Below are 47,913 nucleotides of genomic sequence, written 5' to 3'. Positions count from 1 at the left end.
CGGCGTTTGAGGACGAGGCCCGTTCAGGGCCGAAGCGGGGGTCTGGGGGCGGCAGCCCCCAGGGGACGGGACGGGTAGGGGCGGCGGGGGCGAGAGAACTACCCCCGGGTCAGCGCCAGCAGATCCCGCGCCGGGCCCACCGGTCGGTGCCCCGTCGGCCAGACCGCCCGTAGGTCCCGCGCAAGGGAGACCTCCGCCAGCGGGACCCTCACCAGGCGCCGCATCGACAGTTCCTCGCCGACGGCCAGCTCGCTCAGCACCGCCGGCCCCGCCCCGCTCACCGCGGCCGCCTTCACCGCGGTGGTCGAGGACAGCTCGATCAAGGGCCGGGCCAGACCACCGAGCGCCGCGTCCAGGACCTGCCGGGTGCCCGACCCCTTCTCCCGCAGGATCAACGGCGTGGCAGCCAGCTCCGACGCCTCCAGCGGCCGACGCCGACGGGACCAGAGGTGATCCGGCGCGGTCACCACGATCAGGTTGTCGTGGGCGATGACGACCGAGTCCAGCCCCGTCGGCACCGTCAGCCCCTCAACGAACCCCAGATCCGCCTCGTCCGCCAGCAACCGCTCAGCGACCGCCGCGGAGTTCCCGGCCAGCAACGACACCGCCGTGTCCGGCCGCTGGGCCCGCAGCGCGAGCAGCCACCCCGGCAGCAGATACTCCGCGATCGTCATGCTCGCCGCCACCCGCAACCGCGAGTCCCGCCGGTCCCGCAACGCCTGCGCCCCCGCGTCGAAGGCCTCCGCCGCCTCCACGATCCGCCGCGCCCAGTCCGTCACCAGCGCCCCGGCGTCCGTCAGCCGCGAACCCCGCGGCGACCGGTCCACCAACGCCACCCCCAGCTGGCGTTCCATCGACCGGATCCGGCTGCTCGCCGCAGGCTGGGTGATCCCCAGCTCACGCGCCGCCCCACCGAGACTCCCGAGCCGCGCCACCGCCAGCAGCAGCTCCAGCGCACCGAGTTCCGGGACGCGGTGCGCCAGGGATCCCCCTCGAAACTGCCCCTCCGCCGCCTGTGTCATAAGCCCAGTTTATGTCGCCATAGAGGAGAACTCCCTGGTGGTGAGCAGCCCACGACGCAACCCTGAAGCATGGTCACCGCCGTCCGTCATCTCGGACCCAACTGGTACGCCGCCGTCATGGGCACCTCCGCCGTCGCCACGGCCGGAGCCGGGCTGCCGCTGCACGTCCCCGGCCTGCGCACGACCTGCGCAGCCGTCTGGGCGCTCTCCCTCGTCCTGCTCGTCACCCTGCTCACCGCCCGGGCCCTGCACTGGACCCACCACCGTGACCAGGCCCGCGCCCATCTCCACGACGCAGCGATGGCGCCCTTCTACGGCTGTCTGTCCATGGCCCTGCTGGCCGTCGGCGGCGGTGCCGTCATCGTCGGGAAGGACTGGATCGGGACGGGCGCGGCGGTCGCGCTCGACGCCGTGCTGTTCGGCGCCGGTACGGCCATCGGGCTGGCCGCCGCCGTCGCCGTCCCGTACCTCATGGCCGTACGCCATCGGATCGAGCCTTCGCAGGCGACGCCCGTATGGCTGTTGCCGCTCGTCGCGCCGATGGTGTCCGCCGCGCTCGGTCCGCTGCTGGTGCCGCATCTTCCGCCCGGGCAGGCCCGGGAGACGCTGCTGCTCGCCTGTGTCGCGATGTTCGGGCTCAGTCTGCTCGCCACCCTGCTGATGCTGCCGCTGGTCTTCGCCCGGCTGGTCACCGGCGGGCCTCTCCCGCTCGCCCTCACCCCGAGCCTGTTCCTGGTGCTGGGTCCGCTCGGGCAGTCCACCACCGCCGTCGGCATCTTCGCGGACGTCGCGCCGGGTGTGGTCCCGGCGCCGTACAGCGAGGGCTTCGGGATTCTCGCCGTCCTGTACGGCGTTCCGGTCATGGGCTTCGCTTTGCTGTGGTTCGGGCTCGCCGGTGCCCATGTCCTGCGCGCCCGGCGGCACGGCATGGGGTTCGCGATGACCTGGTGGGCGTTCACCTTCCCGGTCGGCACCTGTGTCACCGGCGCCGCGGCCCTGGCCCGGCACACCGGGCTCGTCGTCTATGAGGGGCTCGCCGTCGGGCTGTACGTAGTGCTCGTCGGGGCCTGGGCCGTCGCGGCCGTCCACACCGCTCGTGGTCTGCTCAGCGGTGCGCTGCTCGCAGCGCCTCGGACAGCACCCGTGGTGCCTCGGCCAGCGACGGGCCGTACCACGTCAGGTGCCGTCCGCTGACCAGCGCACACGGCAGGCCGCCGAACGCCTCCGGGCCGTCGTCGGCCGTGAAGCGGTACGGCTCGTCGGGGAGGACGACGACGTCCGGGGCCGCCGCCCGCAGGTCGTCCAGGGGGATGCGGGGGTAGCGGTCCTCGTGCGTGGCGTAGAGGTGGTCCACGCCAAGGCGGGACAGCACATCGCCCGCGAAGGTGTCGCGGCCCAGCACCATCCAGGGGCGCCGCCAGATCGGGACCACCGCCGTCGTACGGCGGTCGGGGGCCGGTGGCGACGACCAGGTCTCCTCCGCCTCGTCCAGCCAGCGCGGGCGCGTCCCGACACCACAGGCGCCCATCACACGCGCCAGTTCCCGGAATGCTCCCGGCACGTCCCGTACCTCGGTCACCAGCACCTCGACGCCGGCCGCGCGCAGGGCGGCGAGGTCGGGTTCGCGGTTCTCCTCCTCGTTGGCGATCACCAGGTCGGGGGCGAGGGCGAGGACGCGGTCCACCTTGGGGTTCTTGGTGCCGCCGACGCGGGTGACGTCCAGGTCGGCCGGGTGACTGCACCAGTCCGTGGCGCCGACGAGGGCGCCGGGGGCCGTGACCGCCACCGCCTCCGTCAGCGACGGCACCAGGGAGACGACCCGCATCAGCGCCTCGGCCGGTCCCGGACCGCCTCGATGTGCTCCGCCACCGCGACGACGACCACGCGGGTGTCCGGCACGGTCGCCCGCCAGCGATGACGCACCCCACCGGTGAGGTACAGGGTGTCGCCACGGCCCAGGCGATAGGCGCGGCCCTCCGCCTCGATCTCCACGGCGCCGTCGGCGACGTACATCAACTGGTCGTTGCGGTACTGGAATTCACGGCCCGCGTCATGGTCGCCGGTGAACTCCGAGGCGTGCATCTGATGGTGACCGCGCACCAGGGAACGCACCCTCGGTTCCGGCGCCAGTTCGGTGATGTCGTCCCGCACCACGTCGTCCCGCACCACGTCGACGCTGCACGCCGGGTCGGCGGCGGCGAGGAGTTCGACGGCGGTCGTACGCAGGGCGTCGGCGACCTTTTCGAGGGAGCTTCTGCTGGGGCGTGCCCGCTCGTTCTCGACCTGGCTCAGGAAGGGCACCGACAGGCCGCTGCGTTCGGCCACGACGGCGAGGGTGAGGTCCAGTGCGCGGCGGCGGCGCCGCACGGCCGCGCCCACTCGAAGGGGTTGCTCTTTGTGGTCGCCCATCGCTCCGGCTCCCTCCTTCGCTCGTCGGTCCACTGTCCTCGCGCCCGCCGTCCGGCGCACACCTTCTGTTGAGTTCCTTGCACCCTACGCATGTTCGGCAAACCGTTTCATGCGCCCGTCACATCGACGACACATCGGGGGGAGTACGACCCATGGGTTCGCGCCAGCCGATCGGCTCCCGACAGGCCCCGGGCGGCCCCGCTCCGCCCCTGACTCCCGTTCAGCAGATGAGAGCCGCTGTTCTGTTCAATGCTCCGCCACTCCCCCGTGTTCCCGCTTCCGCAGCGACTGGCAGGCCTGGTCAGATGGTGATGGCGGGCCATGAGCCCGGTCGGGAACTCAATGCCGGCCGCGGCGAGTTCGGACACCCCAGTTCAGGTGGGGGGATAGCGCTGCGTGGTTGGCCGGATCCTTGCCGTAGGCATGCCGGGGGACTATGCGGGGACGCCACAAGGGGTGGGTCAGCCGTACGGAGGGGAAAAACGTACGGCGTGACCCACCCCTCGGGAGGCGGTCCGGGCCCGTCAGGTCACCCGGCCGCCTGGCTCTTCTCGTCCGCCCCGGCGACCGGGGCCCACTTGTCCAGCAGGCCCGGGTTCCGCTTCAGCCAGGTACGGACGGCGTCCTGCTCCTTGCCCTTGCCGGCCTTCGTGATCTGCGACTCCAGGTCGGTGAGCTGCTTCTCGGTCATGGAGAAGTTCTTCAGCCACTCGCCGACCTCGGGGTTGTCGTCCGCGAAGCCCTTGCGGGCGAGGGTGTGCACGCCGTCGCCCTTGCCCCAGGCGCCCTTGGGGTCCTTGAGCTTCTTCAGGTCGTAGTCGCTGTACGCCCAGTGCGGCGACCAGAGCGTGACGAGGACCGGCTCCTTCTTGGCGTAGGCGCGCTTGAGCTCGGCGAGCATCGCGGGCGTCGAGCCGTCCACGACGTCGTAGCTGCCCTCCAGGCCGTACTCCTTGAGGACCTTGTCCTTGAGCATGCCCATCATTCCGGCGCTCGGCTCGATGCCGACGATCTTGCCCTTGAACTTGGACGCGTTGTTCTTGAGGTCCTCCAGGGAGTCCACGCCCTTGACGTACGACGGGACGGTGAGTTCCAGGGAGGTCGGGCCGTACCAGGAGCCGAGGTCGTCGAGCTGCTTCCCGAACTTCTTCCAGTACTCGGCGTGCGTGGTGGGCAGCCAGGAGTCCGTCTCGAAGTCGATCTGGCCGGTGGCGAGGCCCGTGTACAGGGGCCCTGCGGCGTACTGGCTGGTGGTGACCTTGAAGCCGCGCCGCTCCAGCAGTTCCTTCCAGAGGTACGTGGAGGCGATGCCCTCGTCCCACGGGATGTAGCCGAGCTTGATCTCCTTGCCCTTGCCGATGTTCGTGGCGGAGGCCTCGGCGGTGCCGGAGGTCGGGCCGAAGACGCCCATGCCGCCGGCGACGAGGGCCAGGGCGGCGACGCCGGCCACCGCGACGACCGGGCGCGGCCGGTGGTTCCAGACCCGGACGCCGCCCACGGCACGGGCCTTGGCGGCGGCGCGGCGGCCCAGCGGGGAGATCTGCTCGCCGAGCGCGCCGGTGACGCGGTCCAGGTAGATGGCGAGGACGACGATGCCGACGCCCGCCTCGAAGCCGAAGCCGATGTCGAGCTGGCCGATGGCCTCGTTGACCGCGCCGCCGAGGCCGCCGGTGCCGACCATGCCGGCGATGACGACCATCGACAGGCTCAGCATGATCACCTGGTTGACGCCCGCCATGATCGTCGGCAGGGCGAGCGGCAGCTGGACGCGCAGCAGGGTGTCGCGGGGTGTGGTGCCGAACGCCTCCGCGGCCTCGACCAGCTCTCCGTCGACCTGACGGATGCCGAGCTCGGTCATGCGGACGCCGGGGGCGAGCGCGAAGATCAGGGTGGCGATGACGCCGGCGGCGGTGCCCAGGCCGAAGAAGAGGATGGCCGGGATCAGCAGCACCATCGACGGCATCGTCTGGAGCAGGTCCAGTACGGGCCGTACGGCCGCGCTGACCGTCCTGGAGCGGGCCGCCCAGATGCCCAGCGGGATCGACAGCACCAGCGCGATCACGGTGGCGACCAGGACGAGGGCCAGTGTCGACATGGCCCGGTCCCACAGGTCGAGCGAGTCGACCAGCGCGAAGCCGCCGAAGGCGAGGACGCCCGCGACGACGCCGCGCAGCCACCAGGCGAGCACGGCGAGGATGCCCGCGAGGAGCAGGGCCTCGGGGGCGGTCAGCAGGGCGTTGACGCCGTCGTACATGCCCTCGACGACCGCCTTGATCGCGTCGAAGAGCCAGCCCATGTGGGCGACGAGCCAGTCCACGCCGGAGTCGACCCAGTCGCCGAGACGGAGCCTAGGCATGGGCGATCACCTTCCCGTCCGGGTTGTCGCAGGGCGCGGGGTCGGCACTCTCGTCGCCGAGGAAGCCGACCAGCCGCTGCCGCGGTACGACACCGATGACCCGGTTCCCCTCGTCCACGACCGTGACGCGGTGCGACAGGCGGGCGCTGATCGCGCACAGCTCCACGAACGACGTCTCGCGGGTCGCGGTCTCGCAGGTGCACAGCGGGGCGTCGGCGGTGACCGAGGTGTCCATGAGCGCGCCCGCGGTCAGTACCCGGGAGCGGTCGACGTCCTGGATGAAGGAGGCGACGTAGTCGTCGGCCGGGCGCAGGAGGATGTCCTCCGCCGTACCGGTCTGGACGATACGGCCGTCGCGCATGACGGCGATGCGGTCGCCGAGGCGCATGGCCTCGTTCAGGTCGTGGGTGATGAAGACGATCGTCTTCTTCAGGGTCTGCTGGAGCTGGAGCAGCTGGTCCTGCATGTCACGGCGGATCAGCGGGTCGAGCGCGCTGAAGGACTCGTCCATCAGGAGCAGGTCGGCGTCGGTGGCCAGCGCGCGGGCGAGGCCCACACGCTGCTGCATACCGCCGGACAGCTCGTCGGGCCAGGACTTCTCCCAGCCCCCCAGGCCGCACAGCTGGAGGGCCTCGGCGGCGCGCTTCTCGCGCTCGGCGCGGGGCACGCCCTGGACGGCGAGACCGTAGGCGGCGTTCTCCAGGACGCTTCGGTGCGGGAACAGCGCGAAGTGCTGGAAGACCATGCTGATCTTCTTCGCGCGGACCTCGCGCAGCTCGCGGTCGCTGATCGCGGTCAGGTCCTGGCCGTCGAAGCGGACGTGACCCGCGGTCGGCTCAAGGAGTCCGTTGAGCATGCGCAGCAGGGTGGACTTGCCGGATCCGGACAGGCCCATGACGACGAAGATCTGGCCGGGTTCCACGGTGAAGGAGGCGTCGATCACGGCGGCGGTGGTGCCGTCGGCGCGCAGCTCTTCCCGGTCGGCTCCTTGGCGGAGCCGCTCGACAGCCTCGTCCGGTCGTCTGCCGAACACCTTGTACAGATGGTCGGCCTCAAGCCTGGATGACACGGGTACCTCTTGTCTCGACGGCAAATGAACGGAGCGACTGACGCAACAGTTGCGCAGGGGGCGTCGCTCCGGGGGCGCCCCTGCCCTGGTTCCCCGGGCACAAACACACAAGTGGTCCAGCCCACAGGGCGGGTACGCAGCGCGACGCGGCGCTCACCGAGCCCGGTCGCTGTCAGTGGTGTACGGCATGATGCGTGGCGTGACCGGACGACTGATGCTCCTCGACACCGCCTCGCTCTACTTCCGCGCCTACTTCGGCGTCCCGGACTCTGTGAAGGCCCCGGACGGCACCCCGGTGAACGCCGTGCGCGGACTTCTCGACTTCATCGACCGCCTGGTCAAGGACCACCGCCCGGACGCTCTGGTGGCCTGCATGGACGCCGACTGGCGGCCCCAGTGGCGGGTCGACCTGATCCCCTCCTACAAGGCGCACCGCGTCGCGGAGGAGCACGAGGTCGGGCCGGACGAGGAGGAGGTGCCGGACACGCTGTCGCCGCAGGTGCCGGTCATCGAGGCCGTCCTGGACGCGCTGGGCATCGCGCGCGTGGGGGTCGAGGGCTACGAGGCGGACGACGTGATCGGCACGTTCACGGCGCGGGCGAAGGGCCCGGTCGACATCGTCACGGGCGATCGCGACCTGTACCAGCTGGTGGACGACGCGCGCGGGGTGCGGGTGCTGTACCCGCTCAAGGGCGTCGGCACCCTCCAGCTGACCGACGAGGCGTGGCTGCGCGAGAAGTACGGCGTCGACGGCCGCGGTTACGCGGATCTGGCGCTGCTGCGCGGCGACCCGAGCGACGGTCTGCCGGGTGTGCCGGGGATCGGTGAGAAGACGGCCGCGAAGCTGCTGGCCGAGTTCGGCGACCTGGCCGGGATCATGGCGGCGGTCGACGACCCGAAGGCGAAGCTCACACCCTCGCAGCGCAAGCGGCTGGACGAGTCGCGGCCGTATGTCGCCGTCGCGCCGACGGTGGTCCGGGTCGCGGCCGATGTCCCGCTGCCCGACGTGGACACGACGCTGCCGCGTGCGCCCCGGGACTCGGCGGGGCTGGACGAGCTGGCCGTGCGCTGGGGGCTGGGCGGGTCGCTGCAGCGGCTGCTCGTGACGCTGGGGATGTGAGGGCACTGGGGGTTTGGGGCGTCCCGATCGCGTGCATGGGGCTCATGGCGCGGGGAATTCGTTCCTTGTGGGCGCGACATACACCCTTTTCCGGAACCTTCATAGCGGCATTCACCGGAGAGAGGTGCTAACTTAGGTAAACCTAAGCTTGGAACGAGGGAGGCCAGTGATGGCTCTACGCCCTGCCCGCAGGCCGCGGAAGCCCCACTCCGCGCAGGTCATCCGTACCGAACGGCTGACCCCGCACATGCAGCGTGTGGTGCTGGGCGGTGAGGGGCTCGCCGGATTCGCGGCGGACACCTGCACGGACCATTACGTGAAGATGCTGTTCTCCCCCGCCGGTGTGACCTACCCCGAACCCTTCGACCTGGAACGCATCCGCGAGGAACTGCCGCGTGAGCAGTGGCCGGTGACCCGGACGTACACCGTGCGGGCGTGGGATCCGGAGCACCGTGAGCTGACGCTGGACTTCGTCCTCCACGGCGACGAGGGCCTGGCCGGGCCCTGGGCGATGCGCGCCCAGCCGGGCGAGATCGTACGTTTCATGGGTCCCGGCGGCGCCTACGCCCCCGACCCGGACGCCGACTGGCATCTGCTCGTCGGCGACGAGAGCGCGCTGCCCGCCATCGCCCGCTCCCTGGAATCGCTGCCCGACGGCGCCACTGCCTACGCCTTCGTGGAGATCGCCGGCCCCGAGGAGGAGCAGAAGGTCGACTCCGATGTGGAGGTCGTCTGGCTGCACCGCGGCTCCCGTCCCGTCGGCGAGGCGCTGGTGGAGGCCGTGCGCGCGCTGGAGTTCCCCGAGGGCCGGGTGCACGCGTTCGTCCACGGCGAGGCGCACTTCGTGAAGGAGCTGCGCCAACTGATGCGGGTCGAGCGCGGCGTGGCCCGCGAGGACCTGTCCATCTCCGGCTACTGGCGGCTGGGCCACGACGAGGACGGCTGGCAGGCCTCGAAGCGGGACTGGAACGCGCGGATCGAGGCGGAGCAGGAGGGGGCGGCGCCGGCGGCGTAGCTCTGCGGGCACGGCACAAAGGGGCGGCACCTTCGAAGGTGCCGCCCCTTTGTGCCGTGCCCGAGTGCCCAGTTTTGTGCCGTGCCCGGGTGGTCAGACCGACCGCTGGTACGACCGGAAGGTCCGGATGGACAGCCACACCGCCGCGACCGCCAGGGCCAGCAACCCACCGCCGCGGGTGAGCACGTCACCCCAGTCGGGCTGGACCGACATCGCCGAACGGCCCGCGACCATCGTCCAGTTGAGCGGGTTGAAGTCCGCGATGTGCCGCATCCAGCCCGGCATCTGCGACGGGGCCATGAAGGCGGAGGAGAGGAAGGTCAGCGGCAGCAGCAGGAAGGTGTTGATGCCGATGATCGACTCCCGCTCCTGCACCAGCATGCCCAGCGCGTTGGACAGCGCCCCGAAGATCGTCCCGAGCAGGACCGAGGCGACGACCAGGACGGCGATACCGGCGACACCGCCCGGGTAGTCGGCGCCGCCCAGCAAACCGAGCAGCACGATCACGACCGACTGGAGGGCGGTGACCAGGCCGTTGTTGACGACGTTGCCGTTCATCAGCGCGGCCCGGCTGACCGGAGTGGTCAAAAACCGGTTGAGCGTGCCGCGCTGGATCTCGTCCAGCGTGGTCATCCCCGCCCACATGTTGGAGCTCAGGGCGCTCATCACGACAACGCCCGGCATCAGATAGTCGAGGTAGGAGGTGGTGCCGAAGCCGCCGAGCTCGACGACCTTCTTGAAGAGGCTGCCGAACAGGAACAGCCAGATCACCGGCTGGATCAGGGTGGTGATCGCGTACGCGGGCTGCCGTACGAACACCACGAGTTGACGTTGCGTCATATACCAGGTCTGAATGACGGCGGTACTCATCGCGAACCTGCGCTTCCGGTTCCGGTTCCGGCGAGGAGGAGGTCCTTGGCGCAGTCGGCCTCGGCCTCCGAGGAGCGGCGGCCGGCGTAGCGCAGGTAGACGTCGTCGAGGGACGGGCGGGCGAGGGTCGGGGTGGCGACGCCCACCCCAACGCGGCCGAGCGTGGGTGGGCACTGGTACTTCCAGTGGTTCACCGTGTTGTTCCTGGCGGTCACAGTGGGACTGGGGTGCCTGTACCGGTGGCAGAGGGCACGTCGAGGGCGCATCTCGGCGAAAAGGGCCCCGCCGGCAGTGCCCTCAGAATCCACCTGATCGCCGTCGCCGTCGCCTCTTCGGCTGGGAGCACTTTCGCGTTCGAGTCAAGTTGCCGTCATCGTCCAGCGTCACCGAAGCCCGCCGAGCACTCGGCCGGCGCCTTCACCGCGATACTGCAGTCATAAGCAGTCCTTGCGGATTGACCACAGTCCGGACTCCGGCACGCACCTTGGCTCCAGGCGCAGGAGTGAGTTTCCACCTGGATGCGATGGCGGCCAGTGCGAGAACGGCCTGCATCATGCCGAAATTGTCCCCGATACATTTTCGGGGCCCGCCGCCGAAGGGAATGAACGCTGCCCTCTCCGTCTCGGTCCGCGGCGTTTCGTTCCAGCGGCTCGGGTCGAAGACGTGCGGCGCGGGAAAATTTGTGGGCTGATGATGCATGAGGTAGGGACTGCAGATAATCGTCGTTCCCATCCCTATCTCGTAGCCGCCCAATTCTGTTTGGGTGGTGGTCACGCGAGTGAAAAGACTCCCCGGTGGGTAAAGTCGCAGGGTTTCCGTGATGATGATTCGGGTGTACGCCAGGTCGGCCAGGCAACTGCCAGTAGCCGGCGCCCCGGCCAGCACGGCGTCCACTTCCTTGTGCAGTGCGCCTTCGATGTCTGGCTGAGCGGCTATGAGATGCAGAGACCAAGCGAGTGTTGCTGCGGTGGATTCCATGCCGGCGAAGAAGAAGATCATTGCCTGGTCGACCACCTCGTCGTCCGTCAGTCTCTCTCCCTCTTCCGATGTCTCAAGTAGCGCCCCCAGGAGGTCCTTATGGGCAGTGGCCCCAGTGCGATGCCTATGGATGGCTGCGGTCAGCGCTTGACGGAGGCGAGCTCGCGCAGCACGATAGCTCCGGTTGCCGGGAGTGGGGAGTTTCGCCATGGACGGTGGCAGAAACATTCTCCGGTAACTGCCGCGGGACAGTGTTCCGAAGTCCCGAAGCATTGTGGAAAGCTCATGTTCCGTGAAGGTCTGGCCCAGTATCGAGGCGACGATGGTCCGCGCAGTGACCTCCTGCATCTCCGCGAGGACGTCGACGGTTTGTCCGTCCACCCATCCGTTGATCGTCGAGTAGATCATCTCGGTCATCGTGTCGGCATATTGGGCCAGGCTTCCGCGGTTGAATACTGGTTGAATCAGGCGGCGTTGACGTCGATGGGATGAATGCGGGCACAAGGCCAGCCCATTGCCGAAGCCCTCCCTGACCCGGTCATACAGCAGGCCGCCCTTGTCGAACACTTTGTCGTTGAGCAGGACTTGACGTGTCAGTTGTGCGTCACACACGACCAGGGCTGTCATTGGGCCGATTCGGACCTTTACGAGGGTGCCGTGCGCAGCCAGCGAGCTCAGGAACGGCAGCGGGGAGCGCAACAGGGATGGCGCGTGGCCGATCAGCGGAAAGGATCCTGGCGCCCGAGGAATGCTGGCCCGGTTAGTCATGTTTTCCTCCCTGGGGCTGCGAGGGATCAGAGACGCACGGCGCGGGGCGCGGAGGCGAAGCGTCGGCTCGTCTTGTGGAAAGCCAGGCTTCCGCTCACCCAATACCTGAGATTGGCGATGTAGCACTTTCCCTCCGTGCTGAGATGGCGGGCGATACGCTTCTCGGCGCGCAAGAACGTGGCCAATTCGTCGTCGCGCCGCTTTCGGGTGTATGTGATGGCCGCAGCGGCCTCACACTGCCGTTGCTGTTCCGCTGCGGTGATGAGGTTGGCGATCGCCGAGTGGTCTCCCTGTTCTTTCCAGTAGGAGAACAGGTCATTGTCCCAGGCAATAATTCGGTTGGCGGACCGGGAGAGCTGCTCCATGTCCGGATGGGCGCTTTCCTCCTCAGGCAGGTGGTAGCGATTGAGGATGGGAAAGAGCGCGAAGCACGTAAGACAGCCGGAAGCCGACTCACGCATCGTGATGTAGTCGTCCAGGGCGGGAGTGTGTCCGGTGGCGCGGTACATGGTTTCCCACAGCTGCCCGTTCAGGTAGTCACTGACTGCGTCCGTCCAGCGGACGAGTTGGGCGGGCGTGGCGTGTTCGGCGATACGGCACCGCAGGTCGAACAGAGCACGCGCGTAGTTCTCTTCGGGCTCCTCGCCAGGCGCGAAGCCCGTCACGGATCGCTTGAGTCGCAGTGTCAGATGAGCCATGTCCCACGCCTGGGCACCAGTGAACGCTTCATCGCACACACCGTCGTCAAAGGCGTACAGCCATACGTACCAGTCTCCGGCAAGCCGGAGGAGGTGGCGGTCCGTGTGCGGATTGGTCAGACCGAGCAGTGCCCCGATGTCGCATTTCTCGAGCCACTGACGCCGTTCGCCGGTCAGCAGCCCGTGCCCCTGCATCCACTGCACAGACGCGGCGAAGACGTCGCGAGCCGCGGCGTTCTCCCGTACCACAAAGGGCGTGGTCAGGCTGTCCTGAGCGCTACGGAGATGAGCATGAACGCGATCCATTACCCCATCCCGTAAATCCCCTCCCTCGCCGAGGCGTATGCGCGTACCCATCGCGTTCCTGTCCATGCTGAGCACCTCTTTCTGGTCGGCTTGTTCCTCGCGAGGTGTGCTGCGCCGCCTTGCCGGGCACGGGCTCTCGAACCAGCCGCGGCGCAGTGCAGCAGCATCAGCCGCAGCGGCTTCCCGGACGGGAAGAGCATTGGCCGGCCACAACGCCGACGGAGCGCTCCGATTCACACAGCGGGGTCAACCCGCGAAGCTCGGCCTGAACAAACCGCGCAGCCCATCCTCCAGGCCGGCTCGAGACCACCGTGGTGCGGCAGACGCCGGGGCAGCGCGTGGGGTCTTCGAATTCAGTGGGGTGTGCCTCCCGTCGGTTCCGTCGGGTGGTTGCACAGCGTGAGCGGAGGTGTTGGTTCGCTCGGTTCCGGAAGCCGAAGGCGTGAGTTCGGGCAGGTGAGCGTGGTCGGCGGCATGGACGAAGAAGCGATGGCGGGCAGCGGAGATCGCGGAGCGGTCGGGGGTGACATGCCTGCGGGTGACAGTCAGGCTCAGGAGGTCGCGCAGGAGTGCCTTGCTCTGCCAGGCCGCGTCGATCTACCGGCCGTAGGCCATGTCCGTTTGCGCTGCTGGAGTGCCTGCGCGCGGGCGTGCTCCAAGAGGGCCCAGGCAGTGGCGGCCACGGTGGGCGATGGCGGAACTAGTGGCACCACGGGCTCCCCCTTCACGACGGCGCGAACAGGACGCGCCACCTTCGGCCATATACCTTCTATCACACCGCAGTTCGGTCCAGACCGGAAGTGGCCACCCGTTGATTCAGGCATGAACGTGTTGCACTCACATTTGAACAGCCCCCCGATCAGGACCCGCGCGCCCCCCTTTGCGGTGGGGGTCTGAGCGGCGACCGAGATGAGTCAGAGACCGGAGCGTCTCGATACCCGCGTAGCGTCACTCGCTCTGCACGCGCGTGCAGGTCCGTGCCGTGCCGGCCGTCCGGATGGAGGAGAGCGCGTGGAGGAGTTCGAGGCGGTGGAAGCCGATCTCGTCGAGAGCCCAGCGAGTCAGGATCGCCGTCGCACCCGGGGCGACACCCTGGCCCCGATCCCACGGCGCGGAACAGCGCGCCTCGCTCTCCGACTCCGACCGTCGGATGTGCGACTGGTGCAGTAGGGCGTGGCCCGCATGCTTCCACCCACCCGAGAACAAGGTCGGGACCGGCTCGTACCCCGCTGTCAGTGCCCGCTCGTAAACTTGATCGCGATGAGACGCAGAAGCCCGATCCCCCCTTCTCCCCTGCCGCAGCGCTGCGGGGTCGATCCGGTGCGGGTGAAGCTGCCGCAGGGGGTGGCGTGGGCGACCGTGCGTGATCATCTGGTGGAGCGGCTCCCGGCCGGGGCGGGCGTGATTGACGGGATGCTGGACGCAGGGCTGATCGTGGACGCCGACGGGCGTGCCGTGCCGCGTGACATGGCGTACGTGCCAGGCATGTTCGTGTGGTTCCACCGAGAGCTGCCGTACGAGGTGCCAGTGCCGTTCGCACTGAACGTCGTATACCGCGACGAGCACGTCGTCGTCGTCGACAAGCCGCATTTCCTGGCCACGACACCGCGCGGCAGCCATGTCGCGGAGACCGCGCTTGCGCGGCTACGCCGGGAGCTGGGCCTGCCCACGCTGGGCGCCGCCCACCGCCTCGACCGGCTCACCGCCGGGCTGGTCCTGTTCACTGTGCGTCCCGCGGAGCGCGGCGCGTACCAGTCGCTGTTCCGCGACCGGCTCATCTCCAAGGAATACGAGGCAGTCGCCCGGTACGATCCCTCGCTCGCCCTGCCGCGCACCGTGCGCAGCCGGATCGTCAAGGAGCGTGGGGTCATGGCGGCGCGCGAGGTCGAGGACGAGCCCAATGCCGTCAGCGACGTGGAGCTGCTGGAACAACGGGGCGACGGGCTGGCCCGCTATCGGCTGAGGCCCCACACGGGGCGGACGCACCAGCTCCGGGTGCACATGAGCACCTTGGGGGTGCCGATCCTCGGCGATCCCCTTTATCCCGTGGTGACCGGCCCCGTGGCGGACAGTGACTTCCGGCGCCCGCTCCAACTGCTGGCGCGGGTCCTGGAGTTCACCGATCCGGTCACGGGGCGCGAGCACCGGTTCGTCAGCCCGCGTGTGCTGCGGGCCTGGTCGTCGTACGAGGAGTGGGCCAAGTAGCCCCGGTGCCCCGGTCGGCTCAGTCGCCGCGCCACCAGCGCAGGAGGCGCCGGAACACGCCAGGCCGACGGGCCGGTTCGGGCATCGCCGCCGGCATCGGAGCAGCGGGCTCCGCAGCCGTGGGCTGTGGCTGCGGCAAGCCGGCCTGCCAGTTGGTCGTGCGTTGCTGCGTCACAGGGCTGATGGAGGGGCGCTGCATGACGTCCTGCTGGGGCTTGGGCGCGAACTTGACCGGCAGTTCCACCAGGTGCCGGTTCATGATGGACGATCGCCAGCGCAGCTCGTGCTCTTCGCAGGCGAGTTGGACGTCCGGGAGGCGGGACAGGAGCGCGTCCACGCCGACGTCCGCGATGGCGCGGCCGATGTCCTGGCCCGGGCACTCGTGAGGGCCCCCGCTGAAGGCGAGGTGCGAGCGGTTGCCCTGCATATTGGCCCTGAGGTCCGGGCGGACTCGCGGGTCCACATTGCCCGGCGCGATGGCGAAGACGAGGCCGTCGCCCTTGCGGATGCGCTGGCCCCCCAGTTCGGTCTCCTGCTTGGCGACGTAGGGAAAGATGGTGCTGAACGGCGGCTCGTCCCACAGGGACTGCTCGACCGCCTCGGGCACCGTCATCTCGCCGCCCTTGAGCTGGGCGCGGAACCGCGGGTCGGTGAGTACCACGCGCAGTACGTTGGCGAGCAGGTTGGCGGTGGCCTCGTACGAGGTGATCAGGACGACGCGCAGGTGCTGGCCGACCTCCTCGTCGGTGAGCCGGGCCGGGTGGTTGATCAGGTGGCTGGTGAAGTCGTCCTTGGGGTTGGCCCGGCGGCTGACGGTGAGCCGCATCAGGAGGTCCATGATGTACGCGTTGCTGGCGATGGCGGTCTCGGTGCCCTTGAGCAAGTCGCGGGCGGCCTGCACGATCCGGTCGTTGTATTCGTCCGGCATGCCGAGGATCTCGCACATCACCGCCATCGGCAGGTGCTCAGCGAACTGGCTGACGAGATCGGCCCTGCCGTCCTCGCAGAACCTGTTGACGAGCTCCTGGGTCGCGCGGTTGATGTGGCGGCGGATGCCCCGGTGGTCGATGGTGGACATGGCGCCGGTGACCGCGCCGCGCAGTCGCAGGTGCTCGTCGCCCTCGGCATGGCAGCAGATGGGCTGCCAGGCGATGATCGGCATGAGCGGGTGATCGGGCTTGACGGTGCCGTCCTGCAGGGAGGTCCACAACCGAGTGTCACGGCTGAACTGCGAGGGCGTGCGCACCATGTGCATGTTCTCGGTGTGGCCGAGGACCACCCAGATCGGCACGTCGTCGTGCAGCAGCGCGGGGGCCACCCGTCCGTGCTCGGCGCGGAGCTTCTCGTACACGGCCCCCAGGTCCTCCGCCTCGGGGCCGTACAACCGGCGTAGCCCACCGGGGCCGGTGCCGTGCGCGGGGCAGCCGGGGGGCGGGGTGGCCATGGGCTCGTCCATACCGGTCGGGGAGAGGGATTCAGGCGTCACGATGGTCGCTCCGAAGCTGAAGTGATTCCGGTGTACAGGAGGTGATGGGGTCCCCGGCTTCGGGCGGTTCCGCGAAGCCGGGAACGTGGGAGAGGTCGTGCGCGGGACAGGGACGGGTGCCGGCACAGGGCGCGTCCGACACCCGTGGGACGCGCCGGCACGGACGTACGCAACTCGGGGGACTCGTACGGCCGTGCGACTCAGGCAACGCGTATGCGGCTCACGGGACATGAGCGGGCCGTACGGCTCGGGGACGGGGCGGGCGGCCCGTACCGCTCGACCGATGCATGGCTCATGCAGGCGCCTTCGCCGTGGCCAGGCGGTGCAGGAAGTGCATCAGGGTCATCAGGACGTCCCGGCTGGAGGCCCTCCGCCGTACGTCGCACTCCATGATGGGAATCTCCTCGGGCAGATCGAGTGCCATACGGAGTTCGGAGGCGGGGTAGCGAGGCGCGTCCGGGAAGGTGTTGACGGCCACCACGAAGGGCACCCCGCGCTCCTCCAGTCGCCCTATGACATCGAAGCTGACCTCGAGGCGGCGGGTGTCGACCAGCACGACCGCGCCCAGCGCGCCCTCGAACAGCCCGTTCCACAGGAACCAGAAGCGTTCCTGGCCGGGGGTGCCGAAGAGGTACAGCACGAGTTGCTCGGTGATGCTGATGCGGCCGAAGTCCATCGCGACGGTCGTGGCCGTCTTGGTGTCCGAGCCGAAGTTGTCGTCGACGCCGATGCCAGCCTGCGTCATGGTCTCTTCGGTGGTCAGTGGCCTGATCTCACTGACCGAGCCGACCATGGTCGTCTTGCCGACGCCGAAGCCTCCCACGATCACGATCTTGACCGCGGCCTCGGCCGTGTGCGGCAGCTGATCCTCGGTCCGTGGACCGGGGATCATGTCAGAGCCTTTGAAGTCCATGCATCACCGCTTCGAGAATTGAACGGTCGGCGACGGCCTGGCGCACGATCGGGGCACGCGCCGTCACCACACCGGCCGTCAGCATGTCGGTGAGCAGGACCGTCATCATGCTGAACGGCAGGTTGAGATAGGCCGAGAGCTCGACCACGGACAGAGGGGTGGTACAGAGCCGGAGCAGCGCCGTCTGCTCCGGGGTGGCGGAAGGCGGGGGGTCGGCGCGCGCCACGATTAAGGTGACGAGGTCGAGGTCCGCGTCGCGCTCGCCGCCGTCCGGTCCGGCCACCACGAAGAGCCGTTCCGGGTTCTTCTGCTTCCCGGTCTTGGGGGGCGGTGGTGACGGAGGCTTTTCCTTGGGGGATCGCCGCTGGCGTTGCGGAGGAGTCATACGGTCTGCCCGTTGCGCCGTGGCGGACTGGTGAGATGAGCGCCGATGCGGGCGACGAGGTCGGACATGCGGTTGCTCATCCGGCCGGGTTCGGCGAACGTGTCGGAGAGCACGGCGAGATAGGCGTTCGCGCCGGCAGCCATCAGATAGAAGTAGCCGCCCTTGATCTCGATGAGGACCATCTTCATCGTGCCGTCGCTGTTCGGGATCTCCGAGGCGACGGCGCTCGCCAGGCTCTGCAGGCCGGCGCAGGCCGCGGCGACGCGGTCGGCGGTGTCCGGGTCGCCGCCGTAGCGGGCGATGCGCAGGCCGTCGGCGGAGAGCACCACGATCATCTGGATGCCCGGTACGCCGTCGTGGAGCTCCTTGAGCATCCAGTCGAAGTTGGCGCGCTGCTGGATCACTTGAGGTCCCCCTCGTCGTCGGCCTCGGGGCGGGCCGGTTGCGTTCGCGGTTTCAGTGTGAGCGGGTCGGGCTTGCCCTTCAGTCCCTCCCAGAACGCCTCGACCCAGGCGCCGGGGGCGGGCTCATCCTCCGCCGGCTCCGGCTCCGGCTCGGGTTCGGGCTTGCGCGTCGACCAGATGGTCGGCCGGCCCTCCCGTTCGGCCTGCTCGATGGCCGCCTGCTCGGCGAATCGCTTGCTGAGTGGGGCCTTGACCCGGCTGCGGCGCTGGGGCAGACCGCCCGCGGTCCATTCGGTGACGACGGGGACGTCGTCCTCCATGGAGACCGCGGCGGGGAGCTTCGGGCTGGTGGGGCGCCGCTTCTTCGGGGCGCGCTTGGGACCTTCGAGCACATCGGGGCCCTCGGCCTTGGGCGCCGCCCCCGCGCCGATGCCGTGGGCGAGTCCGGGCGCCGGCTCGGTCGTCATCATCTCGCGCGGCACCACGAGGACGGCGCGGACGCCGCCGTACGCCGAAGGCCGCAACGAGACCTGCATGTTGTAGGCCGTGCAGAGGCGACCGACGACGGCCAGGCCCAGGCGCGGGGACTCACCGAGGTCCTGGAGGTCAGCGCCCTGCTTGGCGCGCTCAAGCATTCCCTCGACCTTGGCGCGGGCCTCCTCACTGAGGCTGACTCCGGAGTCCTCGATCTCGATCGCGATCCCGGTCTGCACCTCGGTGGCGGTGACGTGCACCTTCGTCTGCGGCGGCGAGTAGCGCGTCGCGTTGTCGAGCAGTTCGGCCGCGGCGTGGATGATCGGCTCGACGTAGATACCGGCGATGTTGACCTGGACGATGGAGTCCAGGCTGATACGGCGGTACTCCAGGATGCGCGACATGGCACCCCGCAACACGCTGTACAGCGGCACGGGTTCGGGCCACTGGCGTCCGGGGCGGCCGCCGCCGAGCACGGAGATGGAGTCGGCGAGGCGGCCGATCAGCATGGTGCCGTGGTCGATGCGCAGCAGGTCGTCGAAGACCTCGGGGTTACGTCCGTGGTCCTCCTCCATCTCCCTCAGTTCCAGGGCCTGTTGGTGGACGATGGCCTGGACGCGGCGGGCGATGTTGACGAACGAACGCTGGGCGGAGTCGCGGAGGGCTTCCTCGTGGTCGACGATGTCGAGCATCGACTCCACCAGCGCGATTTCCGCCCGGGAGAGATGGGCGTAGGACGGGTCGATCTCGGCGAGGTCGCGAATCACCTCATAGGTTGAACTGCCACACTGCAGCCGGTGGATCGCGGCGGGCGTGATCTCCTTGGCGAGGCGGGCCATCTTCTCGTCATGGGCGGCGATACGCCCTTCCAGATACGCGGTGTGACGGGCGTGCTCGGCCCGCACGTCCCGCAGAGTGCGGCCGCGGCGCACTGCTTCGGCCGCGGCGGCCAGTACCAGCAGGATGGCCACGGCACCGCACACGCCGACGGCCGTTCGGGCCGGCTCCGCCACCACGGCGACGGCGGCTCCGGTCGCCGCGGCCATCACTATGGCCGGCAGCAACAGCACGCGCGCGTACGGCAGTTCACGGCGACGGGGCGGGGATTGAACGCTCACCATGTGGGCCCTCTGAAACGGATCGGGTGGGTGTTGGGGGAGCTTGCAGCGGGGTACGTCATGGGTATGTCGGGATCTTCTGCTTGTTTGGGAACAAGCGCACGAATACGCCTCAACTCGGTGCGCTGCGGGCGAGCTTAGTCCGACCGGATCATCGCCGTGTCATATTCAGCAAGCACCTGAAATGGGGTGCGCGGCAGGAGTACGCTCGGGAACATTTACACGCTCAGGTTGCCTTCGAACACGGCGCGTAACGGCGTACGGGTGTGCGATGAATACTCACCGTGACGGGTGAAGGTCGGGTTCCGGAGCCGTTCGGACGAGAAGGTCCGACCACCGCGGGCGGGCAGAAGAGGCCGGCGGGGAGCGCGGGAAAGCGCGGCTACACGCGAGAGAGCGCGGCAAAAACAAAGGCAAGGAGCTCTCCGACTCCTTGCCACTCTCAACTTATAGCGCACTGGGGGGCTTGCGGCAAGGCCCCCGTCGTGCCGCAGAATCTCCGGCCTAGGCCGAGGACCTGCGGAAACGGGAGTCGTAGAAGTGAGTGTGCTGTTGATGTCGCTCGACCCGGCCGGCCGGGACAAGCCGCCCATGCCCGAGGTTGACCACGCCGGAGAAGCCGCCCGTGTGTTTGACCTCCCCGAACGCCTCTCCCCCAAGACCGACCCGACCCTGATCGCCGCCGACGAGCAGCACTTCGCGGCCATCGCGGAGTGCCTCGAGCAGTCGATCGCCGAGCTGTCCGACCGCCTCACGGTCGTGCGCAAGGCGCCCGGCGGGACGGGCCGGGAGGCGATGGACCGGGACATCGAGATCCACCGGCTGACGGCCCGTCTGCGCACCCTGCGCCGCTTCGGCCTGGACCTGTGCCTGGGCCGCATGGTCGGCACGGACAGCCCCGAGCCGGTGTACGTCGGACGGCTCGGCCTGACCGACAGCACGGGCCGTCGGCTGCTGGTCGACTGGCGCTCCCCCGCCGCCGAGCCGTTCTTCGGGGCCACCCACGCCAACCCGATGGGCCTGGCGAGTAGGCGCAGGTATCGCTGGACCCGCGGCCTGATCAGCGACTACTGGGACGAGGTGTTCACCCCGGACGGGTTCGCCGGACACGCCGCGCTGGACGACCAGTCCGCGTTCATCGCCGGCCTCGGCGGCAATCGCTCGCCCCGGATGCGGGACGTCCTCGGCACCATCCAGGCCGACCAGGACGCCGTCATCCGCGCCGGTTCCCGGGGCGCGCTCATCGTCGACGGCGGTCCCGGCACGGGCAAGACCGTCGTCGCCCTGCACCGCTCCGCGTACCTGCTCTACTCCGACCCCCGCGTCGACCATCGCCGGGGCGGCGTGCTGTTCGTCGGCCCGCACCGGCCGTACCTGGCCTACGTCTCCGACGTCCTCCCCAGCCTCGGCGAGGAGGGCGTGCAGACCTGCGTCCTGCAGGACCTGGTCCCGGAGGGAGCCACGGCGACGGTCGAGGCGGACCCGGAGGTGGCCCGTCTGAAGTCGTCCGCGGACCTGGTGGGGGCGATCGAGAAGGCCGTCCGGTTCTACGAGGAACCGCCCACCGAGGGCATGACGGTCTCGACCCACTGGTCCGACGTATGGCTGAGCGCCGACGACTGGGCCGTGGCGTTCGCGGCGGCCGAGCCCGGTACGCCGCACAACGAGGCGCGCGACCAGGTCTGGGAAGAGCTGCTCACGATGCTGGTCGACCGGCACGAGGAGGACGCCTCGGGTGACGACGGCCAGGTCTCGGCGGAGCTGGTCCGCAGGTCGCTGACGCGGAACAGGGAGCTGCTGGCGGCTTTCAACCGCGCGTGGCCGGTCCTTGAGGCGACCGACCTCGTCTCCGACCTCTGGTCCGTCCCCGCGTACCTGCGGATGTGCGCCCCCTGGCTCGGCCGCGAGGAGGTTCAGCGGCTCCAGCGCACAGACGCCCAGGCCTGGACGGTGTCCGACCTGCCGCTCCTGGACGCGGCACGGCAGCGGCTCGGTGACCCGGAGGCGGCCCGGCGCAGGCGTCGGCAGGAGGGCATCCTCGCCGCGCAGCGCGAGCGTATGGCGCAGGTCGTCGACAACCTGATCGAGGCCGCGTCCGACTCCGGCGCCGACACGGACGAGGGCGAGGGCCTGGTGACGATGCTGCGGGGTCAGGATGCCCAGGTCAGCCTGGTCGACGCCACCGAGCTGCCCACCGCCGCCCCCGACCGGCTCGCCGGCCCGTTCGCGCACGTCGTCGTCGACGAGGCCCAGGAACTCACCGACGCCGAGTGGCAGATGCTGCTGCTGCGCTGCCCGTCCCGCAGCTTCACCATCGTCGGGGACCGGGCCCAGGCCCGGCACGGCTTCACGGAGTCCTGGCGGGAACGGCTCGAACGGGTCGGGTTCGACCGGATCGAACTGGCCTCTCTGAACATCAACTACCGGACGCCGGAAGAGATCATGACGGAGGCCGAGCCGATCATCCGGGCGGCGCTCCCGGACGCCAACGTCCCGACGTCCATCCGCAGCGGCGGCGTCCCCGTCGTACACGGATCCCTGTCGGAACTCGACTCGATCCTGGACGACTGGCTGGCCGAGCACGCCGAAGGGACCGCCTGCGTCATCGGCGATCCCACCTTCCGCCCGACGGACCGGGTCCGGTCACTGACCCCGGAGCTGTCGAAGGGCCTGGAGTTCGACCTGGTCGTCCTCGTCGCCCCGGAGCAGTTCGGCGAGGGCATCGAGGGAGCGGTGGACCGCTATGTGGCGATGACCCGAGCGACTCGGCAACTGGTCATCCTCAGGTGAGCGAGCGCCCGGGGGCGCGGGGCTGCATCGATATGCGGCCCCGCCGCCTGGGCGCGGCAAGCCAAGGAACCCTCACCCCACCGACGAGTAGGCGACAACTCCCCGGAGCAGCGCCTCGACAGCCTTCCGCGCGTTCTTGGGCACGGTCGAGCCCTCCACAGGAGAAGCCGCGGCGATCTGCCCCAGCACATCGATCACCTGCTTGCACCACCGCACAAAGTCCCCGGCCGGCATCTCCGCCTCCCGAAGCACCTCGTCCAGCCCCTTGCCGCTGGCCCACATATAGGCGGCCCAGGCGAAGCCGAGGTCGGGTTCCCGCTGGCCGACCCCCTCGGTCTGGTTGATCCGGAAGTCCTCCTCCAGAGCGTCCAGTCGGCCCCAGATCCGGACCATCTCACCGAGCGAGGCCTTGGCCTTGCCCGACGGCAGCTTCGGGGCCATCGCGTCGTCCCCGACCCTGGCCTCGTACACCAACGCCGAGACGCAGGCCGCCAGTTCGGCCGGGGCGAGACCCTCCCACACCCGCTCGCGCAGGCATTCGCTGGCCAGCAGGTCGAGTTCGCCGTAGAGCCGCGCGAGTCGCTTGCCGTGCTCGGTGACCTCGTCGCCGCGCAGATAGTCCAGCTCGGTCAGCAGCGCGACGATGCGGTCGAAGGTGCGCGCGATGGTGTTCGTGCGTCCTTCGATACGGCGCTCCAGCTGCGAGGTGTCCCGGATCAGCCGGTGGTAGCGCTCGGCCCACCGGGCGTGGTCCTCACGGTCGTCGCAGCCGTGACAGGGATGGGCGCGGAGCGCCTTGCGCAGACGGGCGATCTCACGGTCGTCGACTGCCTGGGAGCGGCGCTTGCGGTGCCGTTCGGGCTCGATGTGCCCGGCCTTGCTGCGCAGCGCGGACGCCAGGTCCCGACGGGACTGCGGGGAGCGCGGGTTGAAGGACTTCGGGATCCGCATCCGCTCCAACGCCTCCACGGGTACCGGGAAGTCCATGGACGCCAGCCGCTTGACCTGTCGCTCGGCGGTCAGGACCAGCGGGCGCGGCCCGTCGTGGTGCTCGAAGCCACGGTGGCCGTTGGACCGGCCGGCCGGCAGCCCCGGGTCCAGCACCAGCGCCAGACCGGCGTACTTGCCCGTCGGCACATGGATGACGTCACCGGGCTTGAGCTTCTCCAGCGCGGTCGCGGCCTCGGCGCGCCGCTGCACCGCGCCCTCCCGGGCCAACTCGTTCTCGCGGTCCTTGAGTTCGCGGCGCAGTCGCGCGTACTCCTCGAAGTCCCCGAGGTGGCAGGTCATGGACTCCTTGTAGCCGGCCAGCCCCTCCTCGTTGCGCTGCACCTGGCGCGAGATCCCGACGACCGACTTGTCGGCCTGGAACTGCGCGAAGGACGTCTCCAGCAGCTCGCGCGAGCGATGCCGCCCGAACTGCTCGACGAGGTTGACCGCCATGTTGTACGACGGCTTGAAGCTGGACCGCAGCGGATAGGTGCGCGTGCCCGCCAGTCCCGCGAGATGCTCGGGGCTCATGCCGCGCTGCCACAGCACCACGGCGTGTCCCTCGACGTCGATTCCGCGGCGGCCCGCACGGCCGGTCAGCTGGGTGTACTCACCGGGCGTGATGTCGGCGTGCTGCTCGCCGTTCCACTTGACGAGCTTCTCCAACACCACCGAGCGTGCGGGCATGTTGATGCCGAGGGCGAGGGTCTCGGTGGCGAACACGGCCTTCACCAGGCCGCGCACGAACAGCTCCTCGACGACCTCCTTGAAGGTCGGCAGCATGCCCGCGTGGTGGGCGGCTATGCCGCGCTCCAGACCCTCCAGCCACTCGTAGTACCCGAGGACGTGCAGATCCTCGGTCGGGATGGAAGCGGTGCGTTCCTCGACGAGGGCGCGCACCTTCTCCCGCGCCTCTTCGTCGTTCAGCCGCAGTCCCGCGTGCAGGCACTGCTGGACGGCGGCCTCGCAGGCGGCGCGGCTGAAGATGAAGGTGATGGCGGGCAGCAGCCCCTCGGCGTCGAGGCGTTCGATGACTTCGGGCCGTCCCGGCGTCCACACCCGGGAGCGCTGTCTGCGCTCGCGCTCCCGGTCGGCCTCGCGCATGGCGCGGCCGCGTCTGCGGTCCTGGTACGACGGCCGGGTGGCCTCCATGCGGGCCAGCCGCGTGAGGTCGGGGTTGACGGCCTTCTTGTGGCCCTCGCCCTCCTCGAACAGGTCGTACATCCGGCGCCCGGCGAGCACGTGCTGGAACAGCGGCACGGGCCGGTGCTCGGAGACGATCACCTCGGTGTCGCCACGGACGGTGTCGAGCCAGTCGCCGAACTCCTCCGCGTTGGACACGGTCGCCGACAGCGAGACGAGGGTCACCGACTCGGGGAGGTGAATGATCACCTCTTCCCAGACGGCGCCACGGAAGCGGTCGGAGAGGTAGTGCACCTCGTCCATGACGACGTAGCCGAGGCCGAGGAGGGTCTGTGACCCGGCGTACAGCATGTTCCGCAGCACCTCGGTGGTCATCACGACCACCGCGGCGTCGGGGTTGACGCTGTTGTCGCCGGTGAGCAGACCGACCATGCCGTTGCCGTAACGGCGGCACAGGTCGGCGTACTTCTGGTTCGACAGCGCCTTGATGGGCGTTGTGTAGAAGCACTTCTTGCCCTGCATCAGGGCGAGGTGGACGGCGAACTCGCCCACGATCGTCTTGCCGGAGCCGGTGGGCGCCGCCACCAGCACGCCCTTCCCCGCTTCGAGCGCCTGGCACGCCTCGATCTGGAAGGGGTCGAGGCCGAAGTCGTACATCTCGCGCAAGGAGGCGAGCGCGGTGGCCTGCTCGGCAGCGCGCCTGCGTGCTGCCGCATACCGCTCGGCCGGTGAGAGGTCCTCTGTCATCGTGCTTTCGAGCGTACCGGGCCCCACTGACAACAGGACGATCATTATCCGGATCGGCCCTCCGCGAACCCGGGATCCCCGCAGCTCACGACCGCTCGATGCGAACGGCCGGGTACGCCCCGTGGGCGCCCCGGCCGCGCTTTCCTGAGATCCGCCTCTCAGGTCACGTCGTCATATCCGTTGACCCGGTCCCTGCTCGCCTGCTCGGGCAGCGCCCGGGCGGCCGAGACGGTCTCGACCTCGCCGATCGCCTCGGGGGTCAGGTCCAGGTCGGAGGCCTCGTCGTCGGCGGGGCCCATTTCGTCGCGGCGGCGCCTGCGGCGGTCGTTCACCAGGGAGACGGCGACCGCTGTGAAGTACAGGATCCAGATCGGTCCCGCGAGGGCCATCATCGTCAGCGGGTCCGTGCTGGGCGTCGCGATGGCCGCGAACACGGTGATGCCCATGATCATGCCGCGCCACCAGCCGAGCATGCGCTTGCCGGTGATGGCGCCGGTGAAGTTGAGCATCACCAGCAGCAGGGGCAGCTCGAAGGAGAGGCCGAAGACGATCACCATGCGCGTGACGAGGTCGAGCAGGTCGTCGAGCGGCAGCAGGTTGTCGACGCCGAACGGTGTGAACTCGATCAGGACGTCGGCGGTCTTGGGCAGCACCTTGTAGGCGAAGAAGGCGCCGGCGAGGAAGAGCGGGAAGCCCGTGGCGACGAACGCGTAGGCGTACCTCCGCTCATGCTTGTGCAGGCCGGGGGCGACGAAGGCCCACAGCTGGTACAACCAGACCGGCGCGGCCAGAACGACACCGGCCATCAGGGACACCTTCAGCGCAAGCGTGAACGGCGCGAGCAGACCGTTGATCGTGATCTGCGCGCACGGGTTCTCGTCGCGGGCCGTCTTGGCCAGTTCCTCGAACGACTTCGGGCAGCCGACCGATTCGAGGACCGGCTTGGTGAAGAAGTTGATGATGTCCTGATAGAAGAAGGCGGCGATGATCGTGATGACGACGATCGCGAGCAGTGCTTTCGCGAGCCGGTTGCGAAGCTCACGAAGGTGCTCCGCGAGGGGCATCCGCCCCTCGGGATCCTTCTCCTCATTGCGGGCAGACTTCAGCAACCCACGTTCCCATCTCGTGCGGCGGGCCGGAAATCACCGGCCCTGCGTCAGCGCTTGCTGGAGTCCGTCGGCTCGGTGACCGGGCGCGAGCTGTTCACGTCGCCGGGGGAAGCCTGGATGATGCGCTGAGCCGGGGGCTGCTGGTCGTCGCCCGTGTTGTTCGGCGGGTCGGCCGGGGCGGCGGACTTGCCGTCGTCCTTCATCGCCTTCGCCTCGCTCTTCAGGATGCGCGCGGACTTGCCGAGCGAGCGCGCCATGTCCGGAAGCTTCTTCGCGCCGAACAGCAGGATGATGACGACGAGGATGAGAATGATCTCGGGGGCTCCGAGCCTTCCGAACATAAGTCTTTACCTTCTCACCGAGGCGGCTGGGGTGGGATGCTGTCCGATCGGTCGGACATGTGTCCGAACGATCGCGTTGACAGCGATCGTAACGCTCAGGGGTAAACGTCAGGCAATCCCCGTGCGTACTCCCTGTCCGCGGACCGGGCCTCGTTCTCCGGGCCGCGACCAGCAGCGTACCTGCCCCCCACGGCAAGTTGACAGGGCGAAGTGGCCCAAAACGCATAGGGCGCAGGACTCACACCCAATCCTTGGGGGCCTTAGAGGGAGTCCACAGCCCGGGCCGCGCTCATGCTGGCCCGCTCCAGATCCTCGGCCGCCCTGCTGATGCGTCGCGCGGAGTCCGTGACCTGTCGGCCGAGGCGCTGCGCCTCCAGGAACACCCGCACGGCGAGCACACCGAGGACGGCGAGACCCACGAAACCCACAGCTACCGCGAACATCGGCCAGAACATGACGCCGAGCCTAGACCGTCCTACACCGTGGAGTGCAGCCGCAGGGTGCTGACCCCGCCGCCCGTCAGCAACTCGACGATCCGCTCGCCGGCCGGCTTGCGCACGGAGGCGCCGCAGTCGGGGCAGGTGAAGGAGTAGAACGTCGTACGGCTGGTCGCGCCGATGACGAGCCGCAGGGCGCTCGCGGTGAGCTCGAAACGGCCGCGGCAGTCCGGGCACCCCGCCTTGAACACCACCGGGGACACGCTTCTCATCCCGGCGAAAGCGGAAGCCACCGTCATGCCCCGCACACCGGACGTCGCCGACTCGCTCAAGCCCCTGCTCCCGCCTGTCGCACTGCCTTGCCGAACTGCCTGTCCTACTGTCCGTCGCCGGCCCCACGCACCTCGTGAGCGCCCCGCACCTCGATCCCGTCGTACGCCGCCAGCGCCTCGCGGGCCGCCTGCCGCGCGCTGTCGGCCAGCTCGGGCGGCGAGACGATACGACCGTCGCGGCCGAGCCGCAGGGCCAGGCGCCGCAGCGACGCCGGCTCGGGAGTACGCAGGGTGATACGCAGTCCGCCGTCCGCCAGCTCATCCGCGCTGTCGTGCGGGTAGTACTCCGCGACCCAGCGTCCGGCCGGACCCACCTCGACGACGACCTCCGGATCCTCCGCCGCGGGCTGCACCAGCCCCTCCGACAGGTCCCGCAGCTCGATCTCGGGCGGCGCGGACGGCTCGTCGAGGATCTTGATCTCGGCGACCCGGTCGAGCCGGAAGGTGCGGCGCGCCTCGGAGCGGCGGCACCAGGCCTCGACATAGGTGTGGCCGACGCTCACCAGGCGGATGGGGTCGATCTCGCGCTCGGTGACCTCGTCGCGGGCCGGCGAGTAGTAGCGGATCCACAGCCGGCGCCGCTCGGAGATCGCCCGGTCGACGTCGGCGAAGACCCCGCCCTCGGACTCGAAGGTCACCGACAGCCGGGAGCTGGCGCCGGCCGCCTCCCCTGCCGCGGCCTCCACCTTGGCCGTCGCCCGCAGCAGCGCCTGCCGGTCGCTCTCGCGCAGCCCCGGCAGCGTGGACACGGCACGGGCGGCCACCAGCAGCGCGGTCGCCTCGTCGGCGGCGATCCGCAGCGGCTCGGCGACATCGTCGGGGTTGTGCCACCAGATGCGCTCGCCGTCGGTGTCGATGTCGAGCAGGTCGCCGCCGCGGAAGCTGGTGCCGCACATGGGCAGCACGTCGAGGTCGGAGACCAGCTCGTCCTCGGAGATGCCGAACGCGCGCGCGACGTCCTCGACGCGGGCGCCCGGGCGCTCCCGCAGATACGTCATCAGCGAGAGCATCCGCCGGGTCTGGTCGATGGCGCTCGTGGGCCTGACCGGTTTGCCTGCCACTGTGTCGCTCCGCTCCCCCTCAGCCCTTGGCCACGGCACGCAGCCGGTCCACCACGTCGGCCCGCAACTCGGCGGGCTCCACGACCACCACGTCCGGCCCGAACTCCACCAGCCAGGCATCCAGCCCATGGCCGTACGGAATCTCCAACTCGTCCCAGCCGTCCCCGAGTTCCCGCACCGAGGTGGCCTTCGCCCGAAGGGGGTACCCGGCATCCGTGCGCAGCCGGATCAGCGCGGAGCGGTCGGCGGTCTCCCCCGCCCAGCTCGCGACCGTCTCGCGCACGGTGACGACGTCGGGGACCTCGGCGGTGAAGCGGCCGCTGCGGCTGCGCACCTTGCCGGTGATCCGGGACAGCCGGAAGACCCGCTCGGCGCCCCGGTCCCGGTCCCAGCCCGCGAGATACCAGTGGCCGCGCCAGCACTCCAGCGCCCACGGCTCGACATGCCGGGGCTCGGGGCGGGCGGCGGTGGCCTTGCGGTAGTCGAAGACGACCGGGCGACGGTCGCGGCAGGCCAGCATCAGCGGCTCGAACGCGGCCTCGTGCACCGGGATTCGGGGCTCGAGCGCGCCGTGCGCCTCATACGGGTCCACGTCCTCCGGCAGCCCCGCCGCGCGCAGCTTCTGCAGGGCGCCGCTGGCCGCGCCCGCGAGCCGGGCCTGCTGCCACACCTTGGCGGCCAGGCCCAGGGCGGCGGCCTCCTCGGCGTCCAGGGTGATGGGCGGGAGGCGGTTGCTGTCGCGGCGGGCCAGATAGCCGACCTCGCCGTCGAGGTTCTCCACCGTCTCGATGACCAGGCCGAGCTCGCGCAGATCGTCCTTGTCGCGCTCGAACATCCGGTTGAAGGAGTCGTCGCTGCCAGCTTCGAGATAAGCCTCGATGGACTCACGCAGCTCGCGCTTGCTCAGTGGCCGCCGCGTCCCGAGCAGACACAGCGCCAGGTTCATGAGCCGCTCGGCCTTGGCAATGGCCATCGACGCCCTTCGCCTTCCCTATGGTGCTTACGAGCGATGACCGTACCGCCCCGAAGTGGCGCGGCAAAGCCGAGGGTCCATGCCCGCACAGGCATGGACCCCAGGTAGTCGGCTCCGGTCGTCCGCCGATCACGGCCGACGATCGGACACGACGATCGATACGCCGGTCGGACAGCCGATCAGACGCCGAGCAGGTCGACCACGAAGATCAGAGTCTCACCGGGCTTGATCGCCGGGGTCGGGCTCTGGTTGCCGTAGGCGAGGTGCGCCGGGATGGTCAGCTGGCGACGGCCGCCGACCTTCATGCCCTGCACGCCCTGGTCCCAGCCCTTGATGACCCGGCCGCCACCCAGCGGGAAGCGGAACGGCGTACCGCGGTTCCAGCTGGCGTCGAACTCCTCACCGGTGCTGAAGGCCACGCCCACATAGTGGACGGTGACGGTCTGGCCCGCCTGCGCAACCGCGCCGTCGCCCTCCCAGATGTCCTTGATCTCGAGGTCCGCCGGGGGCTCGCCGCCCGGGAAATCGATCTCGGGCTTGTCGATGCTCACGTCCTACGCTCCAAGCTTGTTGTGGAAAGGCAACGGACCCAGTCTTTCATCACCCCGGGGAACGTCACATCTTGGCCAGGATGTCCACCGTGAACACCAGGGTGGCGCCCTTGGCGATGCCGCTGCCCTGCGGCGGGTTGTCGCCGTAGCCCAGGTCCGGCGGGATGACGATCAGCACGCGGCTGCCGACCTTCTTGCCCGTCAGCCCCTGCGACCAGCCCTTGACGACCTGCTGCAGCGAGAACGACACCAGCTGCTTGTTGGCGTACGTCGAGTCGAACTCCTTGCCGTCCGACCACTGCACGCCCTTGTACTGCACCAGCACGGTGCTCTCGGCGGCGAGCTCGTCGCCGTCGCCCTCGAGGACGTAGTTCGCCACCAGCTTCTTCGGCGGGTCCGTCTTGGGGATCTCGAGGGACGGCGCCTTGCCGTCGGTGTTGGTGCCGACCTTGGGCAGGTCGGCGTCGTCCTGGGCGACCTTGGAGCCCTTGGCGGAGCTCTTGGCGTTGAAGGTGTCCTGGATGTCGACCACGAACACCAGCGTGTCGGTGCCCTTGATACCGGCCTGCGCGTTGCCCTCCTTGCCGTAGCCCCAGGTCGGGGGGACGGCCATCTCGACGCGGCTGCCAGTCTTCTTGCCGACCAGACCGTACCGCCAGCCGTCGATGATGCGGCCCTGGGCGAGCTGGATGAGCAGGGGCGCCTTGCGGTCGTAGGAGTTGTCGAAGACCTTGGCCGTGGCCCAGATCTGGCCCAGGTAGTTCGCCTGGACGTAGTCGTTCTCCGCGACCGTGGTGCCGTTGCCCGCGATCAACGTCTTCACCGCGAGGTCCTTCGACGGCTCACCGCTGCCCTTGGCGACCGTCGGCTTCTCGTCGAACTTCGCGCCCGCCGTGATCGCCGGCAGCGGACCGTCCACGATCTTCGGCGACGGCGCCGCCGATCCCTCCGGGGTCGACGGCGACGGGCTGTCGCTCGCCTTGCTGGAGTCGGCCTTGTCATCGCCGCATCCGGCGAGCGTGACCAGTCCTGCGGGTACGGCGATGAGAAGTGAGCGTCGGCGCACGGTGGGGGCCTCGTAATCGTCGATCTTGTGGATGGCGTGCGCGCAACTCTACGGCGTGAGAAGGGCGCCGTACGGGAAACGTACGGCGCCCGTGTTGCGTTCCGGCCGACCACGGCGGCCATTCGGAACGCGTCACTCAGTTACCGGCCATCACATGCCTGCGATCAGTTTCTCCACCCGGTCGTCCACCGAACGGAACGGGTCCTTGCACAACACCGTGCGCTGCGCCTGGTCGTTCAGCTTCAGATGGACCCAGTCGACGGTGAAGTCCCGGCGCTGTTCCTGAGCCCTGCGGATGAAATCGCCGCGCAGCCGGGCCCGAGTGGTCTGCGGCGGGACGGACTTGCCTTCGAAGATCTTCAAGTCGTTGCAGATACGCGCCGCTTGACCCTTCTTCTCCAGCAGGTAGTAGAGGCCACGACGCCGGTGGATGTCGTGGTAGGCGAGGTCTATCTGCGCGACCCGCGGATGCGACATGGTCATGTTGTGCTTGGCCCGGTACCGCTCGATGAGCTTGTACTTCATCACCCAGTCGATCTCGGTGCCGATGCGGTCGAGGTCCTCGGCCTCGATCGCGTCCAGGGTGCGGCCCCAGAGCTCCAGGACCTGCTCGACCGTGCCGGTGCGGATGCCGCGGCGCTCGCAGAAGTCCACGGCCTTCTCGTAGTACTCGCGCTGCACCTCCAGCGCGGAGGCCTCGCGGCCGCTGGCCAGCCGCACCTTGCGCCGGCCCGTGATGTCGTGGCTGACCTCGCGGATCGCCCGGATCGGGTTCTCCAGGGTCAGGTCCCGCATCACCGTGCCCGCCTCGATCATGCGCAGCACCAGGTCGGTCGCGCCGACCTTGAGCAGCATGGTCGTCTCGGACATGTTGGAGTCGCCCACGATGACGTGCAGGCGGCGGTAGCGCTCGGCGTCCGCGTGCGGCTCGTCGCGGGTGTTGATGATGGGCCGGGAGCGGGTCGTCGCCGAGGAGACGCCCTCCCAGATGTGCTCGGCCCGCTGGCTGACGCAGTACACCGCGCCCCGCGGGGTCTGCAGCACCTTGCCGGCGCCACACAGAAGCTGCCTGGTGACCAGGAACGGAATGAGGATGTCCGCGAGCCGGGAGAACTCCCCGTGCCGCGCCACGAGGTAGTTCTCGTGGCAACCGTAGGAGTTGCCCGCCGAGTCGGTGTTGTTCTTGAAGAGGTAGACGTCGCCCGCGATTCCCTCCTCGTGCAGGCGTCGTTCCGCGTCTACCAGGAGTCCTTCGAGAATGCGCTCGCCGGCCTTGTCGTGGGTGACCAGTTCGGTCACGTTGTCACATTCGGGTGTCGCGTATTCCGGATGCGATCCCACGTCGAGATAGAGGCGGGCGCCGTTTCGCAGAAAGACATTGCTGCTACGGCCCCATGACACGACACGGCGGAAGAGGTACCGCGCCACCTCGTCAGGCGACAGGCGGCGCTGTCCCCTGAACGTGCACGTGACGCCGTACTCGTTCTCCAGCCCGAAAATGCGGCGGTCCATGACTGAACATTACGCCCGATCCCCTGAGCTGAAACGGGGTTCGACGGCACGGTTTGGATCATTTTCCGATGAAGCCGCAACCACCGCACCCCTGCCGGGAGCTGCGAGGACCCGTCCCGTGGCCAGCAGGACCAGCAAGGACACCGCCCCGGCCCCACCCGGCACGGCGAACCCCCAGAAGGCCCCGCCCGCCTCGACGACCGGACCCGCGAGGCCCGTTCCGACCGACGCGCCCACCGTGAACGTGGTCACAAGCCAGGAGAACGCCTCGGTGACCGTCCCCCGCGGCGCGTGCCGGTCGACCAGCACGAAGGCGCAGGCGATACAGGGCGCGAGAAACACACCCGCGAGCACCGCCAGCAGAGTCATGCCGACCGCGCCCGGCATCAGCGTCAGCGGCAGGTAACACACCGCCAGAAGCGCCACCAGCACCCGCAGTCGCCGGGCCGGCTCGCCGCTCCACTGCCGCGCCCCGTACACGGTTCCGCCGATCAGCGCACCCAGCCCCAGGCCCGCCATCAGCCAGCCGTACACCACGTCACCGCCGTTGTCGTCCGCGTACGACACGGCCGCCACCGCGATGGAGCCCATCGCCACGCCGACGAACAGGAAGGACGCGAGCAGCGCCAGCAGCCCCGCCGAGCGCAGCGCGCCCAGCCAGTGCGCCTCGCGCGGCGCCGAGCGCCATGCGCGCGAAGGCGGCGACACCACCACCGACAGCGCGCCCAGCACCCCGATGACGTTCAGCACGAGCAGCGCGGCCTGCGCCGACCACAGCGACGCGCACAGCGTCAGCAGCAAGGGTCCGATGGTGAACATGACTTCCTGCGCCACGGCGTCCATCGCGTACGCCGTGTGCACCTGGCCCTCCTTGTGCAGGACCGACGACCACAGGGCCCGCAGACCGCCCTCCAGGGGCGGTGTGAACAGCCCGGCGGCCGCCACCGCGGCGTAGGCGAGCGGCAGCGCGCCGGTGCCCACGAAGGCGAACGCGGCCATCGCGAGGGCCGAGGCGACCGCGGCGGGCAGCTGCACCCGGGGCTGGCCGTGCAGATCCACCAGCCGTCCCAGCAGCGGCTGGCCCACCGCGTTGGCGACTCCGTACACGGCCGCGAGGGCACCGGCCAGGCTGTAGGAGCCGCCCTCCGAGCGCACGAACAGCAGGATGGCGAGCGCGGCGACTGCGTTCGGCAGCCGCCCCATGAGCGTGCCGACGAGCAGCCGGGCGGCATGCCTCGCCCTGAGGATCTCCACGTATGCGCCGGTCATCGGCCGCGCCGCCCTCCGCTGAAGTTTTACGTATAACGTCCTTCGTCATACGTACCATGAGCGCTGTTCACGAGTCCAGACGAAGGAGCAGGTGCACGGTGGCACACGGCAGCACCCGCCCCACCAGCCGGGACGTCGCCCAGGCGGCGGGAGTGTCCCAGGCAGCGGTCTCACTGGTGCTCGGCGACAAGTGGCGCGGACGGGTCTCCGAGGCCACGGCCGAACGGGTTCGCGAGGCCGCCCGCGAACTCGGCTACCGGCCCAATCTGGCCGCCCGCAACCTCCGCCTCGGCCACACCAGAACGGTGCTCCTGGTCGTCCCCGCCCTCACCACCGAGTTTTTCGCGGGCGTCTACACCGGCGCCGCCCGTGTCGCCGCCCGGCACGGCTTCGGCGTCGTCCTCTACCCCTCCCCCGAAGGCATCGGCCCGGCCCGCGACCCCTTCGCCTCCGCACAGGCCGCCCTCGACGGCGTCATCGCCTCCTCCATGGCCGCCGACGCCCTCACCGCCATCCGCGGCGACCAGCTTCCCCTGGTGATGCTGGACAGCGACCCGGCCGGCAGCCTGGGCGCCGCGACCGTGAACCTCGACATCGCGGACGGCGTCCGCCAGGTCGCCGAGCACCTGCTGGGCCTCGGCCACCGGCGCATCCTGCATCTGGCCGCCGACATCGCGTCCTGGACCTTCGAGGTACGCGCGCGCGAACTCGCCGCACGGGTCGGCGCAGTGCCCGGCACCTCACTGCTCACGGTCCGCGCGCCCATCTCCATCGACGGAGCCCTGACCGCCACCACGACCGCGCTCGCCGCCAAGGGCCCCCGCCCCACGGCGATCGTCTGCGACGACGACAAGCTCGCCGCCGGCGCCTACAAGGCCGTACGACGCCTCGGCCTGCGCATCCCGGACGACATCTCCGTCACGGGCCTGGACGACCTCGCCCTCGCCACCGCCATCGACCCGGAGCTGACGACCGTACGGCTGGACGCCGAGCTGTTCGGGGAGCGCGGCATGCAAGCCCTCCTGGCGGTCCTGGAGGGCCGTGAACCCAAGGAGGGCGACATTCCGGTCCAACTCGCCGTACGGGGCTCCACAGCCCCGCCCAGCACGCCCTGACGGGCCCTTGCACGCCCTGTGCCCCGGCCGAGCGGTCGGCCGGGGCACAGAACGGGCGGGGTGAAGCGGAACGGGGACTAGTCGTCGGAAGCGCCGGACTCCTCGGAGTCCTCGTCGGCGGCGCTCTCGGCCTCGGTGGCCGCGCCACCGGCCTCCAGCAGCCGAGCCAGCTGACGGCCCACGATGCGCTTGAACTTCCGTGACTGCGGACGCGTACGGTCCAGCACCGCGACCTCCAGCCGCTCGGCCGGAATCTCCCGCTGCGAGCCGTTCGACTCACGGGAAAGCGCCTGCACGGCCAGCTCCAGGGCCTCGGCGAGGGTCATGCCGTCCTGGTGTCGCTGATCCAGATAGTTGCTGATCAGCTCGGCATTGCCACCCACCGCGACCGAACCGTGCTCGTCCACGATCGACCCGTCGTGCGGCAGCCGGTAGATCTGGTCGCCGTCGGGCGTCGCCCCCACCTCGGCCACGACCAGCTCCACCTCGTACGGCTTCTCGGCCGCGGAGGAGAAGATCGTGCCCAGCGTCTGGGCGTAGACGTTGGCCAGACCACGGGCGGTCACATCATCACGGTCATAGGTGTAACCACGAAGATCGGCGTAGCGGACACCGCCGATCCGCAGGTTCTCGTACTCGTTGTACTTGCCGGCCGCCGCGAAGCCGATCCGGTCGTAGATCTCGCTGAACTTGTGCAGCGCACGGGACGGGTTCTCACCGACGAACACGATGCCGTCGGCGTACTGGAGGACGACAAGGCTGCGGCCACGGGCGATGCCCTTGCGCGCGTACTCCGCCCGGTCGGCCATGGCCTGCTGGGGTGAGACATAGAACGGCGTCGACACCGGTTATCCGTCCCTTTCTGTCGAAGTCACAGGATCACCTTGATAAACCGAGCCGTCGCCTACAGCAGCGCGGCCCGCGGGCCGTCGGGCTGCTCCAGACGCCGCGCCAGGATGGAACGGGCGATCTCGGAGGACTCGTCATCGCCCAGCCGACGGAAACCGTCCTCGGTGATCACGGTGACGATCGGGTAGATCCGGCGGGCGACATCGGGACCACCGGTCGCCGAGTCGTCGTCAGCCGCGTCGTACAGGGCCTGTACCACGAGCGTCGTGGCCTCGGACTCGTTCAGATCATCACGGAAGAGCTTCTTCATGGCGCCACGCGCGAAGATCGAACCGGAGCCGGTGGCGGCGAAGCCCTGCTCCTCGGAGCGGCCACCGGTGACGTCGTACGAGAAGATCCGCCCCTTCTCCCGGTCGACGTCGTACCCGGCGAAGAGCGGCACGACGGCCAGCCCCTGCATCGCCATGCCCAGGTTCGACCGGATCATCGTCGACAGCCGGTTCGCCTTGCCCTCCAGCGACAGCTGGGCGCCCTCGACCTTCTCGAAGTGCTCCAGCTCCAGTTGGAAGAGCTTGACCATCTCGACGGCCAGACCGGCGGTGCCGGCGATACCGACGGCCGAGTACTCGTCCGCCGGGAAGACCTTCTCGATGTCCCGCTGCGCGATGACGTTGCCCATGGTGGCGCGACGGTCACCGGCGAGCACGACACCGCCGGGGAACGTCACCGCCACGATCGTGGTGCCGTGCGGCGCCTCGATCACGCCCTGCGTGGGCGGGAGTTGACGCTTGCCGGGCAGCAGCTCCGGCTGGTGGTCGGAGAGAAAGTCCATGAAGGAGGACGACCCAGGCGTCAGGAAGGCAGCTGGTAGACGCCCGGTGCTACGAGTGTTGGCTTCCACGCGATTCCTTCCACGTATGCAGCAGCCCGCCTTATGACGTCGGGCCGATCCTTGAACTGCCCCAGTGCAGCGTTGCAGCTGAAGCACAGTACGCCACGGACCCTACCCGTCTCGTGGCAGTGATCCACATGCTCAGGCAGAGCCGCCAAACATATGCAGCAGACGCCGCCTTGGGAGGCAACCAACTCTTCGCGCTCGGCTTCGGTGATGCCGTACTGGCGCTTCAGATGGTCCTGCCGCCCCTGGATGGCCCGGCACGCCTTGCAACGTGTCGACAGACCGTCGGATGCAGTGGCGTTGCGATGCCCCTCTTTGTGCGGCTTGACCTCACCGCAGGTCCGGCAGAGCTTGTGCCCGGTCGGAACGTCCACCTTCTCGCGCACCGACTTACCCATGACTTCCCGGCGGCGCCGGTAGTGCGCTGCGCTGTACTCCGCCACGCACTCCCGGCACCGCACCTGAAGGCCATCACGCCGGTTCTTGTCCCGGGCGAATGCCTCGGAGGGCAAGCCTCGCTTGCATCCCGTGCATTGCTTCGCGCTCGGATCTCCAGCCACCCTCATCCCCCGCCACCTTCGTTTCGAAGGCAAAAGCGGCTCGAAATCCGTTACTGGCCGCCCTTTTGCACGAAGGAACGCACGAAATCCTCGGCATTTTCCTCGAGTACGTCGTCAATCTCGTCCAAAACCGAATCGACGTCGTCGCTCAGCTTCTCCTGCCGCTCCTTGAGATCCTCGGAAGCCTGCGTTTCCGCAGCCTGCTCCTCGACCTCCTCAGTGGAACGCGTGGCCTTCTGCTGTCCGCCGCCGGTGTCCTTGGTTGCCATATCCCTCACCCCGCTCAGTTCGCCCGACATGGTCGACAGGTCGGCATTCCTGCCGATCGGTGATGATCAGACCCTACAAGCCGGGTCTGACATCGGCCCCGCAGTTTCTCCAACGTACGGGGGCCACCTCGATGATTCCCGGACGCCGGGTTTTCCACCCTGCCACCGACGTCCGGCCGACACCCGCCCGAGTACCCCTCAGCCGCCTGACAGGACCCTGACCAGGTCTTCCGCGGTACGGCAGCGGTCCAGGAGCTCCTTGACGTGATTTCGCGTTCCGCGAAGCGGTTCGAGGGTTGGGACGCGCTGGAGGGAGTCCCGGCCGGGGAGATCGAAGATGACCGAGTCCCAGGAAGCCGCGGCGACGTCGTCGGCGTACTGCTCCAGGCAGCGGCCGCGGAAGTACGCCCGGGTGTCCTCCGGCGGCTTCACCCTCGCCCGTTCGACGGTTTCCTCGTCCAGCAGGCGCTTCATGCGCCCGCGGGCCGCCAGACGGTTGTAGAGGCCCTTCTCGGGGCGTACGTCGGCGTACTGGAGGTCGACGAGGTGCAGCCGCGCGGCGTCCCAGTCGAGGTTGTCGCGGCGGCGGTAGCCCTCCATGAGCTCCCGCTTGGCGACCCAGTCCAGTTCGCCGGCGAGGCTCATGGGATCCCCCTCCAGGCGGTTCAGGGTGTCCTCCCAGCGGGTGAGGACGTCCTTGGTCTGCTCGTCGGCGTCCGCGCCGAAGCGCTCCTCCACGTACTTGCGCGACAGCTCGTAGTACTCCATCTGGAGCTGTACCGCGGTGAGTGTGCGGCCGCTACGGAGGGTGACGAGGCGCTTCAGGGACGGGTCGTGCGACACCTGGTGCAGCGTGCGGACGGGCTGGTCGACGGCGAGGTCCACGGCGATGAAGCCGTCCTCGATCATCGACAGCACCAGGGCCGTGGTGCCCAGCTTGAGGTATGTCGAGATCTCGGACAGGTTCGCGTCGCCGATGATCACGTGGAGGCGGCGGTACTTCTCCGCGTCCGCGTGCGGCTCGTCGCGGGTGTTGATGATGGGGCGCTTGAGGGTCGTCTCCAGGCCCACCTCGACCTCGAAGTAGTCCGCGCGCTGGCTGAGCTGGAAGCCGTGCTCGTGGCCGTCCTGGCCGATGCCGACGCGGCCCGCTCCGGCGAAGACCTGCCGGGAGACGAAGAACGGGGTGAGGTGGCGCACGATGTCCGAGAAGGGGGTCTCCCGCTTCATCAGGTAGTTCTCGTGCGTGCCGTAGGAGGCGCCCTTGTTGTCGGTGTTGTTCTTGTAGAGGTGGATGGGCTGGGCGCCGGGCAGCTGGGCCGCGCGCTCGGCGGCCTCGGCCATGATCCGCTCGCCGGCCTTGTCCCACAGGACGGCGTCCCGCGGGTTGGTGACCTCCGGGGAGCTGTACTCGGGGTGCGCGTGGTCGACGTAGAGCCTTGCGCCATTGGTGAGGATCACATTGGCCAGCCCGATGTCCTCGTCGGTGAGCTGGCTGGCGTCGGCGGCCTCCCGGGCGAGGTCGAAGCCTCGCGCGTCCCGCAGCGGGTTCTCCTCCTCGAAGTCCCAGCGGGCCCGGCGGGCCCGGTGCATCGCCGCCGCGTAGGCGTTGACGATCTGGGATGAGGTGAGCATGGCATTGGCGTTGGGGTGGCCGGGGACGGAGATCCCGTATTCCGTCTCGATACCCATTACTCGCCGTACGGTCATGCGGCCCTCCTTGCCCGGCGGCACCCTCGGTCGTGGGCGCCGCACAAGTACCGCTGGCGCTCGGTTGCGTGTGCGGTGCCCGTCCCCGCACTGCGCGACTCGGCGGTACGGAAGAGCCTAGAGCGCCTTTGCCCTGGTGGGGAGATCATTTGCGTCATTGCCTTGCACGCCTTGTGTTCCGATCCTGGCCTGAAAAACAGTGGGCTGCGGGTACCCGGTGAGGGCACCCGCAGCCGCCCTGCCTTTTACAGGTACTGACCGGTGTTGGCCACCGTGTCGATGGAGCGTCCGGTGTCCGCGCCCTGCTTTCCGGTGATGAGCGTGCGGATGTAGACGATCCGCTCGCCCTTCTTTCCGGAGATCCGGGCCCAGTCGTCCGGGTTGGTGGTGTTCGGCAGGTCCTCGTTCTCCTTGAACTCGTCCACGCAGGCCTGGAGGAGGTGGGAGACGCGGAGGCCCTTCTGGTTGTGCTCCAGGAAGTCCTTGATCGCCATCTTCTTGGCGCGGCCCACGATGTTCTCGATCATGGCGCCGGAGTTGAAGTCCTTGAAGTAGAGGACTTCCTTGTCGCCGTTGGCGTAGGTGACTTCCAGGAAGCGGTTCTCCTCGGATTCGGCGTACATCTGCTCGACGGCGGTCTGGATCATGCTCTGGACCGTCATCGACCTGTCGCCGGTGTGCTCGCCGAGGTCCTCGGAGTGCAGCGGGAGGCGCTCGGTGAGGTACTTGCCGAAGATGTCCTTGGCGGCCTCGGCGTCGGGACGCTCGATCTTGATCTTCACGTCCAGGCGGCCGGGGCGCAGGATGGCCGGGTCGATCATGTCCTCACGGTTGGAGGCGCCGATCACGACCACGTTCTGCAGGCCCTCCACACCGTCGATCTCGGCGAGCAGCTGCGGGACGATGGTGTTCTCCACGTCCGAGCTGACACCGGAGCCACGGGTGCGGAAGAGGGACTCCATCTCGTCGAAGAAGACGATGACGGGCGTGCCCTCGCTGGCCTTCTCACGCGCACGCTGGAAGACGAGGCGGATCTGCCGCTCGGTCTCACCGACGTACTTGTTCAGCAGCTCGGGGCCCTTGATGTTGAGGAAGAAGCTCTTGCCGGAGGCCTGGCCGGTGACCTCGGCGACCTTCTTGGCCAGCGAGTTGGCGACGGCCTTGGCGATGAGCGTCTTGCCGCATCCTGGCGGCCCGTAGAGGAGGACGCCCTTGGGCGGCCGCAGTTCGTGCTCCTTGAACAGGTCCGGGTAGAGGTACGGGAGCTCGACCGCGTCGCGGATCATCTCGATCTGGTTGCCGAGGCCACCGATCGATTCGTAGCCGATGTCCGGTACTTCCTCGAGGACGAGTTCCTCGACCTCGCTCTTCGGAACGATCTCGTAGACATAGCCGGAACGGGGTTCGAGCAGGAGGGCGTCGCCGGGGCGGATGGTGATGCCCCGCAGCGGCTCGGCGAGCCGCACCACACGCTCCTCGTCGGTGTGCCCGAGCACCAGGGCACGCTCGCCGTCCTCGAGGATCTCCTTGAGGGTGACGATGTCGCCGACGCTCTCGAACTCCATGGCCTCGACCACGTTGAGCGCTTCGTTGAGCATCACTTCCTGGCCGCGCCGGAGGTCGTCGAGTTCGACGCTCGGGCTGACATTCACGCGGAGTTTGCGGCCTCCGGTGAAGATGTCGGCGGTGCCGTCCTCGTTGGCTTGCAGGAAGACACCGAAGCCGGCCGGCGGCTGGGCGAGCCGGTCGACCTCTTCCTTGAGGGCCACGATCTGGTCGCGGGCCTCACGGAGCGTGTTCGCGAGTCGCTCGTTCTGGGCGGACACGCCGGCCAGGTTGGTCTGCAACTCGACGATCCGCTCTTCGAGAATCCTCGTGTGCCGCGGAGAGTCGGCGAGCTTGCGTCGCAGGACGGCGATCTCCTGCTCAAGGTAGGCGATCTGCCCGGCCGGGTCGTCGGACCCTCGTCCCGGGCGGATGCCGCGGTTCATGTCGTCGTCGTGGGCTGCCACGGTCCTCACCTCCTCCAAGGGGAGCTGGACGCTTCCAGACCCTACCTGGGTGGGTGTCGATTGAAACCCCTAGATCACAAAGACGGTCGGGGTGTGTCCGATCTTCACCCTTGCGCTCTCCCTCACGCCAGGGGAATACCCACCGCACATGATTGGAACCCAGGCGGAGGTAGGGTCAAAGTGTTCAACACCCGTCAGAGCTGGCCGGATTCCCGTCCGGCTCGGGGCAGGCAGACGGCAGGAGAGATGAGCGTGGAGCGGACGGCCGGGGTCGAGAATGAGGCACTGGAGGTCTGGATCGACCAGGATCTCTGTACCGGCGACGGCATCTGCGCCCAGTACGCGCCTGAGGTGTTCGAGCTGGACATCGACGGTCTGGCCTATGTGAAGAGCTCCGAGGACGAGCTTTTGCAGGCCAAGGGGGCAACAACGCCCGTACCGCTGCCGCTTCTCACGGATGTGGTGGATTCGGCGAAGGAGTGCCCGGGCGACTGCATCCATGTGCGTCGCGTTTCGGACAAGGTCGAGGTGTACGGCCCGGACGCCGAGTGACCTTGCACATACGGGGTGTTACGACTGTCTGATTTCTCACAAACCCTCGGCGGCGTGGGTCAGACGCTGTGGGCACCGGCGGGTGTCGAGCGGACGAACGCGCCATTTTTCCACTGCCACTTCGCGCTGTCCTTCACGTCGGGGCAGCAACGCGGTACGTCTTCCGACGAGTAGCCGAGCAGGTCGGCGTCGAGGGCTCCGTCACGGACAGCGATGTCACTGACGGTGATGTTGTTCTTCGGGCCGACGAGGGTCGCCACGAGGCGGGGCGCGGCCGCGTCCTTGGCGTGGGTGAGGACATAGACGCTGTCGGGCGGGGTGCCCATCGGGGAGTCGCAGTGCACTACGGCCACCGTCTCCGGGCTGCCGTCTCCGTCGAGGTCTCCGGTGGCCTTCTTGACCACGACCGCTTTCACGGGGCCGCATTCGAGCGGGAAGTCGACGCGCGCGGGGTCGGGAGGTGTGAGCGCGGCGGCGGCGTGCTTCGTCTCGGGACCGGCTGCCTGGGCGGCCGTCGCCGGGTTGGGCTGGAGGACCGAGGAGAAGGCCACGACTCCGGCGACCGCTGTGGCGGTGGCGAGCCAGTGGATGGGCCGGGTGTGGGTGTGTGCCAGTTCCGGGACGGCGGATTGCTGCACTAGGAGCGTCTCCTGTGAGGGCTGTGCCGGTGGGGGTTGGGTGGCCAGCATCGTGCCACACGTCACATGCTGGGGGAACGGCGGGGGTGTGGAGTTCACGTGCCGGATGTCCGGCGGTCCGGCGTGCGCACGGGGCGTGCGGCGCGCTCGGGGTGGTCGGATCGCGGGCGCGTCGCGTCAACATGAAGGGTCAACGAAAAGGCGCTGTGGCCGAGTTCCGGGGCTGTCCCGGGAACTCGACCACAGCGCTTCTACGTTGAATGCGGTACGAGGCTGCCTCAGCGGCCGGAGCCCCCGTCGGCGTTCGGGCCCTCGTAGTCGTCGCCGTAGGCGCCCTTGGCGGGGCGGCGTCGGCGCATGGGCGGCTCGACTCCGTCCGCGAGGCGGCGGGCGGTGAGGAGGAAGCCGGTGTGGCCGATCATCCGGTGGTCGGGGCGGACGGCCAGGCCCTCGATGTGCCAGTTGCGGATCATCGTCTCCCAGGCGGTCGGCTCGTTGAAGCAGCCGATCTCGCGGATGGACTCGACGGTCCGGGCGAGCTGGGTGGTGGTGGCGACGTAGCAGCAGACGATGCCGCCCGGGACGAGCGCCTTCGAGACGGCCTCCAGGCACTCCCAGGGGGCGAGCATGTCGAGGATGACGCGGTCGACCTCGGTGTCGCTCAGGTTGTCCTGGAGGTCACCGACAGTGAGCTGCCAGGCGGGGTGCGGGCCGCCGAAGTAGCGCTCCACGTTCTGCCTGGCGATGTCGGCGAAGTCCTCGCGGCGCTCGTAGGAGTGCAGCATGCCCTGGTCGCCGATGGCGCGCAGCAGGAAGCTGCTGAGCGAGCCGGAGCCGACGCCGGCCTCGACTACACGGGCGCCGGGGAAGATGTCGGCGAAGGCGAGGATCTGCCCCGCGTCCTTCGGGTACACGACGGCTGCCCCGCGGGGCATGGACAGGACGTAGTCGGGGAGCAGGGGGCGCAGCGCGAGGTAGGCGACGTTCCCGGTGGTGCGGACAACGCTGCCCTCGGGAGCGCCGATCAGTTCGTCGTGCGGGAAGGAACCCTTGTGGGTGTGGAAGTTCTTCCCGGCTTCGAGCGTGAACGTGTAGTGGCGGCCCTTGGGGTCGGTCAGCTGAACCTGGTCCCCGACCTTGAAGGGCCCGCGACGGCGGGCGGCACCGGTCGGTTCGGACATGTGAACAGCCTACCGGCGTTTCGGGGACCCCTGGACCACGGGGAAGCGGGAGCACCGCTTCCGTAGAGCGGCTGTCTCAGTTCGGGCGGGCCATCGCCTTGACGAAGGCGCGCTCGACGTCGGCCGCGGACAGGACGCCGAAGATCTCGCCGGTCTCCTCGACGACCAGGTACTCGGTGGCCGGGCTGGCGCGGAGGGCGTCGAGGAGTTCCTCCCCCGCCAGTTCGGCGGAGACGCGCATGCCGTCGGTCAGGTCCTGGGCGAGACCGCTGACGGCGACCCAGGGGCGGCGGTGCTCGGGTACGCCGACGATGGCGGCCTCGCGGACGAGGGAGAGCGGGTTGCCGTCGGCGTCGACGACGACCAGGGCGCGGGCACCGGCGGCGTTGGCACGGCGCAGGGCCTCGGAGAGGGGGGTGTCGGTCTCGACGGGCACCGCGCGGCGGGTGAGGGTGCGGGCGCGCAGCTCGGGGAGGTGTTCGCGCAGACGGGCCATGCGCAGACTGTTGCCGGCGCCGGTCCAGATGATCGCGGCGAGGATGGCGGCCAGCAGGGCGTCCATGACGGTGTCCATGCCGACGTTGTCGACGGCGTCGGTACCCAGGGCGCCGGACTGGGTGAGCCACGGGAGCCCGACCAGGACGGACACGGCGAGCGCGCGGCCGACCCAGGCCGCGGCGATGGTGCCGCTCATGGGCCTGCCGGTGATCTTCCAGACGACCGCGCGGAGCATCCGGCCGCCGTCGAGGGGCAGGCCGGGGAGCAGGTTGAAGGCGGCCACGATGAGGTTGGAGATCATCAGGCCGGCCAGCAGGACGCCGGGGACGGTGCCGGGTTCGACGAGTTGTACGGCGCCGTAGAAGACACCGGCGAGGACGAGGGAGAGCAGCGGTCCGACGAAGGCGAGCACGAACTCCCGGCCGGGTGTCTCGGCCTCCTTCTCGATCTCGGAGACCCCGCCGAAGAACTGGAGCTGGATACGGCGCACGGGCAGCTTGAAGCGGAGGGCGGCGACCGTGTGCGCGAGCTCGTGGACGAGGACGGAGGCGTAGAAGGCGACCGCGAAGAAGAGGGAGACGAGGTAGCGGACGGCGCCGAGTTCGGGCAGCACGCGGTCGAGCTGTCCGCCGAACACCCAGGTGATCAGCGCGGCGACGAGAAACCAGCTGGGCGCGACGTACACCGGCACGCCGAAGGGGCGGCCCATCAGCAGCCCGCCTCGGCGCTCTCGGGGGCGCTGCGGCGGACGGCCCTTGGTGGTGCCGGAGTGGGCGAAGGCGCGGTCGTCGGGGTCGTGGGACGGGGGTGCGGGAGTGTGGTGCCGGCTGTCGGCGGGGGTGCGGTGGGCGCCGGGGGTGTGGTGCTCGTCGGCTCCGGTTTCCGCGGCGGGGCGGTCCGCGGGCTCGTCAACCTCGGTGGAGCCGGTGTCAGGTGTGGGGGAAGCCTCTTCACCCGAGTCCGCGTCGCTCGTACCCTCCGGACCGTCCTCGGGGCCGAGTCGGGCCTGGGGGGCCTCGCGCACGGCGTCGTCACCCGTGGCGTCGAACGGCCGGTCGTTGCTGGGCTGTTCGTCGGACGGGGTGGGATCGGGGCGTGTGGGGTCGGTGGCCGGGGTCATCCGGTCCGGTCGGCGCTCGGTCGACTCCTCGGTGCCGGACCGCGGCTGCCCGCTCCCGCCGCTCTCGTCCACGGTGTCCCCTCGTTCGCAGCGTCTTCCGCGCCTGCCGGGCGGAAGGGTCTCGGGTCGATGGTATGCGGCCGTCCTGGCGCGTTCCGCTCCGGCACCCCCCCTGAGTTTCCTCCGGCGTACCGGAGGTAACGGCCGGAGTGGGTCACTGTCAGTGGTGGGCCGTAAGGTCTGTGGTCATGGAGACGAGCGCGGAGGGTGCCGCAGCGGACGGCGGCGGTGACGTCACGCCGCTGGCTGCGGCGGTGACAGGGCCAGTGGCGGACGAGTACCCGGCCAAGGCGGACAGTACGACGGGGACGGTCCAGGCGGGTCAGGGGGCCCCCACGGCCACCGACACGGCGGTCGTCCTCCCGGTCATACCGCCCACCTCGCTGTCCCCGTCCCGCGCCGGCGACTTCATGCAGTGCCCCCTGCTCTACCGGTTCCGGGTGATCGACCGCCTGCCCGAGAAGCCGAGCGCGGCGGCGACCAAGGGCACGCTCGTGCACGCGGTGCTGGAGCGGCTCTTCGACGCGCCGGCCGCCGAGCGGACCGCTCCGCGCGCCAAGTCGCTCATCCCCGGCCAGTGGGACCGCCTGCGGGAGAGCAGGCCGGAGGTCGTGGAGCTGTTCGCGGACGATCCCGAGGGCGAGCGGCTGGCGGCCTGGCTGGCCGAGGCGGAGCAGCTCGTCGAGCGCTGGTTCGGGCTGGAGGACCCGACCCGTCTGGAGCCCGCCGAGCGCGAGCTGTTCGTCGAGGCCGAGCTGGACTCGGGCCTCAGGCTGCGCGGAATCATCGACCGCGTCGACGTGGCGCCCACGGGCGAGGTGCGGATCGTCGACTACAAGACCGGCAAGGCGCCCCGGCCCGAGTACGCCGAGGGCGCACTGTTCCAGATGAAGTTCTACGCGCTGGTGGTCTGGCGGCTGAAGCGGGTCGTTCCCCGGCGGCTTCAGCTCGTCTATCTCGGCAGCGGTGATGTGCTGACGTACGACCCCGTCCTCGCCGATCTGGAGCGGGTCGAGCGCAAGCTGCTCGCGCTGTGGGACGCGATCCGGGAGGCGACGGAGACGGGCGACTGGCGTCCTCGGCCCACAAAGCTGTGCGGTTGGTGCGACCACCAGGCCCACTGCCCGGAATTCGGCGGCACTCCCCCGCCGTATCCCCTGCCGCTGAGGGTGGTCGAGCAGGGTTCCGCCGGGGGTCCGCAGGGGGTTCCCCGGGAGACATAGTCACCGCCGGTGCGGGTGGCCCGACCGGGCTCGGCCTCAGGTCGAGGGGTGCCCCACCGGGAGGTGCGGTCGCCGCCCGTCAGGGCGGGCGAGTCCGGTGGCGGCCCGCAGGGCAGAATGGGGCCGGACGAGCGAAGGAGACTTACGTGGCCATCCGCGTCCTACTGGTCGACGACCAGCCCCTGCTGCGTACCGGCTTCCGGATGATCCTGGAGGCGGAGCAGGACCTCGCGGTCGTGGGCGAGGCCGGCGACGGCCTGCAGGCCCTCGACCAGGTGCGGGCCCTGCAGCCCGACGTGGTCCTGATGGACATCCGTATGCCCCGGATGGACGGGGTGGAGGCGACGCGGCAGATCACCGGGCCCGGGCGGGACGGCCCGGCGAAGGTGCTGGTGCTGACGACCTTCGATCTCGACGAATACGTGGTGGAGGCGCTGAAGGCGGGCGCCAGCGGCTTCCTGCTGAAGGACGCCCCGGCCAACGAGCTGGTGCAGGCGATCCGGGTGGTCGCGGCGGGCGAGGCGATGCTCGCGCCGAGCATCACTCGCCGGTTGCTCGACAAGTACGCCACGCATCTGCCCTCGGGTGACGAGCCGGTTCCGGACACGCTGCACACCCTCACCGAGCGCGAGGTGGAGGTGCTGAAGCTGGTGGCGCGGGGCCTGTCGAACGCCGAGATCGCCGCCGACCTGTTCGTCAGCGAGACCACCGTGAAGACGCACGTGGGTCATGTCCTGACCAAGCTGGGCCTGCGCGACCGGGTGCAGGCCGCGGTGTACGCGTACGAAAGCGGTCTGGTGCGCCCCGGCGCGCAGTGAGCACCCGGGTTCACGTACGAAGAGGGCGCCCCTTCTCGAGAAGGGGCGCCCTCTTCGTACGTGGACGGGTACGACCGTGCGTCAGCCCTTGCTGAGCTCCCAGAAGCGGAACACGGTGGACGCGTCGAGGCAGTACTCCAGGCCGTAGACGTCGTCGCGGACGACGGCGTACTGCTTGGCCTGCCAGACCGGCAGGACGGGGAGTTCCTTGGCCACGATGTCCTGGAGCTGGCCGAAGTCGTCGTTGGTCGCGGTGCGGTCGCTCTCGGTGGCGGTGCGCGGGATGAGCGTGCCGGTGATCGCGTTGTTGCTGTAGTTGTTGCCCAGCACGTTGCCCTTGCCGAAGAAGGGGGCCGTGAAGTTGTCGGCGTCCGGGTAGTCCGGGATCCAGCCCTTCACGTACACGCCGTACTTGCCGTCGGCGATGTCCTTCTCGTACTGGTCGAACGCCACGGACTGCACATCGGCGTCGAACAGGCCGCTGTCGTTGAGC

The 47,913-nt window shown here is 69.3% G+C and carries 43 protein-coding genes and 1 pseudogene (1 of these 44 cut by a window edge); 9 read left to right on the top strand and 35 right to left on the bottom strand.

Annotated elements, in window-relative coordinates:
- Nucleotides 1-98: 98 nt before the first annotated feature.
- Entirely contained in the window at nucleotides 99-1,022 is a 924-nt protein-coding gene (locus ACZ7NC_RS32740; protein WP_471493440.1) for a LysR family transcriptional regulator, read from the bottom strand.
- 69 nt (nucleotides 1,023-1,091) lie between these two features.
- On the opposite strand from ACZ7NC_RS32740, the gene ACZ7NC_RS32735 reads away from it, so the two are divergent.
- Entirely contained in the window at nucleotides 1,092-2,216 is a 1,125-nt protein-coding gene (locus ACZ7NC_RS32735; protein ID WP_471493438.1) for a TDT family transporter, read from the top strand.
- Here the strand turns inward: ACZ7NC_RS32735 and ACZ7NC_RS32730 are convergent.
- The 4 genes from ACZ7NC_RS32730 to ACZ7NC_RS32715 all read right to left on the bottom strand — a co-directional run bounded on the left by ACZ7NC_RS32730 (nucleotide 2,128) and on the right by ACZ7NC_RS32715 (nucleotide 6,856).
- Entirely contained in the window at nucleotides 2,128-2,847 is a 720-nt protein-coding gene (locus ACZ7NC_RS32730) for a helical backbone metal receptor (RefSeq protein ID WP_471493436.1), read from the bottom strand. The two genes, ACZ7NC_RS32735 and ACZ7NC_RS32730, sit on opposite strands and share 89 nt — an antisense overlap.
- A complete protein-coding gene (locus ACZ7NC_RS32725) occupies nucleotides 2,847-3,431 on the bottom strand; it encodes a helix-turn-helix domain-containing protein (RefSeq protein WP_471493434.1) in 585 nt (194 codons plus the stop codon). Before ACZ7NC_RS32725 ends, ACZ7NC_RS32730 begins: the two co-directional genes overlap by 1 nt.
- 529 nt (nucleotides 3,432-3,960) lie before the next feature.
- Nucleotides 3,961-5,787 carry an ABC transporter permease/substrate binding protein gene (locus ACZ7NC_RS32720; RefSeq protein WP_471493432.1) on the bottom strand — a complete coding sequence of 609 codons (1,827 nt, stop codon included), beginning with the start codon at nucleotides 5,785-5,787 and terminating at the stop codon, nucleotides 3,961-3,963.
- Nucleotides 5,780-6,856 carry a quaternary amine ABC transporter ATP-binding protein gene (locus ACZ7NC_RS32715; protein ID WP_471493430.1) on the bottom strand — a complete coding sequence of 359 codons (1,077 nt, stop codon included), beginning with the start codon at nucleotides 6,854-6,856 and terminating at the stop codon, nucleotides 5,780-5,782. Before ACZ7NC_RS32715 ends, ACZ7NC_RS32720 begins: the two co-directional genes overlap by 8 nt.
- A gap of 190 nt (nucleotides 6,857-7,046) precedes the next feature.
- On the opposite strand from ACZ7NC_RS32715, the gene ACZ7NC_RS32710 reads away from it, so the two are divergent.
- On the top strand, nucleotides 7,047-7,976 hold the full coding sequence (locus ACZ7NC_RS32710) for a 5'-3' exonuclease (protein WP_471493446.1): 930 nt from the start codon (nucleotides 7,047-7,049) through the stop codon (nucleotides 7,974-7,976).
- A 169-nt stretch (nucleotides 7,977-8,145) separates the two neighbouring features.
- Nucleotides 8,146-8,991 (top strand): siderophore-interacting protein, encoded by an 846-nt coding sequence (locus tag ACZ7NC_RS32705; protein ID WP_471493428.1) that lies wholly within the window; start codon nucleotides 8,146-8,148, stop codon nucleotides 8,989-8,991.
- A 93-nt stretch (nucleotides 8,992-9,084) separates the two neighbouring features.
- Here ACZ7NC_RS32705 and ACZ7NC_RS32700 read toward each other — a convergent pair whose 3' ends face one another.
- The 4 genes and pseudogenes from ACZ7NC_RS32700 to ACZ7NC_RS32685 form a co-directional block, all read right to left on the bottom strand.
- Nucleotides 9,085-9,861 carry an ABC transporter permease gene (locus ACZ7NC_RS32700; RefSeq protein ID WP_471493426.1) on the bottom strand — a complete coding sequence of 259 codons (777 nt, stop codon included), beginning with the start codon at nucleotides 9,859-9,861 and terminating at the stop codon, nucleotides 9,085-9,087.
- A pseudogene (locus ACZ7NC_RS32695) lies at nucleotides 9,858-10,022 on the bottom strand (ABC transporter); the annotation flags it as partial. The pseudogene ACZ7NC_RS32695 and the gene ACZ7NC_RS32700, both read right to left, overlap by 4 nt.
- Nucleotides 10,023-10,278: 256 nt before the next feature.
- A complete protein-coding gene (locus ACZ7NC_RS32690; protein WP_471493424.1) occupies nucleotides 10,279-11,607 on the bottom strand; it encodes a cytochrome P450 in 1,329 nt (442 codons plus the stop codon).
- A 26-nt stretch (nucleotides 11,608-11,633) separates the two neighbouring features.
- A complete protein-coding gene (locus tag ACZ7NC_RS32685; RefSeq protein WP_471493422.1) occupies nucleotides 11,634-12,677 on the bottom strand; it encodes a terpene synthase family protein in 1,044 nt (347 codons plus the stop codon).
- Between the two features lie 1,194 nt (nucleotides 12,678-13,871).
- Here ACZ7NC_RS32685 and ACZ7NC_RS32680 point away from each other — a divergent pair.
- On the top strand, nucleotides 13,872-14,816 hold the full coding sequence (locus ACZ7NC_RS32680) for an RluA family pseudouridine synthase (protein WP_471493420.1): 945 nt from the start codon (nucleotides 13,872-13,874) through the stop codon (nucleotides 14,814-14,816).
- A 19-nt stretch (nucleotides 14,817-14,835) separates the two neighbouring features.
- Here the strand turns inward: ACZ7NC_RS32680 and ACZ7NC_RS32675 are convergent, their stop codons facing one another.
- The 5 genes from ACZ7NC_RS32675 to ACZ7NC_RS32655 all read right to left on the bottom strand — a co-directional run bounded on the left by ACZ7NC_RS32675 (nucleotide 14,836) and on the right by ACZ7NC_RS32655 (nucleotide 19,599).
- Nucleotides 14,836-16,302, bottom strand: coding sequence for a cytochrome P450 (locus ACZ7NC_RS32675; RefSeq protein WP_471493418.1), 1,467 nt, complete (start codon nucleotides 16,300-16,302; stop codon nucleotides 14,836-14,838).
- Nucleotides 16,303-16,594: 292 nt separating this feature from the next.
- On the bottom strand, nucleotides 16,595-17,215 hold the full coding sequence (locus ACZ7NC_RS32670; protein WP_471493416.1) for a GTP-binding protein: 621 nt from the start codon (nucleotides 17,213-17,215) through the stop codon (nucleotides 16,595-16,597).
- On the bottom strand, nucleotides 17,196-17,600 hold the full coding sequence (locus tag ACZ7NC_RS32665) for a DUF742 domain-containing protein (RefSeq protein WP_471493414.1): 405 nt from the start codon (nucleotides 17,598-17,600) through the stop codon (nucleotides 17,196-17,198). The genes ACZ7NC_RS32670 and ACZ7NC_RS32665 overlap by 20 nt, the downstream gene beginning before the upstream one ends.
- A complete protein-coding gene (locus tag ACZ7NC_RS32660; protein WP_433037968.1) occupies nucleotides 17,597-18,004 on the bottom strand; it encodes a roadblock/LC7 domain-containing protein in 408 nt (135 codons plus the stop codon). Before ACZ7NC_RS32660 ends, ACZ7NC_RS32665 begins: the two co-directional genes overlap by 4 nt.
- Nucleotides 18,001-19,599: a sensor histidine kinase gene (locus ACZ7NC_RS32655; protein ID WP_471493412.1), complete on the bottom strand. Its 1,599-nt coding sequence runs from the start codon at nucleotides 19,597-19,599 to the stop codon at nucleotides 18,001-18,003. Before ACZ7NC_RS32655 ends, ACZ7NC_RS32660 begins: the two co-directional genes overlap by 4 nt.
- Before the next feature lie 588 nt (nucleotides 19,600-20,187).
- On the opposite strand from ACZ7NC_RS32655, the gene helR reads away from it, so the two are divergent.
- The gene (helR, locus tag ACZ7NC_RS32650) at nucleotides 20,188-22,386 is read left to right on the top strand and encodes an RNA polymerase recycling motor ATPase HelR (RefSeq protein WP_471493444.1); all 2,199 of its coding nucleotides are present in this window, start codon (nucleotides 20,188-20,190) and stop codon (nucleotides 22,384-22,386) included.
- A 72-nt stretch (nucleotides 22,387-22,458) separates the two neighbouring features.
- Here helR and ACZ7NC_RS32645 read toward each other — a convergent pair whose 3' ends face one another.
- The 11 genes from ACZ7NC_RS32645 to ACZ7NC_RS32595 all read right to left on the bottom strand — a co-directional run bounded on the left by ACZ7NC_RS32645 (nucleotide 22,459) and on the right by ACZ7NC_RS32595 (nucleotide 33,917).
- The gene (locus ACZ7NC_RS32645) at nucleotides 22,459-25,311 is read right to left on the bottom strand and encodes a DEAD/DEAH box helicase (RefSeq protein ID WP_471493410.1); all 2,853 of its coding nucleotides are present in this window, start codon (nucleotides 25,309-25,311) and stop codon (nucleotides 22,459-22,461) included.
- A 113-nt stretch (nucleotides 25,312-25,424) separates the two neighbouring features.
- Nucleotides 25,425-26,375, bottom strand: coding sequence for a twin-arginine translocase subunit TatC (gene tatC, locus ACZ7NC_RS32640; RefSeq protein WP_471493408.1), 951 nt, complete (start codon nucleotides 26,373-26,375; stop codon nucleotides 25,425-25,427).
- A 47-nt stretch (nucleotides 26,376-26,422) separates the two neighbouring features.
- A complete protein-coding gene (gene tatA, locus ACZ7NC_RS32635) occupies nucleotides 26,423-26,716 on the bottom strand; it encodes a Sec-independent protein translocase subunit TatA (protein ID WP_471493406.1) in 294 nt (97 codons plus the stop codon).
- Between the two features lie 260 nt (nucleotides 26,717-26,976).
- Nucleotides 26,977-27,171 (bottom strand): hypothetical protein, encoded by a 195-nt coding sequence (locus ACZ7NC_RS32630; RefSeq protein WP_471493404.1) that lies wholly within the window; start codon nucleotides 27,169-27,171, stop codon nucleotides 26,977-26,979.
- A gap of 20 nt (nucleotides 27,172-27,191) precedes the next feature.
- Nucleotides 27,192-27,485: a hypothetical protein gene (locus tag ACZ7NC_RS32625; RefSeq protein WP_471493402.1), complete on the bottom strand. Its 294-nt coding sequence runs from the start codon at nucleotides 27,483-27,485 to the stop codon at nucleotides 27,192-27,194.
- A 44-nt stretch (nucleotides 27,486-27,529) separates the two neighbouring features.
- Nucleotides 27,530-28,546 (bottom strand): helix-turn-helix transcriptional regulator, encoded by a 1,017-nt coding sequence (locus tag ACZ7NC_RS32620; RefSeq protein ID WP_471493400.1) that lies wholly within the window; start codon nucleotides 28,544-28,546, stop codon nucleotides 27,530-27,532.
- Nucleotides 28,547-28,565: 19 nt separating this feature from the next.
- Nucleotides 28,566-29,519 carry a helix-turn-helix transcriptional regulator gene (locus ACZ7NC_RS32615; protein ID WP_471493398.1) on the bottom strand — a complete coding sequence of 318 codons (954 nt, stop codon included), beginning with the start codon at nucleotides 29,517-29,519 and terminating at the stop codon, nucleotides 28,566-28,568.
- A 179-nt stretch (nucleotides 29,520-29,698) separates the two neighbouring features.
- A complete protein-coding gene (locus ACZ7NC_RS32610) occupies nucleotides 29,699-30,070 on the bottom strand; it encodes an FKBP-type peptidyl-prolyl cis-trans isomerase (protein ID WP_030053355.1) in 372 nt (123 codons plus the stop codon).
- A 64-nt stretch (nucleotides 30,071-30,134) separates the two neighbouring features.
- Nucleotides 30,135-31,136, bottom strand: coding sequence for an FKBP-type peptidyl-prolyl cis-trans isomerase (locus ACZ7NC_RS32605; protein ID WP_471493395.1), 1,002 nt, complete (start codon nucleotides 31,134-31,136; stop codon nucleotides 30,135-30,137).
- Nucleotides 31,137-31,286: 150 nt separating this feature from the next.
- The gene (pafA, locus tag ACZ7NC_RS32600; RefSeq protein WP_028801611.1) at nucleotides 31,287-32,648 is read right to left on the bottom strand and encodes a Pup--protein ligase; all 1,362 of its coding nucleotides are present in this window, start codon (nucleotides 32,646-32,648) and stop codon (nucleotides 31,287-31,289) included.
- A gap of 9 nt (nucleotides 32,649-32,657) precedes the next feature.
- Nucleotides 32,658-33,917: an MFS transporter gene (locus ACZ7NC_RS32595; RefSeq protein ID WP_471493393.1), complete on the bottom strand. Its 1,260-nt coding sequence runs from the start codon at nucleotides 33,915-33,917 to the stop codon at nucleotides 32,658-32,660.
- A 98-nt stretch (nucleotides 33,918-34,015) separates the two neighbouring features.
- On the opposite strand from ACZ7NC_RS32595, the gene ACZ7NC_RS32590 reads away from it, so the two are divergent.
- Nucleotides 34,016-35,032, top strand: a complete 1,017-nt coding sequence (locus tag ACZ7NC_RS32590; RefSeq protein ID WP_471493391.1) for a LacI family DNA-binding transcriptional regulator — start codon at nucleotides 34,016-34,018, stop codon at nucleotides 35,030-35,032.
- A 77-nt stretch (nucleotides 35,033-35,109) separates the two neighbouring features.
- On the opposite strand, the gene prcA is transcribed toward ACZ7NC_RS32590, so the two are convergent.
- From prcA to arc, 6 genes are all read right to left on the bottom strand, one after another.
- Nucleotides 35,110-35,877, bottom strand: coding sequence for a proteasome subunit alpha (prcA, locus tag ACZ7NC_RS32585; protein WP_471493389.1), 768 nt, complete (start codon nucleotides 35,875-35,877; stop codon nucleotides 35,110-35,112).
- A 59-nt stretch (nucleotides 35,878-35,936) separates the two neighbouring features.
- The gene (gene prcB / locus ACZ7NC_RS32580) at nucleotides 35,937-36,782 is read right to left on the bottom strand and encodes a proteasome subunit beta (RefSeq protein WP_471493387.1); all 846 of its coding nucleotides are present in this window, start codon (nucleotides 36,780-36,782) and stop codon (nucleotides 35,937-35,939) included.
- Entirely contained in the window at nucleotides 36,734-37,345 is a 612-nt protein-coding gene (locus ACZ7NC_RS32575) for an endonuclease VII domain-containing protein (RefSeq protein WP_471493385.1), read from the bottom strand. Before ACZ7NC_RS32575 ends, prcB begins: the two co-directional genes overlap by 49 nt.
- A 44-nt stretch (nucleotides 37,346-37,389) precedes the next feature.
- Nucleotides 37,390-37,608 (bottom strand): ubiquitin-like protein Pup, encoded by a 219-nt coding sequence (locus ACZ7NC_RS32570; RefSeq protein ID WP_019757212.1) that lies wholly within the window; start codon nucleotides 37,606-37,608, stop codon nucleotides 37,390-37,392.
- Nucleotides 37,609-37,806: 198 nt separating this feature from the next.
- Nucleotides 37,807-39,318, bottom strand: a complete 1,512-nt coding sequence (dop, locus tag ACZ7NC_RS32565; protein ID WP_471493383.1) for a depupylase/deamidase Dop — start codon at nucleotides 39,316-39,318, stop codon at nucleotides 37,807-37,809.
- Between the two features lie 245 nt (nucleotides 39,319-39,563).
- Nucleotides 39,564-41,330: a proteasome ATPase gene (arc, locus tag ACZ7NC_RS32560; protein ID WP_471493381.1), complete on the bottom strand. Its 1,767-nt coding sequence runs from the start codon at nucleotides 41,328-41,330 to the stop codon at nucleotides 39,564-39,566.
- 246 nt (nucleotides 41,331-41,576) lie between these two features.
- On the opposite strand from arc, the gene ACZ7NC_RS32555 reads away from it, so the two are divergent.
- The gene (locus ACZ7NC_RS32555) at nucleotides 41,577-41,882 is read left to right on the top strand and encodes a ferredoxin (RefSeq protein WP_471493379.1); all 306 of its coding nucleotides are present in this window, start codon (nucleotides 41,577-41,579) and stop codon (nucleotides 41,880-41,882) included.
- Nucleotides 41,883-41,941: 59 nt separating this feature from the next.
- On the opposite strand, the gene ACZ7NC_RS32550 is transcribed toward ACZ7NC_RS32555, so the two are convergent.
- The 3 genes from ACZ7NC_RS32550 to ACZ7NC_RS32540 form a co-directional block, all read right to left on the bottom strand.
- Nucleotides 41,942-42,520, bottom strand: a complete 579-nt coding sequence (locus tag ACZ7NC_RS32550) for a hypothetical protein (RefSeq protein WP_471493377.1) — start codon at nucleotides 42,518-42,520, stop codon at nucleotides 41,942-41,944.
- 278 nt (nucleotides 42,521-42,798) lie between these two features.
- Entirely contained in the window at nucleotides 42,799-43,701 is a 903-nt protein-coding gene (locus ACZ7NC_RS32545) for a tRNA (adenine-N1)-methyltransferase (RefSeq protein ID WP_471493375.1), read from the bottom strand.
- Nucleotides 43,702-43,777: 76 nt separating this feature from the next.
- Nucleotides 43,778-45,391, bottom strand: a complete 1,614-nt coding sequence (locus ACZ7NC_RS32540) for a site-2 protease family protein (protein ID WP_471493373.1) — start codon at nucleotides 45,389-45,391, stop codon at nucleotides 43,778-43,780.
- A 176-nt stretch (nucleotides 45,392-45,567) separates the two neighbouring features.
- Between ACZ7NC_RS32540 and ACZ7NC_RS32535 the strand changes: the two genes are divergently transcribed.
- On the top strand, nucleotides 45,568-46,602 hold the full coding sequence (locus ACZ7NC_RS32535) for a RecB family exonuclease (RefSeq protein ID WP_471493371.1): 1,035 nt from the start codon (nucleotides 45,568-45,570) through the stop codon (nucleotides 46,600-46,602).
- 146 nt (nucleotides 46,603-46,748) lie between these two features.
- Nucleotides 46,749-47,420 (top strand): response regulator, encoded by a 672-nt coding sequence (locus ACZ7NC_RS32530; protein ID WP_093909075.1) that lies wholly within the window; start codon nucleotides 46,749-46,751, stop codon nucleotides 47,418-47,420.
- An 81-nt stretch (nucleotides 47,421-47,501) separates the two neighbouring features.
- Here ACZ7NC_RS32530 and ACZ7NC_RS32525 read toward each other — a convergent pair whose 3' ends face one another.
- Nucleotides 47,502-47,913: the end of an ABC transporter substrate-binding protein gene (locus tag ACZ7NC_RS32525; protein WP_471493368.1), read on the bottom strand. Its footprint extends 1,169 nt past the window's final position; only the last 412 of its 1,581 coding nucleotides appear in the window; its start codon lies beyond the right edge, outside the window — the gene reads right to left on this strand; the stop codon is at nucleotides 47,502-47,504.

This window comes from Streptomyces sp. NPDC111802, assembly GCF_055634335.1.
Note: the sequence above shows the minus strand (reverse complement) of the source record. Positions and strands in the feature narration are given on the sequence as shown.

Coding starts and splice junctions, on each gene's coding strand:
- ACZ7NC_RS32740 (WP_471493440.1), bottom strand. CDS start 1,022: ATGACACAGGCGGCGGAGGGGCAGTTTCGAGGGGGATCCCTGGCGCAC.
- ACZ7NC_RS32735 (WP_471493438.1), top strand. CDS start 1,092: ATGGTCACCGCCGTCCGTCATCTCGGACCCAACTGGTACGCCGCCGTC.
- ACZ7NC_RS32730 (WP_471493436.1), bottom strand. CDS start 2,847: ATGCGGGTCGTCTCCCTGGTGCCGTCGCTGACGGAGGCGGTGGCGGTC.
- ACZ7NC_RS32725 (WP_471493434.1), bottom strand. CDS start 3,431: ATGGGCGACCACAAAGAGCAACCCCTTCGAGTGGGCGCGGCCGTGCGG.
- ACZ7NC_RS32720 (WP_471493432.1), bottom strand. CDS start 5,787: ATGCCTAGGCTCCGTCTCGGCGACTGGGTCGACTCCGGCGTGGACTGG.
- ACZ7NC_RS32710 (WP_471493446.1), top strand. CDS start 7,047: ATGCGTGGCGTGACCGGACGACTGATGCTCCTCGACACCGCCTCGCTC.
- ACZ7NC_RS32705 (WP_471493428.1), top strand. CDS start 8,146: ATGGCTCTACGCCCTGCCCGCAGGCCGCGGAAGCCCCACTCCGCGCAG.
- ACZ7NC_RS32700 (WP_471493426.1), bottom strand. CDS start 9,861: ATGAGTACCGCCGTCATTCAGACCTGGTATATGACGCAACGTCAACTC.
- ACZ7NC_RS32690 (WP_471493424.1), bottom strand. CDS start 11,607: ATGACTAACCGGGCCAGCATTCCTCGGGCGCCAGGATCCTTTCCGCTG.
- ACZ7NC_RS32685 (WP_471493422.1), bottom strand. CDS start 12,677: ATGGACAGGAACGCGATGGGTACGCGCATACGCCTCGGCGAGGGAGGG.
- ACZ7NC_RS32680 (WP_471493420.1), top strand. CDS start 13,872: ATGAGACGCAGAAGCCCGATCCCCCCTTCTCCCCTGCCGCAGCGCTGC.
- ACZ7NC_RS32670 (WP_471493416.1), bottom strand. CDS start 17,215: ATGGACTTCAAAGGCTCTGACATGATCCCCGGTCCACGGACCGAGGAT.
- ACZ7NC_RS32665 (WP_471493414.1), bottom strand. CDS start 17,600: ATGACTCCTCCGCAACGCCAGCGGCGATCCCCCAAGGAAAAGCCTCCG.
- ACZ7NC_RS32655 (WP_471493412.1), bottom strand. CDS start 19,599: ATGGTGAGCGTTCAATCCCCGCCCCGTCGCCGTGAACTGCCGTACGCG.
- helR (WP_471493444.1), top strand. CDS start 20,188: ATGCCCGAGGTTGACCACGCCGGAGAAGCCGCCCGTGTGTTTGACCTC.
- ACZ7NC_RS32645 (WP_471493410.1), bottom strand. CDS start 25,311: ATGATCGTCCTGTTGTCAGTGGGGCCCGGTACGCTCGAAAGCACGATG.
- tatA (WP_471493406.1), bottom strand. CDS start 26,716: ATGTTCGGAAGGCTCGGAGCCCCCGAGATCATTCTCATCCTCGTCGTC.
- ACZ7NC_RS32630 (WP_471493404.1), bottom strand. CDS start 27,171: ATGTTCTGGCCGATGTTCGCGGTAGCTGTGGGTTTCGTGGGTCTCGCC.
- ACZ7NC_RS32615 (WP_471493398.1), bottom strand. CDS start 29,519: ATGGCCATTGCCAAGGCCGAGCGGCTCATGAACCTGGCGCTGTGTCTG.
- pafA (WP_028801611.1), bottom strand. CDS start 32,648: ATGGACCGCCGCATTTTCGGGCTGGAGAACGAGTACGGCGTCACGTGC.
- ACZ7NC_RS32595 (WP_471493393.1), bottom strand. CDS start 33,917: ATGACCGGCGCATACGTGGAGATCCTCAGGGCGAGGCATGCCGCCCGG.
- ACZ7NC_RS32575 (WP_471493385.1), bottom strand. CDS start 37,345: ATGAGGGTGGCTGGAGATCCGAGCGCGAAGCAATGCACGGGATGCAAG.
- ACZ7NC_RS32570 (WP_019757212.1), bottom strand. CDS start 37,608: ATGGCAACCAAGGACACCGGCGGCGGACAGCAGAAGGCCACGCGTTCC.
- dop (WP_471493383.1), bottom strand. CDS start 39,318: ATGACCGTACGGCGAGTAATGGGTATCGAGACGGAATACGGGATCTCC.
- ACZ7NC_RS32555 (WP_471493379.1), top strand. CDS start 41,577: ATGAGCGTGGAGCGGACGGCCGGGGTCGAGAATGAGGCACTGGAGGTC.
- ACZ7NC_RS32545 (WP_471493375.1), bottom strand. CDS start 43,701: ATGTCCGAACCGACCGGTGCCGCCCGCCGTCGCGGGCCCTTCAAGGTC.
- ACZ7NC_RS32535 (WP_471493371.1), top strand. CDS start 45,568: ATGGAGACGAGCGCGGAGGGTGCCGCAGCGGACGGCGGCGGTGACGTC.